General features: G+C 69.4%; 30 protein-coding genes and 7 pseudogenes. 19 read left to right on the top strand and 18 right to left on the bottom strand.

The annotated features are described in order from the left end of the window. On the top strand, positions 1-195 hold a 195-nt coding region (locus tag ABZ910_RS33175), incomplete at its 5' end, for a catalase-related domain-containing protein (protein ID WP_361372579.1). Between the two features lie 222 nt (positions 196-417). Here the strand turns inward: ABZ910_RS33175 and ABZ910_RS33170 are convergent. The 3 genes and pseudogenes from ABZ910_RS33170 to ABZ910_RS33160 all read right to left on the bottom strand — a co-directional run. After that, a complete protein-coding gene (locus ABZ910_RS33170) occupies positions 418-1,110 on the bottom strand; it encodes a TetR/AcrR family transcriptional regulator (protein ID WP_361372577.1) in 693 nt (230 codons plus the stop codon). An 80-nt stretch (positions 1,111-1,190) separates the two neighbouring features. After that, positions 1,191-1,835 (bottom strand): annotated as a pseudogene (gene hemQ / locus ABZ910_RS33165) (hydrogen peroxide-dependent heme synthase); the annotation flags it as partial. Between the two features lie 110 nt (positions 1,836-1,945). Next, positions 1,946-2,443 (bottom strand): annotated as a pseudogene (locus ABZ910_RS33160) (ferrochelatase); the annotation flags it as partial. Between the two features lie 542 nt (positions 2,444-2,985). Between ABZ910_RS33160 and ABZ910_RS33155 the strand changes: the two are divergent. Further along, positions 2,986-3,534, top strand: coding sequence for a DUF6328 family protein (locus ABZ910_RS33155; RefSeq protein WP_361372575.1), 549 nt, complete (start codon positions 2,986-2,988; stop codon positions 3,532-3,534). A gap of 328 nt (positions 3,535-3,862) precedes the next feature. Here the strand turns inward: ABZ910_RS33155 and ABZ910_RS33150 are convergent, their stop codons facing one another. Further along, positions 3,863-4,366: a hypothetical protein gene (locus tag ABZ910_RS33150; protein ID WP_361372573.1), complete on the bottom strand. Its 504-nt coding sequence runs from the start codon at positions 4,364-4,366 to the stop codon at positions 3,863-3,865. Positions 4,367-4,737: 371 nt separating this feature from the next. Between ABZ910_RS33150 and ABZ910_RS33145 the strand changes: the two genes are divergently transcribed. After that, entirely contained in the window at positions 4,738-6,681 is a 1,944-nt protein-coding gene (locus tag ABZ910_RS33145; protein WP_361372571.1) for a cellulase family glycosylhydrolase, read from the top strand. A gap of 21 nt (positions 6,682-6,702) precedes the next feature. On the opposite strand, the pseudogene ABZ910_RS33140 reads toward ABZ910_RS33145, so the two are convergent. After that, positions 6,703-6,969, bottom strand: a pseudogene (locus ABZ910_RS33140) (monooxygenase); the annotation flags it as partial. A 140-nt stretch (positions 6,970-7,109) separates the two neighbouring features. Here ABZ910_RS33140 and ABZ910_RS33135 point away from each other — a divergent pair. From ABZ910_RS33135 to ABZ910_RS33105, 7 genes are all read left to right on the top strand, one after another. After that, positions 7,110-8,561, top strand: coding sequence for an endonuclease/exonuclease/phosphatase family protein (locus tag ABZ910_RS33135; protein WP_361372569.1), 1,452 nt, complete (start codon positions 7,110-7,112; stop codon positions 8,559-8,561). A gap of 58 nt (positions 8,562-8,619) precedes the next feature. After that, positions 8,620-8,955: a hypothetical protein gene (locus tag ABZ910_RS33130; RefSeq protein WP_361372567.1), complete on the top strand. Its 336-nt coding sequence runs from the start codon at positions 8,620-8,622 to the stop codon at positions 8,953-8,955. Between the two features lie 235 nt (positions 8,956-9,190). Further along, positions 9,191-10,036, top strand: coding sequence for a putative RNA methyltransferase (locus ABZ910_RS33125; RefSeq protein ID WP_361372565.1), 846 nt, complete (start codon positions 9,191-9,193; stop codon positions 10,034-10,036). A gap of 223 nt (positions 10,037-10,259) precedes the next feature. Then, on the top strand, positions 10,260-11,546 hold the full coding sequence (locus tag ABZ910_RS33120) for an extracellular solute-binding protein (protein ID WP_361372563.1): 1,287 nt from the start codon (positions 10,260-10,262) through the stop codon (positions 11,544-11,546). Beyond that, positions 11,543-12,439, top strand: a complete 897-nt coding sequence (locus ABZ910_RS33115; protein ID WP_361372561.1) for a sugar ABC transporter permease — start codon at positions 11,543-11,545, stop codon at positions 12,437-12,439. The genes ABZ910_RS33120 and ABZ910_RS33115 overlap by 4 nt, the downstream gene beginning before the upstream one ends. Further along, positions 12,436-13,260 (top strand): carbohydrate ABC transporter permease, encoded by an 825-nt coding sequence (locus ABZ910_RS33110; RefSeq protein ID WP_361372559.1) that lies wholly within the window; start codon positions 12,436-12,438, stop codon positions 13,258-13,260. Before ABZ910_RS33115 ends, ABZ910_RS33110 begins: the two co-directional genes overlap by 4 nt. A gap of 4 nt (positions 13,261-13,264) precedes the next feature. Then, positions 13,265-16,930: a hypothetical protein gene (locus tag ABZ910_RS33105; protein WP_361372557.1), complete on the top strand. Its 3,666-nt coding sequence runs from the start codon at positions 13,265-13,267 to the stop codon at positions 16,928-16,930. On the opposite strand, the gene ABZ910_RS33100 is transcribed toward ABZ910_RS33105, so the two are convergent. The 8 genes from ABZ910_RS33100 to ABZ910_RS33065 form a co-directional block, all read right to left on the bottom strand. Next, positions 16,924-17,706 carry a DeoR/GlpR family DNA-binding transcription regulator gene (locus ABZ910_RS33100; RefSeq protein WP_361372555.1) on the bottom strand — a complete coding sequence of 261 codons (783 nt, stop codon included), beginning with the start codon at positions 17,704-17,706 and terminating at the stop codon, positions 16,924-16,926. The two genes, ABZ910_RS33105 and ABZ910_RS33100, sit on opposite strands and share 7 nt — an antisense overlap. Before the next feature lie 44 nt (positions 17,707-17,750). Then, positions 17,751-18,758 carry a LacI family DNA-binding transcriptional regulator gene (locus ABZ910_RS33095; RefSeq protein WP_361372587.1) on the bottom strand — a complete coding sequence of 336 codons (1,008 nt, stop codon included), beginning with the start codon at positions 18,756-18,758 and terminating at the stop codon, positions 17,751-17,753. Positions 18,759-18,832: 74 nt separating this feature from the next. Then, the gene (locus tag ABZ910_RS33090; protein WP_361372553.1) at positions 18,833-20,272 is read right to left on the bottom strand and encodes an L-fucose/L-arabinose isomerase family protein; all 1,440 of its coding nucleotides are present in this window, start codon (positions 20,270-20,272) and stop codon (positions 18,833-18,835) included. Between the two features lie 36 nt (positions 20,273-20,308). Then, positions 20,309-20,629 carry an L-rhamnose mutarotase gene (locus tag ABZ910_RS33085; RefSeq protein WP_361372551.1) on the bottom strand — a complete coding sequence of 107 codons (321 nt, stop codon included), beginning with the start codon at positions 20,627-20,629 and terminating at the stop codon, positions 20,309-20,311. A 10-nt stretch (positions 20,630-20,639) separates the two neighbouring features. Further along, positions 20,640-21,713, bottom strand: coding sequence for a rhamnose ABC transporter substrate-binding protein (rhaS, locus tag ABZ910_RS33080; RefSeq protein WP_361372549.1), 1,074 nt, complete (start codon positions 21,711-21,713; stop codon positions 20,640-20,642). 43 nt (positions 21,714-21,756) lie between these two features. Further along, complete coding sequence (locus ABZ910_RS33075) at positions 21,757-22,740, bottom strand: ABC transporter permease (protein ID WP_361372547.1); 984 nt, start codon at positions 22,738-22,740, stop codon at positions 21,757-21,759. After that, positions 22,737-23,804 (bottom strand): ABC transporter permease, encoded by a 1,068-nt coding sequence (locus tag ABZ910_RS33070; protein WP_361372545.1) that lies wholly within the window; start codon positions 23,802-23,804, stop codon positions 22,737-22,739. The genes ABZ910_RS33075 and ABZ910_RS33070 overlap by 4 nt, the downstream gene beginning before the upstream one ends. After that, a complete protein-coding gene (locus tag ABZ910_RS33065) occupies positions 23,801-25,354 on the bottom strand; it encodes a sugar ABC transporter ATP-binding protein (RefSeq protein WP_361372543.1) in 1,554 nt (517 codons plus the stop codon). Before ABZ910_RS33065 ends, ABZ910_RS33070 begins: the two co-directional genes overlap by 4 nt. A 249-nt stretch (positions 25,355-25,603) precedes the next feature. Between ABZ910_RS33065 and rhaI the strand changes: the two genes are divergently transcribed. From rhaI to ABZ910_RS33045, 4 genes are all read left to right on the top strand, one after another. After that, on the top strand, positions 25,604-26,773 hold the full coding sequence (gene rhaI, locus ABZ910_RS33060; protein WP_361372541.1) for an L-rhamnose isomerase: 1,170 nt from the start codon (positions 25,604-25,606) through the stop codon (positions 26,771-26,773). 14 nt (positions 26,774-26,787) lie between these two features. Next, on the top strand, positions 26,788-28,845 hold the full coding sequence (locus ABZ910_RS33055) for a bifunctional aldolase/short-chain dehydrogenase (protein ID WP_361372585.1): 2,058 nt from the start codon (positions 26,788-26,790) through the stop codon (positions 28,843-28,845). Next, positions 28,842-30,317, top strand: a complete 1,476-nt coding sequence (locus tag ABZ910_RS33050; RefSeq protein WP_361372539.1) for a rhamnulokinase family protein — start codon at positions 28,842-28,844, stop codon at positions 30,315-30,317. Before ABZ910_RS33055 ends, ABZ910_RS33050 begins: the two co-directional genes overlap by 4 nt. Before the next feature lie 232 nt (positions 30,318-30,549). Next, positions 30,550-30,918, top strand: a complete 369-nt coding sequence (locus tag ABZ910_RS33045) for a VOC family protein (protein ID WP_361372537.1) — start codon at positions 30,550-30,552, stop codon at positions 30,916-30,918. Between the two features lie 748 nt (positions 30,919-31,666). Here the strand turns inward: ABZ910_RS33045 and ABZ910_RS33040 are convergent. After that, positions 31,667-32,119, bottom strand: a complete 453-nt coding sequence (locus tag ABZ910_RS33040) for a VOC family protein (protein ID WP_361372535.1) — start codon at positions 32,117-32,119, stop codon at positions 31,667-31,669. A gap of 1,048 nt (positions 32,120-33,167) precedes the next feature. Further along, entirely contained in the window at positions 33,168-34,370 is a 1,203-nt protein-coding gene (locus tag ABZ910_RS33035; protein WP_361372533.1) for an MFS transporter, read from the bottom strand. A 340-nt stretch (positions 34,371-34,710) separates the two neighbouring features. On the opposite strand from ABZ910_RS33035, the pseudogene ABZ910_RS33030 reads away from it, so the two are divergent. Together ABZ910_RS33030 and ABZ910_RS33025 are read left to right on the top strand one after the other, a co-directional pair. After that, positions 34,711-34,931 (top strand): annotated as a pseudogene (locus ABZ910_RS33030) (transposase); the annotation flags it as partial. A gap of 4 nt (positions 34,932-34,935) precedes the next feature. After that, a pseudogene (locus ABZ910_RS33025) lies at positions 34,936-35,295 on the top strand (TetR family transcriptional regulator C-terminal domain-containing protein); the annotation flags it as partial. Positions 35,296-35,602: 307 nt separating this feature from the next. Here ABZ910_RS33025 and ABZ910_RS33020 read toward each other — a convergent pair. Then, positions 35,603-36,833, bottom strand: a pseudogene (locus ABZ910_RS33020) (IS110 family transposase). Positions 36,834-37,189: 356 nt separating this feature from the next. On the opposite strand from ABZ910_RS33020, the gene ABZ910_RS33015 reads away from it, so the two are divergent. Then, the gene (locus ABZ910_RS33015; RefSeq protein ID WP_361372531.1) at positions 37,190-38,566 is read left to right on the top strand and encodes an IS1380 family transposase; all 1,377 of its coding nucleotides are present in this window, start codon (positions 37,190-37,192) and stop codon (positions 38,564-38,566) included. Positions 38,567-38,889: 323 nt separating this feature from the next. Here ABZ910_RS33015 and ABZ910_RS33010 read toward each other — a convergent pair whose 3' ends face one another. Continuing rightward, positions 38,890-39,615, bottom strand: coding sequence for a DUF4839 domain-containing protein (locus ABZ910_RS33010; protein ID WP_361372529.1), 726 nt, complete (start codon positions 39,613-39,615; stop codon positions 38,890-38,892). Positions 39,616-39,888: 273 nt separating this feature from the next. Between ABZ910_RS33010 and ABZ910_RS33005 the strand changes: the two genes are divergently transcribed. Further along, complete coding sequence (locus ABZ910_RS33005; RefSeq protein WP_361372583.1) at positions 39,889-41,097, top strand: IS110 family transposase; 1,209 nt, start codon at positions 39,889-39,891, stop codon at positions 41,095-41,097. Positions 41,098-41,455: 358 nt separating this feature from the next. Here ABZ910_RS33005 and ABZ910_RS33000 read toward each other — a convergent pair whose 3' ends face one another. After that, positions 41,456-41,878, bottom strand: a complete 423-nt coding sequence (locus ABZ910_RS33000) for a hypothetical protein (RefSeq protein WP_361372581.1) — start codon at positions 41,876-41,878, stop codon at positions 41,456-41,458. Between the two features lie 138 nt (positions 41,879-42,016). Between ABZ910_RS33000 and ABZ910_RS32995 the strand changes: the two are divergent. Next, a pseudogene (locus ABZ910_RS32995) lies at positions 42,017-42,111 on the top strand (IS5/IS1182 family transposase); the annotation flags it as partial.

Here is a 42,111-nt window from a genome sequence, read left to right as displayed (position 1 = left end):
GACTTCGTCCAGGCCGGCGACCTCTACCGGCTGATGTCCGAGGACGAGAAGGAACGTCTCATCGACAACCTGGCGGGCTTCATCGCCAAGGTCTCCCGTGACGACATCGCCGAGCGCGCGATCGACAACTTCCGCCAAGCGGACAGTGACTTCGGCAAGCGGCTGCAGGCCGCGGTCCAGGCCCTGCGCGGCTGACCAGAAGGCTTGTCGAAACGCTGAGGGCCGGGTCCGTGCCAGGACCCGGCCCTCTCGCGTTCGCGCGACCGTCCAGGTGCCCCACTCTTACGCGAGCCCGCCATAGGCCTCAACCAAGTTGCAGAGCCGCGGACTTGAAAAGGGCGCATCTTTGCTGTCCGCTCCCTTCTCCCTACGGCTTACGGCCGTTGTGACGATCGGGCCTCCCCTGCGCCGACGAGCTCATCCGTCCCCCGCCATGCCCACCATTCGCAGGGCGAGTTCGGCGTAGTTCTCGCCGAGCGTCTCGGGTGAGGCCGTGCCTTCCATCGGGTACCAGCGAGCGACGTCGATCCCCATGGACACCACGGCGCGTGCCACGCCATGGGCGTCCACGGGGTAGAAGGCACCGGCGCTCACACCGCGGCCGATGGCGTGACGGACCATGCCGAGGATTTCACGCCTCAGACGCAGGATGTCCTCGTAGTGCGTCGGCTCCAGCGCCATCAGGTCGCCGGTGCCGACCCGTCCCAGCATGTGGTGGCGGGCGTGCCAGGCGACGAGGTGCGAGACCAGCGCGCGCAGATGGCTCGCGGCGTCGGTGACCGGCACGTTCCTCACTTCGTCCAGGATCCTGCTGTGCCCCATGCGTGTCATGGCATAGAGCAGTTGTTCCTTGGTCGCGAAGTGGACGTAGAGGGCGGACGGGCTGAGACCGGCCCGTGCGGCGATGTCCCGCGTCGAGGTGGCTTGGAAGCCGTGGGCCGCGAAGCACCGTACCCCCTCGGTGAGGAGCCGCCTGGCCGCGCTGCTGAGCTGCGTGTCCCAGAGGTCCGGGGAGCGGTCGTCCAGGCGAGGATCGTCTGCCCTCGCCGACCGGTTTCCGCCGTGGACAAGGGGTTTGGGGGTTGCCGTTCGGCCACCGTATGACTTCATCGTTGTCGCATTCGTCCGGGGCCGTGCCGGCCCGACTTCCTGGTCAGTCCGGTGTGGCCCGTGTGGCTGTTGACTGACGGCTACGGAAGGCCGTCGACGATTTCCCGCACGGTGCGGCGGCGGCCGGTGTAGAAGGGGGTCTCGGCGCGTACGTGCATGCGGGCTTCAGAGGCGCGCAGATGGCGCATCATGTCGACCAGGCGGCCGGGGTCGTCGGCCTCGAAGCCGAGAATCCATTCGTAGTCCCCGAGCGAGAACGCCGCCACCGTGTTGGCGCGCACGTCCGGGAAGCCGCGTGCCAGCCGGCCGTGCTCGGCCAGCATGCGCGCGCGGTCCGGTTCCGGCAGCAGATACCAGTCGTAGGAGCGGTTGAACGGGTAGACGCTGAGGTATTGGCGGGGCCGCTCGCCGGCGACGAACGCAGGCACGTGCGCGCGGTTGAACTCGGCCGGCCTGTGCAGGGCCATGCCGGACCAGACCGGCTCCAGGTAACCGCCAAGTCCGGTTCTGCGGAACTGGTTGTAGGCGTGCTGGAGGGCCGTGACGTCACCACCGTGCCACCAGATCATGACGTCGGCATCGCTGCGCAGGCCGGAGACGTCGTAGAGACCGCGCAAGTTCACCCCGACCGGGAGGTTACTCAGCACTGACGCTGCCTGGGTGTTCAAGTGGGCCCGCTCCCGCGGCAGTTCGGTACGGGCCCTGAAAACGGCCCACAGCGTGTAGTGCTCGGTAGGCGATTCACTCGTCGGCTGGGAGGGGGATGCTGGTTGTCCGAGCACGGCAAGGTCTCCTTGATACAAGTCAGTTGCGTCAGTTGCTGTGTGAGTCGATGTCAGTCGATCCCCGCAACGGCACGACGCGGGGTGCGGGCCCGGCAGCATCCGGCGGGGCAGACGTGGTGGCTCGCGCCGAGGGTTCCCGTCGTACGGAGGGCAGGCTGGGTCTCGCCGCGTTCCAAAGCGGCGCGTTCCAGGAGCAGTTCACGGATCGCTGCGGCAAAGCGTGGGTCGGCTCCCACCGTTGCCGAGCGCGCTACGGGCAGCCCCAGGTCCGCGGCCTTGCTCGTGGCCTCGACGTCCAGGTCGTACATGACCTCCATGTGGTCGGACACGAAGCCGATCGGAGCCATCACCACGGCCGGCACCCCGGCGCGGTGCAGTTCCTCCAGGTGATCGCAGATGTCCGGCTCCAGCCACGGAATGTGCGGGGCCCCGCTGCGCGACTGGTAGACGAGTTCCCAGGAGTGGTAGATGCCCGTGCGGTCGCGGACGGCGGCGGCGACGGTGCGGGCGACATCGAGGTGCTGGGCGACGTAGGCGCCGCCGGGGCCAGGGCAGGCGGACGGAGGCCCTGACCAACGGCCGTCCGGCGAACCTGCACCGACGGGCGCACGCTCTCGCGGGCCGTGCCCTCGTCGTCGCGGCGTCCCGCGCCGACACGACGGCGGCGGTCCTCGCCGCCGCACGCCTCGACGCGCACGCCGCTGCGCTGGCCGAGCACCAGAGCTGACCGGCACCCACTGCCCCGCCACCAGGGGGCCCCGAACGGCCCCGGTCCGCGCGCACCGCAGCGACGCGCGGACCGGGCGCCATCCAACGCGTGGGATTCAGCCGGGCTTTCGGGATACTCATCCCCGCGACAGAGCGGACACGGCCTCGAGAGCGGAGAAACGCGACCTCGGCAGGCTTACCACCCTCAGGCGCCGTAGGAGCACTGCACGCGATCACCAAGTGCCGTACCCGACCACCCGCCATACGCTGGAAGACACAGAGCGCGACGCACCCGCACAAAAGCCGCCGCCCACCACCTCCACGGTCCGGACGGCGCATCGCTCACCCCGCGCCCGCCCCTGGCATTCCGCAAAGGATGCTCATGTCGCTCCCACGTCACCTGAAGGCACAGCGCCGCCAAAGCGCCCGCGGGGTGCGCGAGCTCACCGTCGCGGAGCTCCGCGAAGAACTCCACGCGGTCCAGACGGGCCTACAGATTCTCTTCGCCTTCCTCCTCGGCCTGGCCTTCACCGGGCGCTTCACCCAGCTCAACGGCTTCGAAGTCGGCGTCTACATAGCAACGCTGCTGCTCACTGTCATCACAACCGCCATCATCGCCACCCCCATCGCGCTGCACCGCCGCATGGGCAGCAGCGGCGCGACCCCGAGCTTCGTCCCCATCGCAGCGCACCTCGCGAAGACCGGCATGGCCTGCCTCGCCCTCGCCCTGAACGGTTCCGTCCTGCTCGTCACCGACTTCGTACTCGGACTCCCCGCAGCCCTCGGCATCACGTGCGTCACCCTGCTCATCTTCACAGGGCTGTGGTTTCTCCTCCCCCGGGCGCTCCGCCCCACGAAGATCAATCGACGAGCAGAGTCCGGGCAGCCGTCTGCCGCCTCCAGGAACTTCAAGGAACCCCACAAGCACTGAACGCGCGCCCTCCACCCACCCACCGACGCAACGCACCGCCAAAGCATTCGCGCCCCCAGAACGCATCCAGAACGCGTCCACACACGGGCATGCGGGGCGGCATGGCCGTACCCGGTCTGTCCCCCCGACACCGACCGGCATGCCGCCCCGCTCAGGGCACGGAATCGTCTCGCTGTACCCTGGCAGCCGTCGGCGCCGCTCAAGGACCGACGGCACCTGCAACGGACCTCAGGCCCGCAGCAGGGGATTTCGGGGTGGTGGTGTCTTCGGTGGACGTTCCGTGTCCACCGAAGACACCACCGCTCACGTATCCGCATCAACCGCCGTGTCAGAACCGCTCCGTACGCTCGCCGTTCCCACCGTGCGCGCGCGTGTCGCCGCTTCCGTGGCGGTCGCCGTCCCCGTGCCGGTCGCCGTCCCCGTGCCGGTCGCCATCGCCGTACCGGTCGCGGTCACCGCGCCAGTCGCGGTCACCGTGGCGGAACCCGTCACGGCCGTGACCCCAGTTCCAGTCACGGTGCTCGTGCCGGTCATGGTCGCCGTACCAGTACCCGTCACGGTCGTGACCCCATCCCCAGCCCCAGTCACGGTGCTCGTGCCCGTCACGGTCGTACCAGTACCCGTAGCGGTCCCCGTACCGGTCACAGTCGCGGTGCCCGTGGCCGCCCCCGTCATGGGCGACGAAACGGGCCGACTCGGTGGATACGGCAACACCGGAACCGGTCGGCGGGGTCGCCGCCGATGCCGAGCCTCCCCCCGCGAGGAGTGCGCCGGCGGCGACTGCCACGGAGGCAGCCGCGACGCCGGCTCGACGTGCAATCTTGATTGCCATGATCCTTTCCTTCCTTCAATCCCATGATCAACGGACATCGGATCATGGGGCCTTTCTTTCAATGGTGTTGATGACCCTACGCCCGAGTAACCAAGACTCGAAGGGTGGTCGGTGTGATGCATGTCATGCCCTGAAAAAAGGTGATATCGGAATATCCCAACCAGCCGAGTGAGGCATCGGAAGTCCTCGGTGAGTACAAGAGGCCGCTCCGGCTCGCGCGCGGGGAGGGAAGGACTGCAAGGAGGGGAGAACATGATCGCGCCAACTGACGTCGACCTGGCAGGTGTTCCTTCATAGGGTGGCGGCGACTGCTCGTCCCATTCTTCGCGTACGAGCTACCCACCCCCCACCGCGCGCCCGCAGAGGACCTGATGCCGCCCATTAGATTTGTTGGATTTGTCCAGCACCTGACAGCAACAGCCACGGTGCTCACGCTGCTGACCACTACCCCTGCCGCAGTCGCCGCCCCGCAACGCGGTGGTCCCGAGGCGGCACCCGCCCAGACCACCACTCCCCCGACGGCCGACAGTTGGCAGCCGCCGTTATCCACCCGAGGCCGCTACATAGTCGATGCCCAGGGGCACAGGTTCCGCCTGAAGTCGGCCAACTGGGACGGCGCGCAAGGGTCATGGACCGGAAGCGGCAGTGCCGCCGATCCCACCAACCACCACGCCGGGCAGGACTCGTACGGTATCCCCCTCGGCCTCGACCGTGCCCCGCTGTCCGAACTGCTCGCCGACTTCCATGCATTGGGCGTCAACAGCATCCGGCTGCCGTTCTCCAACGAGATGATCCACGAGGCAACTCCCGTGCCGGACGCGGCCGTCGCGGCCAACCCCGAGCTGCGGGGCAGGACTCCCCTGCGGATCTACGACGCCGTCGTGGCCGCCCTAACCCGGGACGGCTTCGCCGTCATCCTCAACGACCACACCAGCACGTCCCGTTGGTGCTGCGGCATCGACGGCAACGAGCGCTGGAACAGCAGTCAGTCCACACAGCAGTGGGCCGACGACTGGGTCTTCATGGCCCGTCGTTACGCCGTCAACTCCCGTGTCGTAGGCGCGGATCTCTACAACGAGGTACGCCGCGACGTGCTCGACGACCCCAACTGGGGTCTGGGCGACGGCCACGACTGGTTCGCCGCGTCCCAGCTCGCCGCGGACCGCATCCTCACCGAGGCCAACCCCGATCTCCTCATCGTCATCGAAGGCATCAACTGGACCGGCCTGCCCGTCGACGGACTGCCGCACGACCGCCCCACCCTCAGCCCCGTACGCACGCTGTCGCACGCCCTCGTGGACGTGCACAAGCTGGTCTACTCCGCACACTTCTACGGCTACACCGGTCCCCGGCACAGCGGCGCCACCGGAGTCGGCGAGACCCACGACCCCCGGTACCAGGACCTGTCCCGCGACCAGCTGTACCAAGTCCTCACCGACCAGGCCTTCTTCGTCACCTCGGAAGGGCAGCACTACACAGCGCCCGTGTGGATCAGCGAGTTCGGCGTCGGGGCCAACGAAACGGGGGCCGCCGCCCGCACCTGGTTCGGCAACATCACCGACTACTTCGCCGAGCATGACGCGGACTTCGCGTACTGGCCCCTGGTCGGCTGGGAAGGCCACGACGACTGGGCCCTGCTGCGCTACGACACCGCCGGGCGACGCCACGGCATCCTCGACCAGGGCGACTGGCGCGCCACCGCCTGGGATCACCTCATGACGTCTGAGAGCCGCACCGGGTACGTCGCGCCGGTGCCGGTCTGGCGCATGCTCACCACCGACCACGGCGACTACGTGCAGTCCCTGCGGGTACGGGCGGGCGGCGACTGGGATCCGGGGGCCTCCAAGGCCGCCTGTCCCGACGGACTGCGGCTGATCGGCCTCAGTCACACGGGCGGCCGTGGCCTGTGCACCGACACGACGGGCGGCGACCTGCGCGCCCCCGGCGACGCCCAGACGGTCGTCACCGACGAACGCGACGTTCCGCCGGGCGGCGACTGGGCCGGTGGCTACACCAAACTCCAGTGTCCCGCAGGGCAGTTCCTCATCGGCTACAGCCGCCGTGGCACGCGTGTGTCGGCGGCCCTGTGCGCGCCCGCCCGCGCCTCGCTGGGCCTCACCGGGCGCACCGTATGGTTCGACCGGTCCGACAACCGGCCCTCCGACGGAACCGGCGGCACCGGCGGTGACTTCGCTCAGGGCCACTACAAAGGCCAGTGCGCCGCCGACGAGTACGCCGCGGGTATCGCCTTCACCACCCGCCTGGGCAGCACGCCGGGCCCCGCGGCGTTGCTGTGCAACACGTTGCGCCCCTGAACACCAATCGGTCCCGCCTGCTCAAGGCGCCCACGCCAAGCCGCCGGTGAGTGCGACAAGTGCGGCACCCAGGGTGTCGTCACCGGCGTCGGCGGCGTAGCTGTCCGCAGCCCAACAGACGTAGCCGTCGGGGCGGATGAGCACGGCAGCAGCACCCACGTCGTCGGCGCTGGTGGCACGGACGAGGTCGACTCGTGGCGGGAGCCGGAAGCCGGCCGGGACCATTCCGGCCAGATCGAGCAGGACGGCGTGCCCCGAGCCGAACAGCGTCGACAGCCGGGTGGGACCGGCCGCGCGCTCGCCGTCCCGCAGCAGTGACTCCCGGCACACAAACAGACGCTACCGTGATCGACAACCTCTCTCAGCGCCTCTTAATCTGGCGCTCAAGTCCCCCATGAGCATGGTGGATTGGTGATGAGGAGCGAGCGATGACGAGACGGTTAAGACTTGTGGTGACGGCGATTCTGGCCGCGGTCACCGCCGTTGTGGCGCTGGCCGCACCGCCGGCGATGGCCGACACGGCGGTGCCCCCGTCGTCGGCAGGGCAGAGGTGGGCCCTGAAGGTCCATGGTTACTACGTGACCGTGGACGCGGGCGCAACCGGCGACATGAAGCTCAGAGCCAATCCCAATGCCACCACCCCGCAGGGGTGGGAGAAGTTCACCCTGCACACCGACCACATTCCCGGCGTGGGGTACGGGACCACGGTCAGCTTCCGCTCGGAGGCCACAGGCAAGTACGTCACAGCGGAGGACGCGGCCAGCGGATCCCTGCTGCGCACCCGGGGTGACAACACCGGCGCCTGGGAACGTTTCAAGCTGCAGCCCCTGGCCGATGGCACGTTCGCTCTGCTGGCCGACAACGGCAACTACGTGGCCGCGGAACTGGGTTCCTATCCCGACTACGGACTGCTGCGGGCACGCACTTCCACCTCCGCCCCCTCGACGCTCGGATCGTGGGAGCGCTTCACCCTGGAGAGAGTCGGCCCCGAAGGCGCCTACTCCTCGGACATGCCCGCGACTTCCACTCAAGCGCCCAGATCGCAGGACGTCGTCTCGTGGAACATCTGCTCCAACAACAACGACGCCCCTGACTGCCGGCTCGTGTACGCCCCGCCCGCCACTGTCGCGAGCGAGGTTTCGTCCGCCCTGCACAACGCCATGGGCAGCAGACGGCCGGACGCCATCTTCTTCCAGGAGATCTGCGAGAAGTCCGCCAAACCCCTGGAGCTGGCCCTCGAAGACTGGGCGGGCCCGCTGGACGTCCGGTTCATGCCGACGTACTACACCGTGGCCACCGCTGCCGACGGCTCGGCCATCCGGGCACAGAAGAACTGCTCGGACGGCAGCGACCACGCCGACCGGGGGGCCTTCGGCATCGCGCTCGCCGTCCCCGACAGCAACACCTGGTACCAGGGCACCGTCCTGCCCTCGCCCGACGGCAAGGAGCAGCGACCGATGCTGTGCGCAGTCGTTCCGAGCGTGGGATCCGCCTACTGCAACGCCCATTTCAGCAGCGGTCCTTACATCGACTCCAACGGCAATCCCGCGGGCGACGACACCGATCCCAAGAACCCCTACCGTCCAAAGCAAGCCGCAGAAATGCGTGACCAGGTCGACTACTTCACCCCCAACGGCTACACCACCTACTACGGCGGCGACCTCAACACCACTACTGCGGACGTCGCCTACCTCAACAGCCTCTACGACGGCCACCAGGAGTGCGGTCAGCAGGATCCGGCCTCACCGCACACGGGCGACCCCACCGACGGCGGCAACAAGATCGACTACATCTTCGGGCCACAGGGTCTCAATTACGCCTGCAGCGTCGCCGACGGTGGTTTGTCCGACCACAGAATGATCCACCTCAGGACCTCCTGAACAACCTGAACAGCCCTTCTGCAGAAGCAGTTCCAACCCACCGTCACGGGGATCTCTCATGCGCTTGGCAACCGTCCTCCTCCTGATCGCCGCCCTGTTCGGGGTGGCGCCGGCCACGGCCCAGGCGGCATCGGCGGGTGAATCCGCCTCGCACTCCGTGTCGTACGTCGCGCTGACGTCGGCACGAGTCAGCAGCGGCATCCAGGCGCGCGGCCACAGGAGGTCGAGAGGCGGTGGCTTCTCCTTCGGCCGCCACCGCCACGGCAGCTCGTACACCGGAAGGAGGAAGATGCCCCTGTGGCAGGCGATCCTGTTCCTGCTCTTCCTGGGATGCCTCGTCGTCTGGGTCGCGATCAAGCTGGTGCGCAAGCTCCGGAAGGTATCGGGCGACTGACGGTCGCCGATGCTCGTAGACTCATGACGTGGCATTCATGAGCACCCCGCACTGCTGCTTCCTGTGACCGGAAGACGTTGAGGGCGACGCCGCACGGCGTCGCCCTCCTCAGTGTGCCTGCTGCGTGAACCACGTTCCCGGCACTGCTCGTTCCTTCCCGAGGCAGTGACTCCGCGCGTGCGCACGCAGGCTCGTCTCTTCCCCTCACCCTTGCCTGGAGTGCCTCGTGCCGCCCGTGTCGCTTCCCCCTGCCCTCGAACTGTCCCTCGATCTGCTGTGCTGCCCGACGTGCCGCACACGCCGCCTGCACCCGGACCACGGCGCTCTGCGCTGCCCGGTGGGTCACACCTTCGACATCGCCCGCCACGGCTACGTCAGCCTGCTGACGGGCACCCGTGCGACCAGCGGCGACGACACGGCCATGGCCCAGGCCCGGGACCGGTTCCTTTCCACGGGCGCGTACGCGCCCATCCGCACAGCCGTGTCCGGCCTGGCAGGTGAGTCCGTGCCCGAGCGGGCCACGGTTCTGGACGTCGGGTGCGGCACGGGCTACTACCTGGCCGGCGTACTCGGCCGGTTGCCCGGCGCCCGTGGTCTGGGGCTGGACACATCGGTGCGCGCGCTGCGCTCGGCGGCTCGCGCTCATCAGCGAGCCGCCGCGGCCTCCTGGGATGTCTTCCGCCCCTTTCCGGTGGCCGGCGCAGTGGCCGATGTCGTGCTGGACGTGTTCGCCCCGCGCAACCCGGCCGAGTTCCATCGAGTGCTCCGACCGACTGGCCGGTTGATCGTGGTGCGCCCTACCGGGCGGCACCTGGCCGAGCTGCGTGGCCGGGTGCCCGCGATGATCACGATCGACCCGGCCAAGGAGCAGCGCCTCCACCGGGCGCTGGCCCCCTTCTTCGATGCCGTCGTCACCGAACGGGTGGAGTACCCCATGGCCCTGGTCGAGTCGGATGCCCTGGACATGGTGGCGATGACGCCGAGCGCACGTCACGTGAGCCGTGCGGAGCTGAACCATGACGACCTCCTGCCCGATCAGGTCACCGTCTCCGTGCTGGCCACCGCCTACCAGGCTCGGTGACCGCGAGTCGACGCGTGCGCCTGTGGTGCGAGCGAATTTCACATCCTGGATGGTAAGTTCACGCCTTGTCACGCTTCCGAAAACCCCCCGCTTCCGGACGATCCCACCAGGCCGACCCGCACCGCAGGCGAGCGCTGCACCACTCTTGACGCCGTCAACTGCCGCTCATACGCTCCACGTCACACATGCGCGTTATTTTTAACGTCGTTGGGTGGTAGAAGACGTGAATACGAGAACCTTCGGCCGCCGCGGTCTTCTGCGCATCGGCGGCGGCCTCGCTGCGGCGGCCGCCCTCCCGAGCGCGCTGGCCGCTTGCGGTAACGGGTCGGGCTCCGGCTCGGGTGGCGGGCTTCGTGTGGTGGGGGTCGCGGACGAGAAGGCTCCGCTCGCCGCCCTGATCGCCGCGTACCGTAAGCAGCACAAGGTCGACTTCAGCCAGACCTACGCCCCCACCGATCAGGTGCAGACTCAGGTGCGGACCCAGCTGGGCGGCGGCAACGCCCCTGATGTGCACGTGCTGTACCCGGGCAACGGCAGTGCGATGTCCATGGTGCAGATCGCCAAGGCGGGACTGCTCGCCGATCTCAGCAGCCAGGACTGGACGAAGCAGATACCGAAGGCGCTGGACTCCGCCTACCGGTACGAGGGCAAGACCTACGTCTACTCCGCGGGCAGCACGGTGATCGGCGCCATCTACAACAAGAAGGCCTTCCGGAAGGCGGGCGTCGAACCGCCGAAGACCTGGGCCGAGTTGCTCGCGGTGTGCGCCAGGCTGAAGGCCAAGGGCATCGCACCGATCGCGCTGGGGGCGCAGACGCCCTGGGTCACCCAGCTGATCACCTACGCCCTCGTCCCCTCCACCGTCTACGCCAAGGACCCCGCGTTCGACGACAAGATGGCCTCCGGGCAGGCCACCTTCGCCGACTCGGGCTGGGCGGACGCCATGAAGATGTATCTGGAACTGCTCGACAAGGGCTACTTCAACGACAACCCCAACGGCACCACCTTCGAGCAGCAGATCTCGATGGTGGCCACCGGCAAGGCGGCCATGGCGGTGCAGGTGTCGGCCGTGCTCTCCAGCTTCCGTCAGGCCACCAAGACCCCGGACGATCTGGGGATGTTCCCCTTCCCTGGCGGCGACAACCCCACCGAGCAGTGGCTCCCGGCCGGTGTGGTGGTCGGGCTGGGCGTGAGCGCCCGGAGCAAGAACGCGCAGGCTGCCAAGGACTTCGTGGAGTGGCTGGGCAGGCAGGAGAACATCAACAAATGGTCCGAGGCAGTGGTGGCGGTTCCCGTGCACCGGGACGCGAGTACGAAGATCGACCCGCTGCTGGAGAGCTTCCTGCCGGTCATCGACGCGAACCGGGCGGTTCCGTTCATGGACCAGCGGTGGCCCAACGCCGAGGTGCAGCCGGCGCACTTCGCCGCCGTACAGGACCTGCTCGCCAAGAAGAAGGACGTCAAGGGCGCGCTGGGCATGATGGACGAGGCCTACCAGAAGAAGTCGTGAGGCGTGCGCGGCGCCGGTGGTCGGGGCCCAGTGCCCCGCCCTGGCTGCTCGCGGCGCCCGCGCTGGTGCTGTACGGGCTGGTGGTGCTCGTCCCGGCCGCGGCCGGGGTGATGTACGCCTTCACCGACTGGTCCGGGATCGGTGGCTTCCGCTTCACCGGCCTGGACAACTTCCGCACCCTTGCGCACGACGAGCGGACCCTGGACTCGCTCGGCAATACCCTGCTGCTGACCGTGGCCATCGTCGTCGTGCAGAACGGCATCGGCCTGCTGCTCGCTCTCGGTGTGCACGCGAGGATCCGTTCCCGGGCCGTGCTTCGGGTGGTGTTCTTCACCCCGGCCGTGGTGAGCCCGGTGATGGTGGCCTTCCTCTGGAAGTACGTGTACAACCCGGACCCCGAGGCGGGGCTCAACGGGCTCCTCGGGGCGGTCGGTCTGGGCGGCCTGCGCCAGGACTGGCTGGGCGATCCGTCGCTGGCGCTGTGGTCGGTGGCGGCCATGGTCGTCTGGCAGTACGCCGGTTACTCCATGGTCGTCTTCCTGGCCGGCCTGGAGGGGATACCGGCGGAACTGGAGGAGGCGGCCACGATCGACGGGGCGGGGCGCGTCCAGCGCTTCCGCTACATCACCTGGCCGCTGCTGGCCCCGGCGCTCACCGTCAACGTGATGCTGTCCACCATCGGCGGGCTGAAGCTGTTCGACCAGGTCATCGCCGCCACCAACGGCGGGCCCGGCACCTCCAGCGAGACCCTGTCCACGGTGCTGTACAAAGAGGCCTTCGTGTACGGCAAGTTCGGCTACTCGACGACCGTCGCCCTGGTGCTGGCCCTGTTCGTGGCCGCGATCTCGCTGGTCCAGATCCGCTATCTGCGTGCCCGGGAGGTCAGCGCGTGAAGAAGCCTCCGCTCGGGCGCTGGCTGCTCGAAATCGTCATGGCCGGCGCCGGCGTCGCCTTCCTCTTCCCGGTCTACGCCCTGGTCACCCTGTCGCTGAAGACGCCCGACCAGATCGCCGACTCCCCGCTGTCGCCGCCCACTTCACCCACCACCCACAACTTCTCGGCCGCCTGGACCTCGGCGTCGCTCGGCAGCGCGCTGCTCAACAGCGCGGTCGTCACGGCCCTCAGCCTGATGCTGCTCATCGCCCTCGGCTCGACCTGCGCCTATGTGCTGGCCCGGCGCGCCCAGGGGCTCGGCTACGGGCTGTACATTCTGTTCCTGCTGGGCATCGTGCTGCCGTTCCAGCTGGGCATGATCCCGTTGTACAAGCTGGTCGACGATCTGGGCTGGCTCGGCACCTACCAGGGCCTGGTGCTCTTCTACACCGGCATCCAACTGCCGTTCACCGTCTTCCTCTACACCGGCTTCGTCCGCGCGCTGCCGTCCGACTATGCCCATGCGGCGATGATCGACGGCTGCACCCAGCTGCAGGCCTTCGTCCGGGTGGTCTTCCCTCTGTTGCGGCCGATCACGGGGACGGTGGTGATCCTCAACGCCGTCTTCGTGTGGAACGACTTCTTCACCCCACTGTTGTACGTCGGCGGCTCCGGCAAGGAGACGGTGCCGGTGCGGATCTTCTCCTTCGTCGGCCAGTACGTCTCCGACCACGGGCTGGTCTTCGCCGGGCTGATCCTGGCGGCACTCCCGGTCATCGCGGCGTTCCTGGTGCTCCAGCAGTACGTCATCAAGGGATTCGCGGGCGGACTGAAGGGCTGAACCTGTGGACCGTCACGGCTTACAGCGGCTCGACGAGGCGGGCACCGGCACCATGGGGCTCCCGCCCCGTCTCGCCGAGGTGCTGAGGAACCCTCCGCGCGACTACTCCCCCACGGCCCTGTGGTGGTGGAGCGGCGAGCCGCTGCGCCGGGACCGGCTGCGCCGACAGCTGGAACGGTTCGCCGAGGGCGGGGTGTTCAATCTCGTCGTCCTCAATCTCGCCCCGTCCGGCCCGATGTTCGGCGCCGACCCGGACGATCCGCCCTTCTTCTCCGAGGCCTGGTGGGAACTGCTCGCGGGAGTGTGCGACGACGCGGAGGCGCTCGGCGTCCGGCTGTGGTTCTACGACCAACTCGGCTTCTCCGGGGCCGCGATCCAGGCCGGGCTGGTGCACGAGGAGCCGTCCTTCGCCGGGCAGTGGCTGGAGCCCGACGGCGGCGTGTCGGTGCGCGGCTTCGACTATCTCTCCCGGGACGGCTGTGCCGCGCTCATCGACCGGGTGCACGGGGAGTTCGAGCGGCGCCTCGGCAACCGGCTGGGCGGGGTGATCGCAGGCTCCTTCCAGGACGAACTGCCCACGCTGCCCACCTGGTCCGCCTCCTTCGCCGAGGAGTTCCATACGCGTCGCGGCTACGAGTTGACGCAGGCGCGGCGCGCCCTGCTGTGGCGCGACGGCCCAGGGGCCGGACAGGTCCGCCGCGATCACCAGCGCACCCGGGCCGAGCTCGCCGAGGAGGCGTTCTTCCGCCCGCTGGCCCAATGGCACGACCGGCACGGCCTGTTGAGCGGCTGCGACCAGCAGGACCCGGCCCGCGCCGGCGAACCCGCGGCCGGGGCCCGGCTGTACGCCGACTACGCCCGTACGCACCGCTGGTTCAGCGCCCCCGGCTCGGACCATCACGGCGACGCCCGGATCCACTCCTCGCTGGCCCATCTGTACGGCCGTCCCCGCACCTGGATCGAGGCGTTCCACTCCAGTGGCTGGGGCGGCACGCTGGAGGAGACCTTCGACTGGCTGCTGCCCTGGCTGCGCGCGGGCGCCACGCTCTACAACCCGCATGCCGTCTACTACTCGACCAAGGGCGGCTGGTGGGAGTGGGCGCCGCCGGGCACCGACTGGCGCCAGCCCTACTGGCGGCACTACCGGGTCTTCGCCGACGCGGTCACCCGGCTGTGCGCCGCGCTGTCCCTGGGCCGGCACGCCTGCGACGTGACCGTGCTGCTGCCGACCGCGACCGTGCAGGCGGGACTGCGGCTCGACGGCAGTCTCGACACCGCGGCCCGGCGGGCCCAGGAGGTGTACCGCGAACTGGTCGGCGACATGACCTGGTTCCGCACCGTACCGGGCGCGCTGGACCGCCTGGGCCTCGACGCGGACGTCATCGACGACGACTCGGTGCGGCGGGCGGAGGTCCGCGACGGGCGGCTGACCGTGGCCGAGGAGTCGTACGCCGCCGTGGTCCTGCCCGCCTGCACCGTCCTGGACGCGGCGACCGAGCGCCGTCTGGTGGACTTCGCGCGGTCCGGCGGACTCGTGGTCGCCGTGGGCGAGCAGCCACCGGCGGGGCCGCTGGGCGATCTGGCCCACCACGCGGGGGCCGCCGCGGAGTTGGGACCACTGCTCGGCCCGCTACGCCGGGTGACCGCCGAAGTGCCGCCGCTGGTCCGCGAGGTGGACGGGGCGACCCTGGTGTTCGTGCAGGCCGCGTTCCCGCGCGCGAGCCGGGTAACGGTCGCCCGGCCCGACGCCCGCGGGGTGGGCCTGGGCTGGGCCGAGGCGGAGATCGACTTCGACCCCGGGCGATACGCGCGGGACATGCGGGTGCGGGTGCGCGGGGTGGCGGGTGATCCGTATCTCGTCGACCCGTTCTCCGGCGAGCTCCGTGTCCTGCCCGCCACGGTCGACGGCGAGGGCGCGGAGGTCGTCGTCCCGTTCGACGCCGGCCCGGCGGCCCTGCTGGTCTTCCCGGCCCGGCATGCCCGATCCGCCCACCGCACCGCGCCCCTCGCGAAGGAACACGTCAGTGAAGTGACGCTGGAGGACTTGACGTTCGAGCTGATTCCGACTGCGGACGACCAATGGGGCGACTTCGGTACGGCCTCTGCGCTCCCGTTGCAGCGCTGGGCCATGGAGCACCGCGTCGAGGAAGCCGACACCTGGCGGCCCGTACACGCCACCTTCGGCCCGCACGGCGAGTGGCGTACCGGTCGCGGCGACTGGCTGCCCGCGGTGTATTCCGCCTCTCGGGGCATCCACAAGGACCCGGTGCACCGGCTCATGCTCGGCCCCAAGGGGCATGTGCCGCAGGAATTCCTGGACTTCGGGGATGTCCGGGCCGGCGAGGAGATCACCTTCCGCACCGAACTGACCGTCCCCGACCGGGGCTGGCTGCGCATCGGGGCGCCTGCAGCCAAGCAAGTAGCAATCGACGGGCGCGAGTTGCCGCTGGACGACCACGGCTATCTGGCGATCGGTGAGTATCCCCTCGCGCCGGGCGCGACACTGCTGGAACTGCGCCTGGTCCCGGAGGAAGCGGTGCGGCTGCGGGCCCACCTCTCGGTGGCACCGGATCCGGTACGGGCCCGCGGCCCCGAGTGGGTCGTGGCCGACCAGGGGCCGGCCGACTTCTCCACCCGGTTCGTGCCGGCCGGGCCGGTGCTGCAGGTCTCCGCCGCATCCGCCTGCCAGGTGCTGGTCAACGGCGTCGAGGTGGGCCGTCAGGGCGGGTTCGAGCCGTACGAGCAGCACGACGAGCCGCGGACGGGCCGCTACGACCTGACGGATGTCCTGCGGCCCGGGGAGAACGAACTCACCGTCCGCATCGCCGACGCCGCCACCGGCCTGCTGGTCGACGGCAGCGCGACCTCTGGCCCGAGCTGGTCGGCGCACCGGGCCGACGGCACCCCGCTGGCCGTACGCACCCGCCGCACCCAGTTCCTTGATCCCGCGGCTCTCCAACTTCCGCGTCGCCCGCACCCGTTGCCGGAGGCCGCCTGGTTGGAGGGGGTGCAGGACGGGGCGGCGCTGCCCGCCGTCCTGGCGTTGCCGGGGACGGCGGGGCGCACGGAGTGGCTGCGGTTCGAGGTGCCTCCCGGCGCGGTCCGGATGCGGGTGCCCCTGCGTGGCCGCGCGGTGTTGCATCTCGACGGGGAACAGGTTGCGGAGGGGAACGGGCCGCTGGACGTGGCGCTGCCCGGCGGCCAAGGGGTCCGGCGCGCGGTGCTGCGTGTGCGCACGGAGGCCGGCCACAGCGGTGGTGCGATCCTCACCGGGCCGGTCGAGTTCGACGCCGGTCCCGGTCCGATCGGCGTCGGCAACTGGGAGGACGTTGGCCTGGGCGAATACAGCGGCGGGGTCCGCTACCGTGTCCGCGTCGAGTCGGCGGGCCCGCCGGGCGCCGCGTGGCTCGATCTCGGCAGGGTGCGGGGCACCGCCGGGGTGCGGGTCAACGACAGGGAGTGCGGGGTGCGTGTCTGCTCGCCGTACCGCTTCGATGTGGAAGCCGCCCTGCGGCCGGGGGTGAACGAGATCGAGATCGACGTGTTCGGCACGCTCGCCCCCTACCTGGACGCGGTCAGCCCCACCCACTTCGTGTTCCCCGGCCAGCGCGTCAGCGGGCTGCTCGGCCCCGCACGCCTGCTCATCAGCCGTACGTCCTGGGGTCAGTGAGCGATGCGCACGTTCGCGTGGTGTTCGCGGAGCGCGTCGAGTTCCTTCTCCGGGGCGCCCGCGTCGACCACGACCTCCTCGAACTCCTCCAGGCCCGCGACCCGGTGCAGTCCCACTCGACCCAGCTTGGTGTGGTCGATGGCGAGCACTCGGCGGCCTGCGCAGGCCAGCATGGCCCGCTTGACGAGGACGATCTCCTGCTCCTGGTGGAAGGCCTGTCCGTCGGACACCGCCGAGGTGGACACCACCGCAATGTCGGTGCGCATGGCCGCGATGGCGTCGATGCAGGCGAGGCCCAGGAACGAGTCGTGAGTGGGGTGGTATTCGCCGCCCAGCGCCATGAGGCGGATGCCGGGGGTGCCCGACAGCAGGGTCATCGCCGCCAGGAAGTTGGTGACGACCGTGAGAGGCGTGACCGTTTCGAGCAGCCGGGCCACCGCGAGTGCGGTGGTGGAGTCGTCCAGCATCACCGAGCTGCCGGGCTCGATGTCCCGCACGACCTGGCGCGCGATGACGTCCTTCGCCTCCTGGTTGACCGTCATCCGGTAGGCGATGTTGCTCTCGAACACGCTCGAGGCCTGGGCGGAGGCGCCGCCGCGGAACTTGCGTACCATTCCGCGCCGTTCGAGCTCGTCGAGGTCCCGGTGCACGGTCATCACGCTGACGTCGAAGGACTCGACCAGTTCGGTCACGGAGGCCGATCCCTGCCGCAGGATGTGTTCGGCCATCGCCCGCCTGCGCGCGGACCCGCCCGTCTCCGGCTGACGCGTCTTCATGCCCTCAGGCTACGCATGGCGACCGGCCACGGGATCGGCCGGGCTCAGCCGGTCAGGCTCGACGCGCGCACCACCAGTTCCGGTTGCAGCACGATCCGCCGGTGTTCGTGCTGTGCGGTCTGCTCGCCGGTCTCCTCGATCAGGAGCTCGGCCGCGGCCCGCCCCATCCGCCGGGCGGGTTGGCGGACGGACGTCAGGGGCACCACGGCCGCGGCGGCGAACTCTATGTCGTCGTAGCCGACCAGCGCGATGTCGTCCGGCACCGACACGCCCGCCGCGTACAGGGTCTGGAGCACGCCGAGCGCCAGCAGATCGTTCGCGCAGAACACCGCTGTCGGCCGTGGCGACATGCCGAGCAGCCGGGCGCCGGCGTCCCGGCCGGCGGCGACATCCAGACGGTCCGCCTCGATGTGCAGCAGGGACTGCGGGGGCAGCCCGGCCTCGTGCAGGGCTGCCAGCGCGCCGGTGCGCCGGTCCTGGCACTGCGGGAGGTGCAGGGGGCCGCTGACGTACACGACGCCCTCGTGTCCGCCCTGCAGCAGATGCCGTACGGCCAGGGCGCCGCCCTTGACGTCGTCGACCGACACCGAGCAGGCGTCCGTGCTGGCGACGGTGCGGTCCACGAAGACGTACGGGATGCCGTGCCGGGCGAACGACCGCAGCGTGCCGCCGGTGGTGTCCGCCGGTGTGACGAGCACCCCGCGCACCCGCTGCTCGGCGAAGAGGCCGAGGTAGTCCGCCTCCTCGGCGGGGCTTTGCGCGCTGTTGCACAGCATCACGCCGAGTCCCGCCTGGCGTGCGGCGCGCTCGGCGCCCGAGGCGATGTCGACGAAGAAGGGATTGGTCATGTCGAGGACCAGCAGCGCCATGATGCGGCTGCGGCCCGCCCGCAGCTGACGGGCGGACTCGCTGCGCACATAGCCGAGCCGGTCGATGACCGCCCGCACCCGCTCGCGGGTGGCGGCGGCGACCGAGTCCGGGCGGTTGATGACGTTGGACACGGTGCCCACGGACACCCCGGCCTGCCGCGCCACATCCTTGATGCCGACCATGCGCGTCACGCCCCGCTCCCTTTCCCGCCCCGCACCTCAACGCCCCGCACGGCGTGCCCTCGTGCGCCGGAGCCTCATCGTAGAGCCGGGGCTCCGGCCACTTCGGTCAGGCCGACGCCCGTGAGCTCCGCGACCGCCCGCAGCTCAGGGAGGACGTCCCCCGTGGCGAGTGCCCAGTGGTGGCCGACACCGGCGGCGCTCCACTCGTCGCACCACTCCCCGGGGTCGCGGCCGAAGTCCACCCGCGAGGTCGTGTTGCCGATCCGCAGCAGCGGACCGTCGACGACCGTCCCCCGGGAGGCGATCAGCCGGTAGCGGCCCTCTCGTGACTGGCCGAGGCCCACCGCGGTCACCGGGCCGTGCCGGACGTCGAACTCGACGGACACGCCATAGCCGCGTTTGCCGTGGTAGACGCCGAGCCCGCGCAGCAGCGGGCGCCGCTCGCTGGTGGCCAGGTGCCCGGGGCCGTCGTGGCCCATCTCCACCACGCCGTCACGGAAGTTCAGTGCCTGCAGCTCCGTGAACGAGCCCCCGGCGCCGAGCCGGTCGGCGATCAGCATGGCGAGCGAGGTGCGCAGTTCGTACTCCCCCGCAGCCGGGATGCCGCGCGCGGTGAGCAGGGAGGCGCCGAGGATCACGCCCGCCCCGAGCCGTTCGTGGGTCTCGCCGTCGAGTCCGCGATGGTAGTACGCCAGCGAGTCCAGGTCGAAGTCCTCGACCAGCCGGTCGAGGCCCACGGAGACCCGCGCCGCCCAGCCGAGGTCCACGGGATCCACGGACTCGTCCAGGTCGAAGACCTTGCGGGTCTGGGCGAGTTTGGCCGTCACCTCCGCGTCGGTCACCTGCTCGGTCCGCACCCGCAGGTCGTCGAACTCCAGCACCTCGACATGGCCGCCGAGGTTGGCCGGGACCATGGTGAGGTCGGTGGACACGTCGTACATCCCCGGATACAGATGCCCCATCAGCCCGTGGCGCCCGCTGCGCAGCACCGCGCGCACGCCTGCCGCCTTGATCCAGGTGCCGATGCGCCGCCAGGCCCGCTCGTCCTCCAGATGCCCGGACACGGAGCGGAAGGCGACGCCGAGGCGCTCGAAGGTGTTGGCCATCTCCGGCAGCGGACAGGCGCCGCAGTACGCGAGCCACTGGCCGGTGTCGAAGGTGGCGTGGTCCATGGCCTCGGTGGGCTGCAGGTTGATCAACAGCACGGGGGCGCCGCTGCGTTGGGCGATGGGTGCCAGCATGGTGGCCGTCATGTAGGTGGAGAGGAAGCCGACGATCAGGTCGCAGTCGGCGGCGCGCAGCCTCTCCGCGGCCGCCGCGCCGTCCTGGGCGTCGGAGATGAAGCCGACGTCGACGACCTCGGCGTCGAACTCGGTCATCCGCTCGGCGACCCGGCGGGCCGACCGCTGGAGTTGGGGCAGCAGGTCGGGGAACTGCGGCCAGTACGCGCCGAGTCCCCCGGCGACGAGGCCGATCCTGGGCCTGCGCGCGGTGGCGGGTATGCGCGGGGTCATTCCCGTTCTCCTTTCGGTCGGGGAGGGAGAGGTGGCTCAGTCGAGGTGGAAGATGTGACTCAGGGGCTGGAGGGCCTCGTCCGGCCTGCCGCCGTCCGGTGCCTCGAAGAACGGCGCCATCTCGGTCTGCCAGCGGGCGTTGACCCCGGTCGCCGCCATGGCTGCTTGTGCGGCGGCGAAGTCCTCGGTCTCCACATAGCCGACGAGCAGCCCGTCGTCGCGCAGGAAGAGCGAGTAGTTGTGCCATCCGGCCGCCGACAGGGCGGCCCGCATCTCGGGCCACACGTCGGCATGCCGCTCGCGGTACTCGGCGAGCCGATCCTGACGCACCTTCAGCAGAAAGCAGACGCACTGCACGGCTGCCCGCTCAGAAGTCGTACTCGTCGATGTTCTTGGCGTCGAAGACCGTGGGCGGGCCGAGGATGACCTCGCCGTCCTTGCCGACGGTGTACTCGCCGAGGTCACCGGCCTTGAACTTCTCGCCCTCGGCTCCGGTGATCCGGCCGGAGGCCAGCGCGGCGGCGGCGTAGGCGCCGAGGCGGCCGAGGTTCTTGGGGTCCCACAGCGCGAACTGCTCGACGGTGCCGTCCTTGACGAACTTGCGCATCTGGTTGGGCGTGCCGAGCCCGTTCAGGACGACCTTGCCCTTGTACGACGAGGAGCTGATGTAGCGTGCGGCCGCGGCGATGCCGACCGTGGTGGGCGAGATGATGCCCTTCAGGTTCGGGTACGCCTTGAGCAGGCCCTGGGTCTCCTGGAAGGACTTCTGGTCGTCGTCGTCGCCGTAGGCGACCTTGACCAGCTTCATGTCCTTGTACTTCGGCTTCTTCAGCTCGTCCTTCATGAACCCGATCCAGGTGTTCTGGTTGGTCGCGTTCTCGGTGGCGGAGAGGATCGCGATCTCGCCCTTGTAATGGAGTTGTTGGGCAAGGTGCCGCACCTGGCTGCGGCCGATCTCCTCGGAGCTGGCCTGGTTGATGAAGAGCTGCCGGCAGTCCTTGGCGGTGTCCGAGTCGTAGGCCACGACCTTGATGTCCTGCCGCATCGCCTGCTTCAGCGGTCCGCAGACGGCGTTGGGGTCGTTGGCGGCGATGAGGATCGCGTTCTGCCTCTGCTGGATCAGGGTGTTGATGTACGAGACCTGGGAGGAGGCCTTGGCGTCGGACGGGCCGACCTCCTTGGCGGTGGCGGCGAACCCCTTGGCGGCGGCGATGCCCGCGTCGTCGACGATCTTCTCGTACGGGTTGTTGATCTGCTTGGGCAGGAAGGCGATCTTCAGGCCCTTCTTCAGGGGCGCGTCGGGGTGGGCGGTGGCGCCGGCCGCCTGCTGTTTTGCGTCGCTGCCGGCCGAGTTCTTGGTGGTGCCGCCGCAGCCCGCGACGGCGAGCGCGAGGGCGCAGGCCGCGGCGGTGGCGGCGAGGGTGCGGCTCTTGGCACACATCACGTGGGTCGCCTTTCGAGGTGGGTGGGCGGTGCGTGGGGGTTCAGGTGGCGGCGCCGAGACGCCGGTGCCGGCGTTCGGTGAGCACGGCCGCGATCCGGGGGGTGAGCACCGAGGCCACCAGCAGCAGACCGGTGACGATCACCTGGATCTCGTTCGAAACGTCGTTCAACGTCAGGAGGTTGTTCAGCAGCCCGATGAGGAGGACACCGGCGACCGCGCCGCCGAGGGTGCCCTTGCCGCCGTCGAAGTCGACGCCGCCGAGCAGGACGGACGCGATGACGACGAGTTCGAGGCCGACTCCGTTGTCGGCGCGCGCACTGCCGTAGCGCAGGGTGTAGACGATCCCCGCGAACGCGGACATCAGCCCCGACACCACGAACAGCGCGAGCTTCAGCCGCTTGACGCGGATGCCGGCGAACCAGGCCGCGTCCTCCTGCGCCCCGATCGCGTAGAGCGACCGGCCGATGCGGGTGCCGTGCAGCACGATCGCGGCCAGGACGGCGAGGACGGCGAACAGCGCGACCGGGTACGGGATGAAGGTGCCGGGCACGGTCTCGGTCGAGGACGTCCACCTGGCGTAGGACTCGGGGAAGTCCGCGACGGCCCGGTCGCCGAGGACGACGGAGGCCAGTCCACGGAAGAGGGTGAGGGTGCCGATGGTGACGGCGAGCGGGGAGAGGCCCAGGCGGGTCACCAGCAGTCCGTTGAGCAGACCGCCCGCCACGCCCACGAGCAGGCAGACCGGCACGATCAGCTCGAAGGCCCAGCCGGCGTCCCACAGCGACCCGGCGAGCGCGCTGGACAGGCCCAGCATGGACGCGACGGAGAGGTCGACCTGTCCGGCCACCACCAGCAGCGTCATGGGCAGGGCGATGAGCGCGATCTCGGCGGTGTCGTCGAGCGCCGAGGACAGGTTCGCCGTGGCGGAGAAGCCGTCGGTGGTGCCCGCGCCGCCCAGGAAGACCGCGATCAGGAGGATGCCGACGACGGTGTCCCAGCGCAGATACCGGTGCGGTGCGGTCACTGCCTGCTCCTCTTCCTCAGGGCGTTGGTGGTGCGTAGGTGCAGGACGCGGTCGGTGGCGATGGCCGCGAGCAGCAGCAGACCGGTGATCGCCTGCTGCCAGAAGGAGTCGACCCTCAGTACGACGAGGGCGCTGCCGATGGTCGTGAGCAGCAGCGCGCCCAGCGCCGCGCCCCAGACCGAGCCCGTGCCGCCGCTGATCGCGACGCCGCCGACGACGACGGCGCTGACCACGGTCAGCTCCCAGCCGTTGGCGGCGTCGGCGACGACCGTGCCGAAGCGGGCCAGCCACAGCGCCCCGGCGAATCCGGCGACGGAACCGGAGAACAGATAGGCGCCGAACACCCTGCGGCGCAGGGGGATGCCGGCCAGGCGTGCGGCCTGCGGGCTGGAGCCGATGGCGTACAGCTCGCGGCCGCTTCGGTAGGCGCGCAGATAGGTGGCGGTGACGGCCAGGACCACGGCGGAGATCAGCGGCAGGTACGGGATGCCGAGCACGCTGCCGCTGCCCAGGCCGAGGACGTCGTCGGGGATGTCGGCGGCGTTGATCTGCTCGCCGTGCGCCCACCAGTAGTCGAATCCCTGGATGATGTAGAGCATCCCGAGCGTCACGACGAGCGCCGGCACCCGGCCGAAGCTGACCAGGAGGCCGCTCAGCAGGCCGCACGCGGCGCCGATGGCGATGCCGAGCAGACAGACCGTCAGCGGGCCGTGCCCCGAGCCCTTGACGAACTGCCCGCAGGCGAACGCGGTCAGCCCCACCACCGAGCCGACGGACAGGTCGATGTTGCGGGTGAGCACGACGACGGACTGACCGACGGCGAGCAGCACCAGAATCGAGGAGTTGAGCAGCAGGTCCTTGACGCCCTGATCGTCGAGGAAACGGTGGTTGGCGAGCCAGGTGGCCAGGATCAGCAACGCGAGGGCGCCGCCGATGGCGAGCTCACGGGCCCGGAAGACGGCGTCGACGAGGGATCGGGCGGAGCGGTCCGGGTCCGCGGCGGCGGGGGGTTCCGGGCGCGTGTCCGGCTCGGCCTGCCGGGTGGGCGCGGTCGCGTCGCTCATGCGGCGCTCCCTTCTTGTTCCCCTACGGTCGGACGACTCTCTGTCCTACGACCCTCTGTCGTACGGCCCGTGGCCGCGGTCAGCACCGCCTCCTCGGTCGCCCGGTCGCGGGGGATCTCGGCGACGAGGCAGCCCTCGTGCATCACCAGCACCCGGTCCGCCATGCCCAGCACCTCGGGCAGGTCGGACGACACCATGAGCACGGCGAGCCCGTCGGCGGCGAGCGCCGACAGCAGCCGGTGCACCTCGGCCTTGGTGCCCACGTCGATGCCCCGCGTCGGCTCGTCCACGATCAGCACCGACGGCTCGGTGGCCAGCCATTTGGCGAGCACGACCTTCTGCTGGTTGCCGCCGGACAGCACCTCTGCGGTGTCGGTGAGGCGGCCGTACTTCAGCCGGAGCCTCGCCGCCCAGTCCGCGGCCCGGCCCCGCTCCAGCGTCCGGCGCACCAGGCCGGCCCGGCCGAGGCGCCCCAGACCCGTCAGCCCGATGTTCCGCTCGATGGACATCTCCATCACCAGGCCCCGCTGCCGCCGGTCCTCCGGCACCAGCGCGACGCCCGCGGCCATCGCCTCCGTCGGTGAACCGGCGCGCAGCCGCCGCCCGTTCACCTGCACCTCGCCCGCGTCCGCACGGTCCACGCCGAAGACCGCCTGGACCACCTCGCTGCGCCCCGCGCCGACCAGTCCGGCCAGCGCGACGATCTCGCCGCGGCGGATGTCGAAGGAGACGTCGCGGAACACGCCCTCCCGGGTCAACCGCCGTACGGACAGCGCCACTTCGCCGGGGTCGGTGGGCTGCTTGGGGTACAGCTCGTCGAGGTCGCGGCCGACCATCCGGCGTACCAGCGCGTCCTCGTCGAGCTCCTCGATGGGGTCGGTGGCGATGAGCCGGCCGTCGCGCAGGGTGGTGACGCGCCGGCAGATGCGGAAGATCTCCTCGATGCGGTGCGAGATGAACAGCACGGCGGCGCCCTCGGCCCGCAGCGCCTCGACCACGCCGAACAACCGCGCCGTCTCACTGCCGGTGAGCGCGGCCGTCGGCTCGTCCATGATCAGTACGCGGGCGTCGAAGGACAGGGCCTTGGCGATCTCCACGATCTGCTGGTCCGCGATCGACAGCCCGCGGGCCGGCCGCTCCGGGTCCAGCGCGACGCCGAGGCGCCGCATCAGCGCCGCGGTCGCCTCGTGCACCGCGGTCCGGTCGATCCAGCGCAGGGAGCGAAGGGGCTGACGGCCCATGAAGATGTTCTCGGCGATGGAGAGATCGGGGAAGAGCGTCGGCTCCTGGTAGATCACCGCGATGCCGGCGTCGCGCGCGTCGGCCGGTCCCTGGAAGTCGGCCGGTGCTCCGCCCAGGAGGACCTCGCCGGCGTCCGGGCGGTGCACCCCGGCGAGGGTCTTGATCAAGGTGGACTTGCCTGCTCCGTTCTCACCGGCGAGCGCGTGCACTTCACCGGCGTACAGCTCCAGCGAGACGTCCCGCAGCGCGCGGACCGCACCGAACGACTTGCTCAGGCCCCTGACGGCCACGACGGGTGGCTGATTCATGAACACCCCGGTTTCGGGAGGGCATTGATCGATTCATGAAAGGTTTCAATGCACTCCGACGGAAGCTAGGGCTACGCCAACACGCCGTCAACAGCGCGCACTTGGAAATCTCTCGAAAACCAACAGGTCGATTCCCCACCCTTGACGGACCGGACGCCGCCCCCTAGCTTGCGCCGTGAAACGATTCACAGACTTGCAGATTCACAGGCATGCGTCAGCGGGCAACCGACACTCGCGAAAGGCTGTGCCATGACCGCCGGTTCGACTGTGGAAGCCGCGAAGGCGGCACTCAAGACCCAGGCCATCGAGACACCGTCCTGGGCGTACGGCAACTCCGGCACGCGCTTCAAGGTCTTCGCGCAGCCCGGCGTCCCGCGCACCCCGTGGGAGAAGCTGGACGACGCGGCCCGGGTGCACCGCCACACGGGCGTCGCGCCGAGCGTCGCCCTACACATCCCGTGGGACCGCGTGGCGGACTACGGCGAACTCGCCAAGTACGCCGAGGAGTCGGGCCTGCGCCTCGGCGCGATCAACTCCAACGTCTTCCAGGACGACGACTACAAGCTCGGCTCGGTCACCCATCCCGATCCGGCCGTCCGGCGCAAGGCCCTGGGCCATCTGCTGGAGTGCGTCGACATCATGGACGCCACCGGCTCCCGTGACCTCAAACTGTGGTTCTCCGACGGCACCAACTACCCCGGCCAGGACGACATCGCGGCCCGCCAGGACCGGCTGGCGGAGGCGCTCGGCGCCGTCTACGAGCGGCTCGGCGACGGACAGCGGATGCTGCTGGAGTACAAGCTCTTCGAGCCGGCCTTCTACACCATGGACGTGCCGGACTGGGGCACGGCGTACGCCCACTGCCTGCAACTCGGCCCCCGCGCCCAGGTGGTCGTCGACACGGGGCATCACGCGCCGGGCACCAACATCGAGTTCATCGTGGCCTTCCTGCTCCGCGCGGGGAAGCTCGGCGGCTTCGACTTCAACTCCCGCTTCTACGCCGACGACGACCTGATGGTCGGCGCCGCGGACCCGTTCCAGCTGTTCCGGATCATGTACGAGGTGGTGCGCGGCGGGGGTTTCGGCCCGGACGTGGCGTTCATGCTCGACCAGTGCCACAACATCGAGGCGAAGATCCCGGCCATCATCCGCTCGGTGATGAACGTGCAGGAGGCCACCGCCAAGGCACTGCTGGTCGACCGGGCGGCGCTGCACGCGGCGCAGGACGCGGGCGACGTGCTGGCCGCCAACGCCGTGCTGATGGACGCGTACAACACGGACGTACGGCCGCTGCTGGCCGAGGTGCGTGAGGAACTGGGCCTCGATCCCGATCCGGTAGCCGCGTACCACCGCTCGGGCTGGGCACAGCGGATCGCCGAGGAACGGGTGGGCGGCGAGCAGGCCGGCTGGGGAGCGTGAACCGCATGGACGGCATGGACGACTTGAACGGCATGGACGGTGCGGACATCGTCCAGGCGCTGCTGGAGCGCTCGCACCGTCTCGGCGCGGACCGCCGTAACACCAACTACGCCGGCGGCAACACCTCCGCCAAGGGCACCGCCACCGATCCGGTGACCGGTCGGGAGGTGGAGCTGCTGTGGGTCAAGGGCTCCGGCGGCGACCTCGGCACCCTGCGCGCCGAAGGGCTGGCCGCGCTGCGGCTGGACCGGCTGCGGGCGCTCACCGCCGTGTACCCGGGCGTGGAGCGCGAGGACGAGATGGTCACCGCGTTCGACTACTGCCTGCACGGCCGCGGTGGCGCGGCGCCCTCCATCGACACCGCGATGCACGGGCTGGTCGACGCGCCCCACGTCGACCATCTGCACCCCGACTCGGGCATCGCGCTGGCGTGCGCGGCCGACGGGGAGGCGCTGACGAAGGAGTGCTTCGGCAACACGGTGGTGTGGGTGCCGTGGCGTCGCCCCGGGTTCCGGCTGGGGCTGGACATCGCCGCCGTAAGGGAGGCGCATCCCGAGGCCGTCGGCTGCGTTCTCGGCGGGCACGGCATCACGGCGTGGGGGGCGACGAGCGAGGAGTGCGAGCGCAACTCGCTGCACATCATCCGCACCGCGGAGCGGTTCCTGGCGGAGCGAGGGCGGCCCGAGCCGTTCGGACCGGTCCTCGCGGGCTGCGAACCGCTGCCCGACGCCGAACGCCGGGCCCGCGCCGCCGCGTTGGCGCCCGTCGTACGAGGGCTGGCGTCCACCGACCGGGCCCAGGTGGGTCACTTCACGGACTCGCCCGAGGTGCTCGACTTCGTCTCCCGCGCCGAGCACCCGCGCCTCGCCGCGCTCGGCACGTCGTGTCCGGACCACTTCCTGCGGACGAAGGTCAGGCCGCTGGTCCTCGACCTCCCGCCGCATGCGCCGCTCGACGAGACCGTACACCGCCTGAAGGAGCTCCACGCCGAGTACCGGGCGGAGTACGCCGCCTACTACGCACGGCACGCCACGCCCGACTCCCCGCCCATGCGCGGCGCCGATCCGGCGATCGTGCTGGTGCCGGGGGTCGGCATGTTCAGCTTCGGCAAGGACAAGCAGACGGCCCGGGTGGCGGGCGAGTTCTATGTGAACGCCATCCATGTGATGCGCGGGGCGGAGTCGGTCTCCGCGTACACCCCGATCGAGGAGTCGGAGAAGTTCCGGATCGAGTACTGGGAGCTGGAGGAGGCCAAGCTGCGCCGGATGCCCGCGCCGCAGCCGCTGGCCGCGCGGGTCGCGCTGGTGACGGGTGCGGGTTCGGGGATCGGGAGGGCCGTCGCCGGACGGCTGGTCGCCGAGGGCGCGTGTGTCGTGGTCGCGGATCGCAACGCCCAAAGCGCGGCGAACGTCGCCGAGGAACTGGACGGCGCGGACCGGGCGGTCGCGGTGACCGTCGACGTCACCAGTGAGGAGCAGATCGCGGCGGCGTTCGCCGAGGCCGTCCTCGCCTTCGGCGGGGTGGACCTGGTGGTGAACAACGCCGGAATCTCGATCTCGAAGCCGCTGCTGGAGACTTCGGCGGGAGACTGGGATCTGCAGCACGACATCATGGCGCGCGGTTCGTTCCTGGTGTCGCGGGAGGCCGCACGGGTCATGATCGCGCAGGGGCTGGGCGGCGACCTCGTGTACGTCGCGTCGAAGAACGGGGTGTTCGCGGGCCCGAACAACGTCGCGTACGGCGCCACCAAGGCCGACCAGGCGCACCAGGTACGGTTGCTGGCCGCCGAACTCGGCGAGCACGGCATCCGGGTCAACGGCGTCAACCCGGACGGGGTGGTGCGCGGTTCGGGCATCTTCGCCGGCGGCTGGGGCGCGCAGCGGGCGGCGGTGTACGGCATCGACGAGTCGGAGCTGGGCGCCTTCTACGCACAGCGGACCCTGCTGAAGCGCGAGGTGCTGCCGGAGCATGTGGCGGCCGCCGTCTTCGCGCTGACGGGCGGCGACCTGAGCCGGACGACGGGGCTGCACATTCCGGTGGACGCCGGAGTGGCGGCGGCGTTCCTGAGGTGAGCGTCTCGGCCTCTGTGGTGAGCGTCTTCGCCGCCGTCGATCTGGGTGCGAGTAGCGGCCGGGTGATGCTCGGCCGGGTCGGCGCAGACGAGCTGACGCTGGAGGAGGTGCACCGCTTCCCCAACCGGCCGGTGCGCACCGGCGGCACCCTGCACTGGGACGTGCTCGGGCTGTACCGGGGCGTCCTCGACGGGCTGCGGGCGGCAGGGGAGCGCACCGGCGGGCGGCTGGACGGGGTGGGCATCGACGCGTGGGGCGTCGACTTCGGCCTGCTCGACGCGTCGGGCGCGCTGATCGGCAATCCGGTGCACTACCGGGACGCGCGCACGGACGGCATGGCGGAGACGGTGGCGCGGGTCCTCTCCCCCGCCGTGCTGTACGAGGCGACCGGCATCCAGCAACTGCCGTTCAACACCGTCTACCAACTGGCCGCCGCCCAGGGCACACCCGCCCTGGGCGCGGCGCGGCGCCTGCTGCTGATCCCGGACCTGATCGCGTACTGGCTCACCGGGCGAGCCGGCACCGAACTCACCAACGCCTCCACCACCCAGCTCCTCGACCCCCGCACCCGCGACTGGTCGCGTCCGGTGACCGACGCCCTGGGGATCGAGCCGGCCCTCTTCCCGCCGCTGCGCACGCCGGGCGATCCGGCCGGGGAGCTGCTGCCGGAGGTGCTGGAGGAGACACGGCTGACCGGACCCGTCCCCGTCATCGCGGTGGGGTCGCACGACACGGCCTCCGCTGTCGCCGGGGTGCCCGCGGAGGTGGACGACTTCGCCTACGTGTGCACGGGCACGTGGTCGCTCGCCGGTCTCGAACTGGCCGCGCCCGTCCTCACCGAGGACAGCCGGCGTGCCAACTTCACCAACGAGTTGGGCGTTGACGGCACGGTGCGCTACCTGCGCAACATCATGGGCCTGTGGCTGCTGCAGGAGTGTCTGCGCGACTGGGGCGGCCCGGAGCTCGGCCCGCTCCTGGAGCGAGCGGCCCTCGCCACACCCCTGCGCTCGGTGGTCGACGCCGGCGACCCGGCGTTCATCCCGCCCGGCCGGATGCCTCAACGCATCGCGGAGGTCTGCCGACGCACCGGACAACCGGAGCCGCGGGACGAGACGGAGACCGTGCGGTGCGTGCTGGATTCACTGGCCCTCGCCCACCGCGAGGCGCTCGCCGACGCCCGGCGGCTCTCGGGCCGCACGGTGTCCGTGGTGCACGTGGTCGGCGGGGGCGCCCGCAACGACCTCCTCTGTCAACTGACCGCCGACGCATGCGGGCTGCCGGTGCTCGCCGGCCCGGCGGAGGCGGCGGCGTACGGCAACGTCCTCGTCCAGGCCCGCGCACAGGGCACCCTGAGCGGAACCCTGACGGACATGCGATCCCTCCTCCACCGCACGCAGTCCTTACGGCGGTACGAGCCCTGCGAGGACCGGACGGGGTGGGCGGAGGCCGCGTGCGTACGACGCCGTTCGTGACGGACGTCAACCAGGGACCGGGCAGGAGGCGTTGGGCCCGACTTGCGTCAGTGAGGCTGTGCCATCTTGAAGTGGCTGGTCAGCAGGGGTGGTGTGACCCCGTTTCGGGCTGCTCGTACTGGTCGCGGGCGGCAGTCTGGGGTGTAGATCGTCTGGCAGGGCGGTTTTGCCGATGAGTTCACCGTCCTCGAACGGTCTACCCAGCGACACGACCGTTCTCGACAGGAGTGCCATGTCCACCATCCAGCCAGTGATCATCACTGCCGACCAGGACGTCCTGCTCGACTTCTATACGAAATTGTTCGGCGCCGAGGAGATCTTCCGGGTACCGGCGGAAGGCCCGGCCTTCTACCTCGGCTTGCGCATCGGTGACACCGACCTCGGGCTGGTGGCCAAGACGAACCCGGGGACCGGGGCGGCACCGCGGATCCTGCTCAGCATCGGTGTCGACGACGTCGACGAGACGCTCGGCCGGGTGACGGCGCTGGGCGGCTCGGTCAGCGGCGGCCCCAACGACATGCCGTGGGGACAGCGCGTCGCCCACATCAAGGACCCCGACGGCAACCCGCTGAACCTCACCCAGCCGATCCCGGCTCAGTGACGCTGTTCCGGGGTGCTTGTGCTGGTCGTGGGCTGCCGACGGTATGGTCGTGCCGTTCCGGCCGTGGCTTGACCCGTCGGCCAGCTTCGTGAGCTTCCCGCGCAGCGGCTCCAGCTTGCCCCTCACCCCGGGGTCCAAGCCCAGCACTTCGTCAATCTGCCGGGTGGCGACCGGGCCGCCGGCCTGCCGCACGGCGGTCAGGATGCGCTGGTACTCCGCCGGCAGCACGGACTCAGCCAACCCCGGCGCGCGATCCGGAACCAGCCGCACCGCCCGACCCGCCACCTGGACGACCGGCGACCCGGCCTCCGTGCGCTCGGCGAGCTGCTCACTCATCCGCTGCCACACCCGCTCGGCCACGGCGAGCTCATCCTGCTCAGCCCGTACCTCTGGCAGCTGCTTGACCAGCTGTTCTTCGAGCCCGTCCAGCTCCGCACGCCGCACGGCGATCCGCTCCAGCACTCTGGCCAGCTACTTCAAGATGGCGCAGCTTCAGTGAGGTGATGACTTTGACCGACCGGCCCTGGGCGGACATGAGCACCATGATCGCCCGGCGCCGGACTGGGTCCTTCCCGGTCCGGCTGATCCGCTGCGGCTTCCAGCCCTCATCCATCATGACCGGCCGACGCACACACTCGGTCGACGTCCCACGACTGCCTCCAAGATCATGTCTTGGAGGCAGTCTGCTGGCCGACGAGCAGCAGGTCGATCACCCGGCCAGTGTCAACAACGCTCGTGATCAAGACATCTAGCTCGTACCGGCGGGCGGGTCCGCGTAGACTCCCTGCAGCATGCCGGTGGCCTGCCCCACTTCGATGAGATAGCCGTCCGGGTCGCGCAAGTAGCACCGCAGCTCGGCCTTGCGATCGATGGGTGGCGTGAGGAATGCGGCGCCCTTCGCACTCCACTCTCGGTGACATGCCTCGATGTCGGCGACGCGGAGGTTGAGGAAGCTGCTGACCGTGCTCGGGTCGGTGGGCGGGCGCAGGGTGACGTCTGGCTTGTCCGGGGTGGGGCCGCCGCCCGGGTTCATGATGATCCATCCGTTGGCGAGCTTGATGATGCAGGGGTTCTCCTCGAGCACCACCTCACCACCGAGAACGTCGGTGTAGAAGGCGCGAGATCGGGCTACGTCGGCCACCGTCAGAAAGTGAGTGAGGAGGAGCCCGGAATCCGGGGCAGGAAAACCATCACGGTGCATGTAAGGCCTCCAGGCCAATCGGACGTTTCCCTCCATAGTGGTGGATGGGTGTCCGTGGATACAGATGAACACGGCCGGGAGGGCAGCCAGCCGTGCCGGCCACCGGGAACGGTGATGTACTCGTCGCCCTTGAAGTGGCCGTTCGGAATGAGTTACCTCCGGACGCCACTTCCTTTCTGGACCGGCCGGATCCAGGCGGTACTTGAGGTGTGCCGACAGCAAGGGTCCACCGTCTCGACCGAGGAACAGCGAGTCGGATACACCGACTGACCACTTGTGGCGGGGCCCGAAGGGATCGGAGAGATGAGCGGCCGTCCTGTGACGATGCCTGCCGCTGAACTGGAGCCGCTGAAGCACCGCTTCCGTGATCCCTCGTCCGAATTCGATGTGAGCCCGACGGCCGCCTGTAGGAGCCCACCAACCGCTTCACGAAGCGAGGCTCCGACCATGTGGTGACCGGTTCGCTGGAGGCCGAGCAGGTCTCCAGGAGCGAGAAATATCCGTCCTGCGCGAACACCACGACTCCGGCATCGTCTGATACGACGTACCAGGCATCCGGGCTTTCATGATGGAGACGGCATCAATGCTTCCCCGCTCAACCGACGCAAACGAAGACTGTGCTGGCACTATGCATCACGACTCGTAGTAGGCGGCGTACTGAGCCGAGTGCCCCTCGACGGGGAAACCCTCGACGCAGGCCGACCTTCTCAAGGCCGCCGGGGTCGAGCACGGCCAGGACGAGACTCTCCTTGGTCGGGAAGTAGTGGTTGAGCTGCGATCCGCTGACGCCGGCGGCGCGGCGTAGCTGTTCGCCGAGGGGTACATGTCCGCGAACATCTCCGCCGGGAACAGCGCACCACGGTGCTCGGCCAGGAACGTGAACACACTCCCCGCCGGGATCAACTCCCGGCCGGTCTCCCACACATCCGGTCCGACCGTCTCCCCGGCCCATTCCCCCATCACCACGAAACGAGTCTGGCTCCGCCGCTCACGCGGCGGAGCCAGAACTCCAAGATCTTCATGAGCCTTCTAGGGGGCGGAGAGCGGCTCAGCAGCTGGTGAGCTCGCTGTGCACCGGGCCGGGGTTGGCGTTCACGGCGGCGCGCTTTTCGCGGCGTTCCAGAGCTGCGGACCACAAGGCGAGCCCGAGGGAGGAGGCCGTCATGAGTGCGCCGACCCAGTTGGGGGAGGTGTAGCCGAAGCCGGCGGCGATGACGAGTCCGCCGAGCCACGCGGCCAGAGCGTTGCCGAGGTTGAAGGCGCCGGCGTTGACGGCGGCGGCCAGGGTCGGGGCACCGTGGGCCTTGTCGATGACGCGCACATTCAGCGGCGGCACGGTGGCGAACCCGAACGCGCCGACCAGCAGGACGGTGATCGCCGCGAGCACCTCACTGTGTGCGGTGAGGGTGAACACGCCCAGCACCACGGCCAGTCCGCCGAGCGTGGTGTAGAGCATCGGCATCAGCGCACGGTCGGCGAACCTGCCGCCGAGGAGGTTGCCGATGACCATGCCGATGCCGAACAGGACCAGCAGCCAGGTCACCGCGCTGCCAGAGAAGCCCGCGACATGAGTCATCATCGGGGCGATGTACGTGATCGCGGCGAAGACGCCGCCGAAGCCGAGCACGGTCATCGCCAGCGCGAGCAGCACCTGCGGTTTGCGCACGGCGGCGAGCTCGTGCCGCAGGTGGACGCCTTCGGGGCGGGGCAGTTCGGGCACGAACTTGGCTATGCTGAGCAGCCCGATCACGCCGAGGCCGGCGACGAGGACGAAGGTGGTGCGCCAGCTGGCGGCCTGGCCGATGTGGGTGCCGAGCGGGACGCCCACGACGTTGGCGACGGTCAGGCCGGTGAAAAAGATGGCGATGGCGCTGGCCTTCTTCTCCGGGGCGACTAGTTCGGCGGCGAGGACCGCTCCGATGCCGAAGAATGCGCCGGGCGCGAGCGAGGTGACGATGCGTCCGACCATCATCAGTCCGAAGCTGGGGGCGAGCGCGGACAGCAGGTTGCCGAGGATGAATAGGCCCATCATCAGCATCAGCATCCGCTTGCGGGGCATCTTCGTGCCGAGTGCGGTCATCAGCGGGGCGCCAAACGCGACGCCGAGGGCGTAGCCGGTAACCAGCAGGCCGGCGGTGGGAATGGTGACGTGGAAGTCCGCGGCGACTTGGGGAAGCAGTCCCATGGGGACGAATTCCGTGATTCCGAGACCGAAGGTACCGATGGCGAGAGCAAGAAGCGCCAGAGGCATGGGGTCGACCTTCCATGTTGCTTGAGCGAGTACCTGACGTCCAGGTCGCCGCCGGACTGCCGGGCAACAGCGCGCTGGAGGTTGTGTGGGGGGAAGCTGAAGCTCGCCAAGGGCGAGGAGTGCGGCAAGGTCTTCGGACCGTTCGGCGCGGTCGCCAGACGGCGGATGGTGGCATCCGAGCTGTTTTGGGCTTGTTGGCCCACTCCTGAAGTTAACGCTTCTCAAGAATGGTCTGTCAAGCCCAATCTAGGCATCGTCCGAAGCATGAAACCCACGACAGGAGCTCGGGAGCCCCACAAGCTCACCGACAAGGGACAGGCAACCCGAGCCCGCATCCTGGACGTTGCAAGCCCTGCACGGGCCGCCGGACCTCGAGACGGTCCAGGAACTGCGGTGTGACCTGCGGTGGAAGGCCGCGTGCGGGCTGGGCCTGAACGACAAGGGGTTCGATCCCCGTTGCTGGCCTACTTCCGTCGCCGTCTGGCCCACTCGACGCGGCGCCACCGTGTCTTCGAGGCCGTGCGCGAGGTGGTGAAGGCCACCGGTGTCCTGGGCGGCAAGCAGCCCGGGCCCACGCGCCGTGATCGAGGCGCTTCTGATGGCGGCACTGCCGACCGACAACGAAAGCTGCACCTTCCACTTCCTCTACACCTCGTAGGCCGTCCTGGCCGTGACCGACGAAGCCCTTGCCGCCCAGCCCTTCATCGCGAACCCCGATGCCACCGAGGACACCCTGACCGGGCTCCTCCGGCAGGCCCAAGAAGCCGATCTCACTGGGTCCGGAATCGATGCGAGAGATGAAGCAGTCAGCCTGCTCGCCATGTCAGCCGGACTCGGCGCCAGCATCCTCGTCGGCCAGCGCAGCCCGGAGTCCGCAACCGCGATCCTGAATCGTCACCTGAACCGGATCTTCCGGGTCGGTTGACAGAGTTCGCACACTGAACGGGTCTATGGACGCGGCTTGATGACCCACGTCAAGCCGCGTTCACAGCCCTCTTTCGATGTAGTGCCGGGACAGTGATCACCGTCCAGGCCGGGGACGGGCTCGACAGGAGCGGCGTGTGGAACGCCAACGAGGTCCGCCTCGTCGGCCCCGCGCCAACGGTGGTCAGGAAAAGGCTCGTGGGGCACGGATGACACGAAAGTGCCAGCTCACCTAACCTCGCGCTTTCATGAAGCGGGTTGTCCGACAGGCGGTCAGGAAAGCAGAAAGTGCCTCTGACGCTGCGTTGTCAGACTGCGGTGTCGATGGGGTTGAGGGTGACGCGGTAGCCGAGCCGGTTGATGGCCTGACGGGTGGCGCGTTCGGGGTCGCGTTGGGTGAAGTAGTCGCCGCCGAGTTCGTGGTAGGCGACGTTGTCGGTGAGCATGTGCCAGACCGCGGTGATGATCGAGTGTTCGACGGCGACGAGAGCCTTGAGCGGGCCGCGCCGGACGGCCAGACGCTTGTAACGGGCCCGCAGATAGCAGTCCTTGGTTCTCGCCGCGCTGAACGCCGCGGTCCCGAGGGCGCCCTTGAGATAGGGGTTGCCGGGGCGGACCTTGGTGTTCTTGGTGCGGCCGGCGGACTCATGGTGGCCCGGACATACCCCGGCCCAGGACGCGAGGTGCTTGGCCGAGGCGGACCATGTCCCCGCCAGTCTCCGCGATGATCACCTCTGCGGTGGCCTGGTTGACGCCGGGGATGGTGTCGAGCAGGTCGAGGGCGCCTTGAAAGGGGGCCATCGCCTCCTCGATCCGACCCGTGAGCTGGTCGATCATGGCGCTGAGCTGGTCGTAGTGGTCCAGATGCAGACGGACCAGGAACACGTGGTGCTCGCGGAACCGCCCCGTCAGGGCCTCGGTCAGCTCGGGGATCTTGTTGCGGAGCCTTCGCTTGGCCAGTTCCGCCAGGATCTGGGGGTCGCGTTCGCCGGTGGTGAGGGCTTCGAGCATGGCCCGGCCGGAGACGCCCATGATGTCGGAGGCGACCGCGGAGAGTTTGATGCCGGTGTCCTCCAGCAGTTTCTCCAAGCGCTGGACCACTCGGCCGCGTTCCCGGGTGACGGTGGTGCGGGCCCGGGTCAAATCCCGCAACTCACGCACCGGCTGGGGCGGGACGAACGAGGGACGGACCAGGCCGTGGGCGCCGAGCTGAGCCAGCCAGGCCGCGTCCGAGACGTCGGTCTTGCGGCCGGGCAGGTTCTTGACCTGCCGCGCGTTGACCAGGATCACGTTCAAGTCCTCGGCCAGCACGTAGTAATAGGGCTTGCAGTAGTCCGAGGTCGCCTCGATCACCACCAGCGTCACCTGCGCGGCGAGCAGGTGCTCCCGCAGAGCGAGCACCGCGTTCGTCGTCGACCCCCAGGTGGTCGTCTCGGTCGTGAACGAGCCCCGGCGCTTTGTACTCGGCGTCCGGACGCACGCCTTGGCGTCCTTCTTGCTGATGTCCAGACCCGCGCAGCGTTCATGCAGGATGTCCACGGTCCGCCCCTTCCATCGCCAAGGCCGGGAAGTACGCCGTTCCGGGAGGGCCGGGGTGGATCAGGAATTCTGACGCACGTGCTCGTAGCAACACTCCACGGTTCCCGTGGACGGCCCCCAGCACCATGCTGACCAGCGAGCTGCACAGCATCACAGAGATAACGGTTTCAGCCGGAACGAACACCTCATGATCCCGAGCGCGGCCCGCCTCTCGTCAGGGCACACAGAAGCACCCCCCGCGCACGCCCGCATTTACCGTGCCCCAGGCGCGCGCCGAAGGCGCGCTGGACTGTTGACCAGCAAGAATGAGGATTGTCGAGGTCCTTGTTCCCGCTGAAGCCAGAGGCACTTCCCAGGTGAAGCACCCTATCGGGCTCTATCCCCGTGTCCGCACCCAGGGCGACGGCCGTCACGTCGTCTCCCAGGCCGGGTCGGTCCTGCTCATCGAAACAGTCCGCAAGACCGGTCTTGACCAGGCCATATCCACAGCTCTGAGTCCGTGGCGCAAGCCGCGGTCCATCCACGATCCCGGCAAGATCCTCCTGGACGTCGCCCTGGCGGTGGCCCTCGGTGGGGACTGCCTGGCAGACGTGGCGATGCTGCGGGCCGAACCAGACGTCTTCGGCCCGGTCGCCTCCGATCCGACCGTCTCCCGCCTGATCGACGCCCTCGCCGCCTCCGGCGAGAAAGCCTTGCAGGCCGTTCGCTCCGCCCGGTCCGAAGTCCGCAACCGTGTCTGGTCGTTGGCGGGCGAGAACGCTCCAAACGCCGACGGCCAGGTCACCATCGATCTCGACGGCGTCCTCGTGATCGCACACTCGGACAAGGAGAACGCGGCCGCGACGTGGAAGAAGACTTACGGCCATCATCCACTGACGGCCTTCGTCGACCACGGCCCGGGCGGAACCGGAGAACCCGTCGCCGCCCTCCTCAGGCCCGGGAACGCGGGCTCCAACACGGCAGCCGACCACATCACCACCGCCCAACTCGCCCTGGCCCAACTGCCCAAGAGGTACCGGCGAGGGCGGCAGACACTGATCCGCACCGACTCCGCCGGTGGCACCCACGACTTCGTGTCCTGGCTCGCCAGGCGAGGACGATGGCTGTCCCACTCGGTCGGCATGGTGATCACCGCAGCCATCCACGAACACGTCCTGAAAGTCCCCGCCTCGGCCTGGACCCCTGCCGTCGAGGGCGACGGCGAGACCCGGGACGGGGCCTGGGTCGCCGAGCTCACCGGCCCACTGCTGGACGGCTGGCCGAAGGGTATGCGGCTGATCGTCCGCAAGGAACGTCCCCATCCGGGGGCCCAGTTGAGAATCACGGACGCGGACGGCATGCGGATCACCTGCTTTGCCACCAACACCCCGGGCCGTCCGATCGCCGAGCTCGAGCTCCACCACCGGCTGCGGGCCCGCGCGGAGGACCGGATCCGGGCCGCCCGGGCGACGGGCCTACGGAACCTGCCCCTGCACGACACCGCCCAGAACCAGGTCTGGCTGGAGATCGTCCAGATCGCACTCGATCTGCTGGCCTGGATGCCCATGCTCGCCCTGACCGGCCCCGCAAGGCTCTGGGAACCGCGTCGCCTGCGATTCCGCCTGTTCTCCGCAGCCGGCCAACTGGTCACCACCGGCCGCCGCCGGATCCTCCGCCTTGCCCGTCACTGGCCCTGGACCGGTGAGATCACCACCGCCCTCGAACGACTCGCACTCCTACCCAACCCAGGCTGACCAGCTGCTTCACCTGTCCTCACGAGAGAACGGTCCAGCCCGGAGCAGTGGGACCCGGCGTCCACCCGAGACGACACCCGGGCCCTCAGCCTGCCCGACCCCGGCCACCGACAACGAAAAGGGCCGTCGACTCCGTCGACGGCCCGTCAAGAAAGATCGAGGCTAATGGACCGGGTCTCGGATAGCCTCGAATATCTCGGCACCGGATCCGTAAGTCGGGCCGAGACGGTACTGCATCCGGACTGCCGCCAGCGAGGAATAGTCAAGACCTGTGGATCGACGGGTCCTTCTGGCCGCGGCTGATGTCGCGGCTGCCCATCTGACTACCGGACTTCCGTCAAGATTGGGTCGAGGAAGAAGAGGCACTGGTCCGCGTTGAATTCGCCCACCTCAGCGACGAAGCGGAACTTATCGCCTGCGCCGACGGTGGCGGGGATCTTCTTGCCGGTCAGTTTCAGGTCAAGGATGTTGACGTCCTCGTACTTGAAGGCCGGGCCGACCGGAGTGTTCGGTCCCTTGTCGCCTGGGCCTAGGAGGAAGTCGTAGCGGGTGTCGTAGTCACCGTAGGGAGCCATGTCCACGATCGAGCCGTCGAACGCGATCGTCTGGCCCTCGTGCCTGTTCGCGAAGTCCCGGTTCGCGTCGTCGCAGTAGTCCGCCTTCAGCAGCGCCGCAAATTCCGAGTTGTTCTGAGGCGTGATCACCTCAGTGGCGGCCGACTCGGCCGCGGTCGGAGTCGGCGGAGCAGAAGACTTTTCGCTCGCAGCGGCCGTCGACTTGTCTGACTCGTTCTTCTTCTCGCCTCCGTCGCTGAGTGCAGAGGCAGCGCCGATGAAGATGGTCAGGATCACGAGGACGGCGGCTGGCGTGCCGATCAGGAGCCACGGCTGCGGTTTCTTCGGCCGACGGAAGTTGAGGGTGGAGCGAAGCGTGCCCTGGGCCTGTTCCACAAGCTCCCAGCCATCCTTCTGCATCTTCGAGATCACCAAGCCGTCGGCGCCGCGAACTGTCCGCACGGTCTTGTACTCGTACTTGATCTCGTCGGCCATGCGGCTCTGCCCCCGTTATGTTCTTCGCGGTCCTGCAAGAGGGCCGCTGGCCTCCGGGCCCGGCATGACTGGTCCCCCCTGTCGAAGGCATGACCTGGGGGGTGGTGTCACCGGGCCCGAGGGGTGCCGTTGGAGACGCTGATGAGAGGTCCGACTACCGCCCCGCTGAGCGCAATGCTCGGCACCGTGCGGGCGGCAGGTCTGCATAACGTGGATGCGCGCGTACGGCGCCAACTCCCCGGCCAGCACCGCACCGAAGCAGTTGGGAGCACGATGTTCGACATCGGCGACGTGGGTGTCTTCCTCGGCCTGGACGTCGGCAAGACCGCTCACCACGGTCACGGACTCACCCCGGCCGGCAAGAAGGTCTTCGACAAGCAGCTGCCCAACAGCGAGCCCAGGCTGCGGGCCGTCTTCGACAAACTGACCGCGAAATTCGGCACCGTGCTCGTCATCGTCGACCAGCCCGCCTCCATCGGCGCCCTCCCCCTCACCGTCGCCCGCGATGTCGGCTGCAAGGTCGCCTACCTGCCCGGACTCGCCATGCGCCGGATCGCCGATCTCTACCCGGGCGAGGCGAAGACCGACGCGAAGGACGCCGCGGTCATCGCCGACGCCGCCCGGACGATGCCGCACACCCTGCGCTCGCTCGAGCTCACCGACGAGATCACCGCCGAACTGACCGTGCTGGTCGGCTTCGACCAGGACCTCGCGGCTGAGGCCACCCGCACCTCCAACCGGATACGCGGCCTGCTCACCCAGTTCCACCCCAGTCTGGAACGCGTCCTCGGTCCCCGTCTGGACCATCCCGCCGTCACATGGCTGCTGGAACGCTACGGCTCCCCGGCCGCCCTGCGAAAGGCCGGCCGCCGCAGACTCGTCGAGGTCATCCGGCCCAAGGCCCCGCGCATGGCCGTCCGCCTGATCGACGAGATCTTCGACACCCTCGACGAACAGACCGTCGTCGTTCCCGGGACCGGCACCCTCGACGTCGTGGTCCCGTCCCTGGCCCGTTCCCTGGCCGCCGTCCACGAACAGCGCCGGGCTCTGGAAACCCAGATCAAAGCCCTGCTGGAGGAGCACCCTCTTTCCCCGGTCCTGACCTCGATGCCGGGGGTCGCGGTCAGGACCGCCGCCGTTCTGCTGGTCACCGTCGGCGACGGCACCAGCTTCCCCAACGCGGCCCACCTCACCTCCTACGCCGGACTCGCCCCGACAACAAAGTCCTCGGGGACCTCGATCCACGGCGAACACGCCCCCCGAGGCGGAAACCGGCAACTCAAGCGGGCGATGTTCCTGTCCGCGTTCGCCGCCCTGCACGATCCCGCTTCCCGTTCCTACTACGACCGCTGTCGGGCCCGCGGGAAGACCCACACGCAGGCCCTTCTCCGCCTCGCCCGACAGCGGATCAGCGTGCTGTTCGCGATGCTTCGCGACGGTGCCTTCTACGAACCCCGCCTCCCCGAAACGGCCGTCGCATGACCAGCTCGGCCTTGACGAAGGACATGGAGGCACCCCCCCTGAATGGACTTTTCATATCAACTACCTCGTGAGCATAAGGGACTCCGCGAGGAACTTGGCATCACTAATTTCACCCTTGGTCCCGAGCTCGATCCGGGCCAAGGAGCACTCGGTTGGAGGCAAGCGGGCTTGCCAGGTCGAACGCTGCTGTGTGACGGTCGTGGTGCCGGACACCGTCGATCCGGCACTCGCCACCCAACCAGATGCGATCCGTGCCTGGCACTGGTGGACCATCACCGGCATCCGCAGGAGCTCGAAGACGATCTACCCTGTCGGGCTCGCCAACCTCGTCTCACGCTTTCTCCAAGACGGCCCACCGTCAGCCTGCGGCGGATGCAGTGATCTCGGCTGCCGCGCGTTCGGCTTCCTCTCGCACGTCCGTGTCGGGGTGGTTGAGGAAGGGCTCGATCAGCGGGCGGGCCTGGGAATCGTGCGTCACGCCGAAGATGTAGAGGGTATGAGCGAGGAGGCCGGGCTCCATCGTCGGCATGGCGGCGGCCAGCGGTTGGACGATGCCCAGCGGCAAGCTGTGGTGGTTGAACGCTTCGCTGATCGAGTTGAGGGCAGACTCGCGGACCACAGCCACCGGTTCGTTGACCGCCAGACCGACCAGGCGCCCGACGGCCAGGCGAGTGGAGTCCGCGTCGAGTGCGTTGCCGCGGAGGAGGTCCCCGAGGACCGAGCCGGCGACGTCCCGCCGGTTCGAATCGCGGTCGGTCAGCGCTTCAAGTGCCACGAACATGCCCTTCACGCGGCCACCGCGCGCCTGTCGTTCCCGAAGCGTGCGCCAGCACGGACCAGGGGCACGAGGTACGCGCCGGTGTTCGCGGGCCATCGCACTGACCGGAGAGTGGCGTTGGTTGGCACCGCTTCGGCCTCAGGCCGGCTGGTGTGGATCTCCGCGGTGCGGCCCGGACGCACGTCGGAGATCACCGCTTGCCGGCACGACAAGCTCACCGCCCACCTGCGGGCGGC

The organism is Streptomyces sp. NPDC046805, from assembly GCF_040645355.1.
In the GTDB taxonomy this organism is placed as follows: Bacteria; Actinomycetota; Actinomycetes; order Streptomycetales; family Streptomycetaceae; genus Streptomyces.
Note: the sequence above shows the minus strand (reverse complement) of the source record. Positions and strands in the feature narration are given on the sequence as shown.

Excerpts from the sequence above, each read along its gene's own strand:
- ABZ910_RS33170 (WP_361372577.1), bottom strand. The coding sequence starts at position 1,110 with ATGAAGTCATACGGTGGCCGAACGGCAACCCCCAAACCCCTTGTCCAC.
- ABZ910_RS33155 (WP_361372575.1), top strand. The coding sequence starts at position 2,986 with ATGTCGCTCCCACGTCACCTGAAGGCACAGCGCCGCCAAAGCGCCCGC.
- ABZ910_RS33150 (WP_361372573.1), bottom strand. The coding sequence starts at position 4,366 with ATGGCAATCAAGATTGCACGTCGAGCCGGCGTCGCGGCTGCCTCCGTG.
- ABZ910_RS33145 (WP_361372571.1), top strand. The coding sequence starts at position 4,738 with ATGCCGCCCATTAGATTTGTTGGATTTGTCCAGCACCTGACAGCAACA.
- ABZ910_RS33135 (WP_361372569.1), top strand. The coding sequence starts at position 7,110 with ATGACGAGACGGTTAAGACTTGTGGTGACGGCGATTCTGGCCGCGGTC.
- ABZ910_RS33130 (WP_361372567.1), top strand. The coding sequence starts at position 8,620 with ATGCGCTTGGCAACCGTCCTCCTCCTGATCGCCGCCCTGTTCGGGGTG.
- ABZ910_RS33100 (WP_361372555.1), bottom strand. The coding sequence starts at position 17,706 with ATGAAGACGCGTCAGCCGGAGACGGGCGGGTCCGCGCGCAGGCGGGCG.
- ABZ910_RS33095 (WP_361372587.1), bottom strand. The coding sequence starts at position 18,758 with ATGGTCGGCATCAAGGATGTGGCGCGGCAGGCCGGGGTGTCCGTGGGC.
- ABZ910_RS33090 (WP_361372553.1), bottom strand. The coding sequence starts at position 20,272 with ATGACCCCGCGCATACCCGCCACCGCGCGCAGGCCCAGGATCGGCCTC.
- rhaS (WP_361372549.1), bottom strand. The coding sequence starts at position 21,713 with ATGTGTGCCAAGAGCCGCACCCTCGCCGCCACCGCCGCGGCCTGCGCC.
- ABZ910_RS33070 (WP_361372545.1), bottom strand. The coding sequence starts at position 23,804 with ATGAGCGACGCGACCGCGCCCACCCGGCAGGCCGAGCCGGACACGCGC.
- ABZ910_RS33065 (WP_361372543.1), bottom strand. The coding sequence starts at position 25,354 with ATGAATCAGCCACCCGTCGTGGCCGTCAGGGGCCTGAGCAAGTCGTTC.
- rhaI (WP_361372541.1), top strand. The coding sequence starts at position 25,604 with ATGACCGCCGGTTCGACTGTGGAAGCCGCGAAGGCGGCACTCAAGACC.
- ABZ910_RS33055 (WP_361372585.1), top strand. The coding sequence starts at position 26,788 with ATGGACGACTTGAACGGCATGGACGGTGCGGACATCGTCCAGGCGCTG.
- ABZ910_RS33045 (WP_361372537.1), top strand. The coding sequence starts at position 30,550 with ATGTCCACCATCCAGCCAGTGATCATCACTGCCGACCAGGACGTCCTG.
- ABZ910_RS33040 (WP_361372535.1), bottom strand. The coding sequence starts at position 32,119 with ATGCACCGTGATGGTTTTCCTGCCCCGGATTCCGGGCTCCTCCTCACT.
- ABZ910_RS33035 (WP_361372533.1), bottom strand. The coding sequence starts at position 34,370 with ATGCCTCTGGCGCTTCTTGCTCTCGCCATCGGTACCTTCGGTCTCGGA.
- ABZ910_RS33010 (WP_361372529.1), bottom strand. The coding sequence starts at position 39,615 with ATGGCCGACGAGATCAAGTACGAGTACAAGACCGTGCGGACAGTTCGC.
- ABZ910_RS33005 (WP_361372583.1), top strand. The coding sequence starts at position 39,889 with ATGTTCGACATCGGCGACGTGGGTGTCTTCCTCGGCCTGGACGTCGGC.
- ABZ910_RS33000 (WP_361372581.1), bottom strand. The coding sequence starts at position 41,878 with ATGTTCGTGGCACTTGAAGCGCTGACCGACCGCGATTCGAACCGGCGG.